This is a genomic window from Thalassotalea litorea, assembly GCF_043642205.1.
In the GTDB taxonomy this organism is placed as follows: Bacteria; Pseudomonadota; Gammaproteobacteria; order Enterobacterales; family Alteromonadaceae; genus Thalassotalea_A; species Thalassotalea_A litorea.
Genome location: NZ_JBHZSG010000017.1, coordinates 1 through 57,671 on the forward strand (window position 1 = coordinate 1; position 57,671 = coordinate 57,671).

Consider the following 57,671-nt stretch of genomic DNA (forward strand, 5'->3'; position numbering starts at 1 on the left):
TCAATAAAATCTATGTGGTAACTGAACCTCTGCCCTAACTCTGAGTTGTGCACAAACTTAATGTGATTGGTATAAAGGTCCGCTGTGCAAAAATCTTTGTGTCGAGTTTTAGGTTGGAGGACTTCGTCGGGTGGATAAAACTGTAACCCCGACAGAGCTTTAGATGACGGGTTTCTAAGGGAAAGGAAGCATCATCTTTTTCAATAAAGTTGTCGCCTTCAAAACGCAGGACATCCTCGCTCAAAGCTCCATGCCAATCTCATCCAAGCACCAGTCACCGTTCCCTAAGTACCCTGCTAACGTCATCCCAAACGAACATTCGTTCGCCCCTTCCGTCATCCTCACGGAAGTGGGGATCTGCTTTTGCATTAGATTCCCAGTAGTATCTGGGAATGACGGGAAGGCTTTCGTTTTTTAAAACGAAAGACATCCTCGCCCAAGTACCATGTCAGCGTTTCCTAAGTACCCTGCTAACGTCATCCCAAACGAACATTCGTTCGCCCCTTCCGTCATCCTCACGAAAGTGGGGATCTGGGAATGACGAGAAGGCTTTCGGTTTTTAACACGCACGTCATCCTCGCCCAAGTACCATGTCAGCGTTTCCTAAGTACCCTGCTAACGTCAACCAAAACGAACATTCGTTCGCCCCTTCCGTCATCCTCACGAAAGTGGGGATCTGCTTTTGCATTAGATTCCCAGTAGTATCTGGGAATGACGGGAAGGTTTTCGTTTTTATCACGCACGTCATCCTCACGGAAGTGGGGATCTGCTTTTTCGTCAGATTCCCAGTAGTGTCAGGGAAAGACGGGAAGGCTTTCGGTTTTAAACACGCACGTTATCCCAAACGAACATTAATTCCCCTTCCGTCATCCTCACGGAAGTGGAGATCTGCTTTTATTTTAGATTCCCAGTAGTGTCTGGGAATGACGGGAAGGTAACTGCTGGCAGTTTAGGAGTGGAGGCTGCGCGGGTGGATAAAACACTCCAACCATCGTGTTTTTAGGTGACAGCATTCGCGGTGACAACGAGCAGCCTTTGCTTAAATTTAAAAGCAGCTGTTCAACTGTCCGAAAATATTTAATACAGGACTGTCACCGTTCGAATTTTGATTCGAACTGACACCTGACTCAGTGCCGTTACTGAGTCTGTCACCATTGTCACCTTTTCCATTTTCCGTCTATTAAACGGAAAATGGATATTGAATCGGATCGTGGTGTTGATAACCTTCCACCTCAAAGTCATCCATGGTTACCCAAGTCTCCAAGTCCTTTAATGATTTAATTTCTGGATTAATCTTAAGCTTAGGTGCCGGGAAAGGATCGCGTTTTAATTGCACGTCTCGCATCAAATCTAACTGATCTTCATAAATATGGGCATTAACGATTTTATGATACGCCTTACCTGGTTTCTTACCGGTAATCTGCGCCATTAATGCCAGGAACGTAAACACCTGGATCTGGTTAAAGTTCAATCCAAGCGGCACATCACAAGAACGTTGGAAACTGGTCAGATATAAGGTATCGCCCAACAACGAAAAATTATGAGTATGCATACAGGGACGCAAACACCCCATATGAAATTCACCAGGGTTGTAAAAGCTGAGAATTTCGCCACGATCATCAATACCATTTTTCAGATTTTCAACAATCTTCGCCAGTTGATCAACATGGCCGCCATCAGGTTTTTGCCAGGACCGTCCCTGCACCCCGTAAACGCGCCCCATATCGTCTTCCCCTTTGCGATGGGGATTATTCAACCAGTCACTGTTTTCATTAGCATTGGCATTCCAGGTTGGTGTACCTAGCGCCCGGAAATCTGCGGCATTGTCATAGCCGCGAATGTATCCGATAAGCTCGGCTATGGCGGCTTTATAAAAACTTTTGCGCGTGGTTATCAGTGGAAAATGATTACCCGCAACATCATAGGTTAAATCGGCATCAATCACCGTCAAACAGCGCTTACCCGTGCGTTTGTTTTCTACCCATTCACCTTCATCCAGGATACGTTGACATAAGTCTAGATATTGTTTCATTTTGCCACCCCCTTAGCTTTAGCTGTTTTCTTGGTCGTTTTTGGCTGCTCAGGAATACTGGATTTCGTCAATGCCCAAATAATTAAACCCATACCCGCGATGACCATAGGTAACGACAATAGCTGCCCCATAGATAATGCCGATACCAGTAACCCCAAGTGGGCGTCTGGTTCACGGAAAAACTCGATAAACATGCGAAACAGCCCATAACCGGCTAAAAACAGACCGGATGCAAGACCGGTAGGGCGAGGCTTTTTACAAACCAGATAAATGATGGCGAATAACACCACGCCTTCTAAAAAGAATTCATATAACTGCGAAGGGTGACGCGGCAATTGTTCAGGATCGTTGGGAAATACCATTGCCCAGGGCACATCGGTTTCGCGTCCCCAAAGTTCTGCATTGATAAAATTACCAATACGTCCGGCTCCTAAGCCCAGTGGTACCAGTGGGGCGGCAAAGTCGCCGACTTCGAGGAAGGATTTCTTTTCTTTGCGCGCGAAAAATGCGATCGCCAGTATGACCCCAATCAAGCCACCATGGAACGACATGCCGCCTTTCCATATTTCAAATAGATACAGTGGATCGGCGATAAAATGTTGCCACTGATAAAACACAACGTAGCCGACGCGGCCACCGATAATAACCCCTAAAAAGCCATAAAAGAGCAAGTCACCAACTTGATCCCGAGTCCAACGTCCACCACTGCGGTCCGCGGCCTTATTGGCAATCACTAACGCTAAAATAAAGCCTACCAGATACATCATGCCATACCAGCGCAATGCCAATGGGCCAATACTTACAATAATCGGGTCAATTTCTGGAAATTGAATCGCCGCAAAACTCATAAAGAATCCCTGTTAAATCATCATTTCAATTGCTACCACAATCAGAAAGGCAGCAAATACTTTTTTTATTGTTTTCACTGGTAACCGGGTCGCCAGTTTAACGCCATACGAAGCCAATATCGTTGATGTCAGAGAAATCCCTAACACCGCAGGAAGATATACATAGCCAATACTCCAGTCCGGGGTATTGGTATTCCCCATACCTGCAACGATATAGGCAATTGTTCCAAATAGGGAAACAATCATACCACAGGCTGTTGAAACACCAATGGCCCGAAGAATATTTACACCACAATAGGTTAAAAACGGCACCATAATCGCGCCACCACTGATCCCCATTAGGCTGCCAATAACGCCGGTCACTACTGCTATACCTCTTAGCACGCCTTTACCTGGCAAATTTCGGTGCACTGTCTGACGGATGGAAAACAACATATAACAGGCCAGCAAAATTACAAAACTGGAGAAAAATATAGTTAACGCTTTGGTGGATAATTCATCGGCGATTACCGCACCGGATACAGCGCCGATAGCGATAAACGGCGCCAGAAGCTTGGCCAAAGGCAGAGGAATATTGCCAATTTTGTAGTGATTAAAAGCGGCCGTGGAAGAAGTGACGACGATAGACGCTAAGGAGGTAGCTAACGCGATATGCAGGGCAATCTCACCGTGAATGTCCAGCATTGGCAATACAAATACCAGGGCGGGAACAATTATCAACCCGCCACCGATGCCAAGCAGGCCGGCGAGAAAACCAACCAGCATGCCCAGTGCCATACATATCAAAAAAACGGTTAAAAACATCGGATACCAAATACAAAAGAGGACGGTGCGTTTATACCAATCATGTGTATTAAACATTTAACCGTTAACGAGTTCAGGAAGCGAAGCCATGATTAACAGTCGCTTTTCGAACCCTGCTAAAAAAGCAGATTTAAGGCGCTAGTTAGATCATTATTTACCCGCACGAATAAAACCACCAAACCCTAATTGCTCGAGTTGCTGATTAATATACTGACGCACCGCAACGGCTGTTTCTAATTGTAAACAAGTTTCCAGCATATGTCTGGCATGATGCGCAGATATATGTCGAATAACCCACTTAATGCGGGGAATATTAAAACTATTCATACTGAGCTTGTCATAGCCCATCGCCAGTAACAAAATGGCGCCACCGGGCTCGGCGGCTAGTTCGCCGCACAAACACAAAGACACCCGTTTTTCACGCGATTGTTTGGCAATATAATTCAGCGCTCTTAACACCGCAGGATGAAACGCATCATATAAGGACGCGACCCTTTCATTATTGCGATCAACGGCCAACAGGTACTGGGTTAAATCATTACTTCCTACCGAGATGAAATCTACCCGCTCAACCAGTTGAGAAATCTGGAATATCATAGAAGGCACTTCCAGCATCACACCAACTTTCGGCATGCTAATGCTGATGGATTGTTCCTGAACAATTTCCTGATGCGCCTGATTAATCAATCGCAATGCCTCGTCGACTTCCTGCAAGGAGGTGATCATAGGTAACAAAATTTGCAGGTTTTCCAGGCCAATATTAGCCCGGATCATCGCTCGGACCTGAACTAAGAAGATTTCCGGGTGATCTAATGTGACCCGAATTCCCCGCCAACCGAGAAACGGATTCGCTTCATTTATCGGGAAGTATTCAAGGGTTTTGTCGCCGCCAATATCTAGAGTACGCATAACCACGGATTGTCCCGAAAATGACGCAAGCACATTTTGATAAGCCGACATTTGCTCCTGCTCGGATGGAAAGCGGGTACGTTCCATAAAGGCAATTTCGGTTCGATATAGTCCAATTCCGCTTGCCCCTTGTTTCATCGACTGATCGAATTCCGCCACTAAGCCTGCATTCATCAAGAGTTCAATCGTATGACCATCCTCGGTCACCGGTTCGAGATCTGTGACCTGCCGAACCTTTTGTTGCAACTCACTTTCCTCATCCATGAGTGCCTGATAATGCTGCATCTGCTGGACAGAAGGTGATAAGAAGACTTCTCCGGAATAACCGTCGACGATGGCGGGTCGACCTACAAAGCTGGTAAGCGGTAAATTGCCAACGCCCATGATGGCGGGAATACCTAGTGCGCGGGCCAGAATAACCGCGTGGGAATTTATCGATCCCGACAATGAGATAATGGCGCGCAATCCTTTGTGTTGATATTCCGCCAGTAAAGAAGCCGTAACTTCCTGAGCAACAAGAATTAAATCGTCAGGCAAGCGAGTATGTTTTTGCTGGTAATCCTGTAAATGCAAGAGAACGCGATTGCCCAAATCGCGAATATCCACCGCGCGTTCGCGAATATAGCTGTCTTCAACCGCTTCAAACTGTACCACATAGCGATCAATCACCAGCTTTAACGCACTTTCAGCGTCCCAGCCGGCATCAATATTTTGTTCGATGTCGGTGCCAATACTGGCGCTTGATAGCATCTGTTGATACATATCAAAAATTTCCAGAGTATCCTGAGGGATAGCACCACTCATCCGGCTTCGCATCTGGCTCATATCGCGATAGGTTCGGGCAATTGCTATGCGTAAGCGCTTCTTTTGTTTGGATTTATTACCTTGCTTGGTTGGCGTGATGAGTTGCAAATCCGCTAACGGCCTGCTGACAAAACATTGTCCGGATGCTAATCCTGTGGCACCAGGAATTGCCCGTAAATGGGTTTTATCAACCCGTTTGCACATGGCCGATATCACGCCTCGAGATTCGGCACTGCTTAACGTAGTCGCCAACTGCGCACTCAGGGTAACCAAAAAAGCTTCTTCGTTTTCGGTAAATTGACGGGATTCTTTTTGCTGGACCGAAATGATACCTATGACGCGGCGTTGATGGATGATAGGCGTCCCGAGAAAGGCGTTAAAGGCGTCTTCCTTAACTTCCGGGGCATGTTTAAATCGGGGATGTCGTTGCGCATTGGCTATATTGATGGGCTCTTCCCGCTGACCCACCAGGCCAACCAAGCCTTCGTTAAAACCAATTCTGACCTGACCAAGCGAATCCTTCGCCAAACCGTCGGAGGCCATTAACAAAAAATGCTGCAACTCTTGATTGGCAAGATATATCGAGCAACATTCGGTATTCATGGCGGTTTTAACTTGCGACACTAAAGTTTGCAAAGCCGAGTCTAATTCTGGCTCTTGCCCGAACGCTAATACAATTCGCCTTAGTGTGGTTAACATAACAATCCTTTATTAATCGGTGCTATCAAGGCTGTGAACCTGATAACGTGTAATACGAGTTTTCGTCACTTAACGTGTGCACCTGGAATGACATTCCCAAATTCACGACTCTAACCTGCCCTGTTTACTCTGAAACCTGAATCCTGAGCTCGGTACCCATTTTACCCGTCAGAGCAAAAAAGCTGTGAAACTTACGTTACACAGCTTTTTAACTACATAATGATCACTTGTAATGTCGTCGTTTGCCACCGCGTTTCGATGCATCTCGATGCGGGGTGTTATCTTTTCGCATCGTTGGCAAAGCCACCGGTGCAAATTCTTTCATAACCCGACGATAAACGTCTCTTTTAAAGGACACTACCTGGCGAACCGGATACCAATAACTGACCCAACGCCAGTCATCAAACTCCGGATGAGAGGAATGCAGTAAGTTAACATCCTCGTCTTTGCAGAGCAGTTTCAGCAAAAACCATTTTTGTTTTTGCCCAATACAGACAGGGTTACTGTCATGGCGAATTAAACGTTTGGGTAAGCGATACTTTAACCAATGCTTCGTGCTCGCCATTATCTCCACTTGATGAGGTTTTAATCCAACTTCCTCAAATAACTCCCGGTACATCGTTTGTTCGGCAGATTCTCCTTTATCGACACCACCTTGCGGATATTGCCAGGAATGTTGCCCGTAACGGCGCGCCCAAAAGACTTGTCCTTTGCCGTTTGTAATCACTATGCCGACATTGGCTCGATAGCCTTCGGCATCAATCACATGAACTCCCGTTCAAAAAAATGTTCTATAACTTGATTCTTCCACAATACTCATCGTTGAGCAAATATTGCTTGTATTTATTTGTCTGATGTCTCTACCTGGTAACGAGTGTCATTTAATGGTTGCCTGCCTCAGCAAACCTCTCGATAATAACCACAACTTTGTTGTTGAGTATGTAAACCGTGTTAACACCTGAATCTGAAAATCAGTTAATGCAATCGGCACTGCGCTTGTCGGGCATGACACTAGGCGATCTTGCAAATAATCTAAACATTGCTGTGCCTGAGAACTTAAACAAAGAAAAAGGCTGGATCGGATTATTGCTAGAGCGCGCGCTAGGCGCCAGTGCTGGCTCAAAGCCACTGCCGGACTTTCCGGAGTTGGGAATCGAGTTAAAAACATTGCCAATCGATCGCAATGCCAAGGTATTAGAAACGACGTTTGTCAGTGTCGCCCCGTTAACTGGGATGTCCGGGGTTACCTGGCATACCAGCCATGTTAAACATAAAATGGCCAAAGTACTGTGGGTACCGATTATTTCTGAGCGGCAACTGCCAGTGGCAGAACGGGTCATTTGCACACCATTTATGTGGCAACCCAACCCGAAAGAAGAAGCGCTGTTACAAGCCGACTGGCAAGAGTTGACCGACATGATCGTGCTCGGTGAAGTGGAGAAAATTAACGGCAAGTATGGTGAAGTATTACAGCTTCGACCGAAAGCGGCCAATAGCAAGGCCAAAACCAATGCCTTTGATAAGAATGGCAGACCGTTTCAAACCCTGCCAAGGGGCTTTTATTTAAAAACGGCGTTTACCCAGCAACTGCTTAACCGTCACTTACGGGTGAACTAACGCTAAACACGTGACGCTCAGAAAGCCCATATAGGACGAATAAATCCTTACCAAAGTAGCAACTGCTTACCGTAATCTTTCGTCTATAACGGTGAATGTGCTCACACCGACGAGTGACGAACAGAAGGAAACACGATGTCGCTATAAATTGTAAACTTTGATTTCTTGACCAAAGGTCACGGTTTCACCAGGGTCAACTTTGGTCCAACTCGTATTACCGGCTTCAACACACACAAATTCCTGTTCTCCTCCGTCATGAATATCAGTCATGGTGTTGGCTAAGTCTTCCCCTGGGTTCCAAACGATCCATTGGGCGGAGTTAAATTTGCTTATCTCGATGATTCTTTTTAGACCTTTATCAACTAAAGTCACTGTTTTATCCAAGTGATACACTCTATCCACCGGCCCTTCAATATTTTTAAGTTCCTGAGGTTTACAACCCTGAACCTCGATTATTTTGTCATCAAACCAGGCCAAATTGACTTCAGGTAAACGAACGTTACTCGGGGAGCTGACTGAGAAATAGCTGTGTAGTGCATGCGTAAATGAAAATTGTTGCTGGCTATTATTCGTGACTGTCATGGTTTGTGTCAGGGTATCGGCAAAACGCAAACGTTGTTCAATTGTAAAACTACCAGGCCAGACTGGGGACAACTGTTGTCCAGACAAGCTTAATACAAGTGTAATATGATCCGGCTGATACTCGACGTCTTGCAAAAGCCAGGTGTTGTTGCGAGCAAAACCATGGTTACCCTGCCCTTGAAAGTCACCAAACCAAGGCCAGCAAACGGGGATCCCTCCACGTATCGCTTTGCTACCATCTAAAGGCGAATCATCACTGCACCAAAGTACCGGTTGTTGCCCTTGAGGTTGCCACGATAAAACCTGACCTCCAAACAATGATACCTTAGCGTGAAACCCAGGATGAGTGATATCCAATACAGTGGATTGTTTATTAACAATGTTTTCCTTTACAGAGCCATACGATGAATTAGGAACTACAATACTGTCAATCATTACGGCCTCGTTAAACAAAGGAAAAATAGAAGATTTATCAGAAAATGAATTAGAACATACATCATCGCCAGTTGTGAATATTTAATATTGCTAGCTTACTTTTATTTCTTTGTTTGTTGTTTGCTATTTGTTGTTTGTTATTTGATGTACGTTTTAAGTAGCCTAATTCGGCATATTGCGTAAGACGGTTGCTTATAAATTTGAGTTTAGAACTACTTATAAGTTTCAGTTTAAAATTACTTCACGTTTAGCGTTATTTGCTTGTCAAATGCTTGTGAATTACTCAGCACTTTTAGACAAATGAATCTTAGCCAATTACTTTTTCCCTACACTCTCCAATTCTTGCGCACCATACCCAGGCGTATCTTGCTGACTGATCCGTTCTTCATTTTGCAAGATTTTCAATTGCTCTAAATTCACCTGAGCTTTTTTAAAATAGCGTGGCGATAAATCGATAGCCTTTTGAAAAAAAACTTCCGCTTGCGTCAGTCGCCCTTCGAGCATTACAAAATAACCCAAATCATTATATGCTTCGTATTCCGGCATCACTTGCTTTAAAGTTTTAATCGCTCGTTCATATTGCTGAGTTCTCGCATATATCAAACCCAAATTAGTCCAGGCTCGATTAAACTCAGGTTGTTGGCGAATCGCTTGCTTAAATTGCTGCTCAGCTTGTTTATATTCACCACTTAAATAGAAGGAATAGCCTAGATTAGAGCGGATGTTGACAGCCTTAGGGTCTGCGAGCAATGCCAAATGATAACAATCTCTAGCTTTCTGAAACAGCTTATCCATATCATAAATAACGCCGAGTGCATTATACGCCAGCAACGGAGATTTATTATCCGGGATTCGATAGTCTTGGTATTTCTTCGCACCTTGTTTAGATAAACGTTTTTGATCGTTATTAAGTGCGACGGTTAAATGCTGTTTCGCTTGTATATACTCTCGTTGATTTAGATGATGTACACCGACAGCCTGGCGTGCTTCCACATTTTGTGGCGCTAAGCCGACAACTTCTTGGTAGGCTTTAAAGGATAACTCGTCGTTACCAAGCTGGGCATGAATTCTGGCTATTTGCAGATAAACCTGAGAATCTTCTGCATCAAAATCAAGGCTTCGAACATAAGCTAACAAAGCCGTTTCCAAATCCCCATTTAATTTGGCCTGCTCTGCTTTGGCTATAGCTTCCTCTTTCGTTTTAAATGGTATTTGTGTTTCAGAATTATCCTTGGCCAACGATTGTTGTGATTCGTTCATTGACGATTCTGTTGAACTGCAGCCAGTAATAAATAACAACAGACAGACCATGAGAGCTGTAACAAGCTGATGGTTATATTGATTCATCAAAAGTTGCTTCCTGTTGGATTCTTTCAAATTAGATCGTACCTGCATAGATTGCATATTTTGATTCTCTTTTAAGCGTTATTGCTATCCGTTAGTGCTTTCCGGAATTACTATCCGTTAGCGCAATGCTCCTTTTGGCTAGCTGTGCTGATTAATTCACTTCATCCCTAGCTATTTTCGTGATTAACTACCTTGATGAACTTTGTATTTTGTATGTTTAACTTTTTAAATTAGCTTGTCTCTTTTAGTGCATCTATTAATGTCGCAATTTGTTTTATTGCCTTTGTTCCCCCAATACAGGTTTAACGTCCGACTACTAAAACGCTTTATCCCAGACACTCATCACCTTTAATACTGCAGGTCCAACCGCGACAATGAAAAACGATGGCCAGATACAAATTAACATCGGGAACAACATTTTCACCCCAAGCTTACCAGCCTTTTCTTCCGCTTCCTGCATGCGTTTATCGCGATATTCATCGGCATACACTCGCAATGTTTGCGCGATCCCTGTACCCAATCGCATACTTTGTACGAGCACAGCATTAAGGCCTCGAATATCTTCAAGCCCGGTGCGCTCAGAAAACTCATGTAACGCATCTTGCATTGAATAACCCACCCGTACTTTACTGCAAACGAGGGTAATTTCATGGGATAGTTCAGGATGCACTAATTCAATTTCCTTACCTACCCGCTGAAACGCTTCAAGTAAACCTAATCCTGACTCACAACAGACAACCAAAAGATCCAGTGCATCGGGGAAAAACCGTCTAAGGCCGATCATTCTTTTTTTTGCAAGGTGGGTTAACACCAACCCTGGTAATAAATATCCCAAGCCAACAATTAACAGTACAATATAGACACTCACCAATGTGCTTAATTCCGGGTTTAAGCGTAAGATTGTAAAAGCGACCAGACCAAACACTAATAACAATATCAATTTCAGTGCATTGTATACTTTCAAAGCATTGTCAGAATGATAACCAGCGTGAATTAATAAGCGCCTTGCATCCTTATCCCCCTTAGATGGATTGCCAGCTAAGGGTATCTTCGATAAATTTTGCTCTAAGGAATGTTTAAAATAATCCACATTTGATTGGTTTTGCCTGCCATCTTCCGACATACCACCCAGTTTGGCCTTAACTGGCGAATACACACCTGAAACAAATAAATTAAGTGCTATGGCCAATGTGACGCCTGCTGCGCCAGCAACTGCATAAAACACCCAGGTTGCTGCTTGCGGGTTATCGACAACACCGTTAATTAACCCCATTAAATATTCCATAACCTCCCCCTTCGATTGCTATTGTTCATGTTAAACATCAATTTGAATCAATTTGCCAATCCACCAGATACCAAGCACCATTCCTAATCCTCCCCACTTAAGAAGATTTAAACCGTCAGGTGTATTGATTAAGGTGCCTATATACCCAGGTGATGTCATATACAGTACCGCGAATAGTACAAATGGCGTTAACACCAACACCCAGCCGGACATGCGCCCTTCCGCGGTCAGGGTTTTTACCTTTCGTTTAAATTTAAAACGTTTACGAATAACGTCCGACAACCCTTCGACTTTTTCCGCCAGATTACCACCAGTTTCTTTTTGAATACTCACCGAACTAGCAAAGGCCATTGCTGACGTGGTTGGCACCCGCTGCACAAATAGCACCAAAGCGGTACGAACATCGGTGCCATAATTGATTTGATTAAACAGGATATGAAATTCTTCAGTGAGCTCACCTTGAGTCTCCTCACACACCAGCTTTAACGACTCAGAAAACGCATAGCCTGCCTGCAGTGCTCGTTTTAATACGTCAAGTGCTTCAGGGAATTGCTCTTCCATTTTTTGCATGCGCTTATCAATATTACGTTTCAAATTTAGATGGAAAAGCAGTAGAACAATGAACACCACGGCGATGGAAAATATGACATCCCGACTTAGAAAAAAAACGCCAACAAAAGACATGATACTGACAAATCCTGCCAATAACGCATATTGATAGCCAAACATTTGTGAGCCAGACAAATGCAGCTTGTAGGTTAAATTGGCAGTCCAATCAAATTGTTCTAGCCAGCGCGCTATCGGCGAAAGTCTTTGCAATTTATGCTCGAGGACAAGATCAATATTACCCAGATGGTCATCGTCAACAATGTCTTTTATTTGTTTTTTAAGAAGCTTATTTTTGGCGCGTTGCGGGCTATAAACCGAGATAAAAAACGATTGTGATAAAAAGATTACCGCCGCAAACACTAGTAATAAAAATGCAACTTGATTACTCATTTTGAACTCCGGTAATATTAGATAATGACTGGGTTAACGTGCTGACTTAATTAAAATGTTGCCATTTTAAAGTCCACGCCAAACACCGAATTAGGCAAATTAATGCCTTTTAATTGCAGTTGCTTGTTAAAGTTCGGGATAACCCCAGTCGCAACAAACTCACCAAGAATATTTCCTTCTTCGTCCTTACCATTACGGGTAAATTTAAAAATTTCCGACATGGTAATAATGTCCCCTTCCATGCCGTTGATTTCCTGAATACTGGTTATCCGACGTTTACCATCTTCATTTCGTTGTAGCTGGATCACCACATCGATGGCTGAGGCAATTTGTGCGCGAATGTTATGAACTGGCATATCAAAGCCGGCCATGCAAACCATATTTTCCATCCGGCCCAATGCATCTCTTGCAGAATTTGCATGCAAAGTGGTTAATGAACCCTCATGACCGGTATTCATAGCCGCCAGCATATCGATAGCTTCGGCACCACGGACCTCACCGATAACGATTCTATCCGGACGCATCCGTAAGCAATTGCGCACTAAATCACGTTGATGAACTTCGCCTTTCCCCTCAATATTGGCCACGCGGGTTTCTAATCGGACGGTATGAGGCTGCTGTAATTGCAGTTCCGCGGAATCCTCGATGGTGATAATTCGTTCATTTGAAGGAATATAGCCAGAAAGGATATTTAATAAGGTCGTTTTACCGCTGCCGGTACCGCCCGAAATTAAAACATTTAATTTGCCTTCAACAATGGCATGGATAAACTGCCCCATTTCTTCACTCATCGAACCAAACTCGATTAATTGCTGAGCTTTTAACTTTTCAACGGTAAAACGTCGGATAGACAGGCAGGGACCATCTAGCGCTAATGGCGGGATAATGGCGTTAACCCGTGAACCATCGGCAAGACGTGCATCGACCATAGGGGTTGATTCGTCGATTCGACGACCAACACCAGAAACAATCCGGTCGATGATATTCAACAAATGCTTATTGTCATAAAACGTTACCGGCACTCTTTCTAACAAACCATGCTTTTCGACAAAGATATTGTCGAAGTTATTCACTAAGATATCGGAGATGGACGGATCAGCTAATAACGTTTCTAACGGCCCTAAACCAAGAATTTCATCAAGGATTAACTTAATTAATTTTGTTCTCGCATTGAGGTTTAACGGCTGAGAGCTTTCATTGAGTAATTGATTGCACAAATCGGTAATCTGCTCTTTGGCATCTTTTTTATCCATGGTTTCTAGCACAGAAAGATCGAGCATTTTCAATATTTTGCCAAATATTTCTTGTTTTAATGCAAGATCTTTAAGGCTTAATACATCATATTGTTGAGCATGTATAATATTCATCGCTGATTCCTGGTGTTTTTACCGGTTAAACGCGCCCAAATCCCTGGTTTACTATCGTTGAGCTCCATCGTTATCGGTGACGTTGCCCGGACGATATCGGTCAGTTCACCAGTGATATGCTTAGCACCTTCAATTTGCGCCAATGGCTTGCCTAAATCCGTTGCAGCACTTGCCAATTCGTAATTGTTTTGCACCACAAAAACAGAATCAATGCCAATCGCATTGGCAATATCCTGTAATGTAATGCTGGAGTACTTGGTGGAATATCGATTAACGATTAAGTGAATTTTCGATTTATCAATATTTTGCCAATCCACTAAGTTGCGCACCAACGCTTTCGACTCACGAATACTGGAAATATTTTGTTGAAGCACAATATAAATCACGTCTGACAATCCCACCAGATTGGTGTTGTTCATTTCTATCCCGCGAGAAAGATCGGCGATTATTAACTCAAAGTTATATCGCATTTTATTAATTAATAACGATATATCCTTGTTTTCAAAAGAACTTAACTCTGCCATGTACGAATAAGGTTTGACGGGGAGCAGGCATAGATCATGGGCTTTGCTCATCATCGACTTAATTGCGATTCCGTCAAGATTACGGACTTCCGATAACGCGTCATCGATATAATACTCAGGCTCTAATCCCATAATATTTGCCAGCGAACCATGATGAAAGTCACCGTCATACAGGGCTATTTTATCTTTATACTGTTCACTCATTATTTGACCAATGCCGTGACAGATAAAACTTGCACCTGAACCACCTTTGCCATTGAGCACAGAAATAATCGGCGCCAGTTTCAATGTTAACGCAATGCTATCAACAACACGTTCAATGGCAGGAAATATTTCATCTTCAAAATTGCCCAGTAATATAAAATCTTTGATCTGTTGTTGAATCGCCTGACGCATAATGGTTGCAGGAATATCATCGCCAACAAGAATGACCTGTTTACCGTCTGTACCTGCTCTTTCTATATCAACCACAGTTTGCGAATCCCTTGCACTGTAAACCAAAATCACCAACTGGTATTCCTCATAATTATCAGGAAAACGTTGATGAGACGACAGCGAAAAATTATTAATGTCATTGAGATACTGGCTAATACCATTACTGATAACCGGATCGCTGCAAACCAGCAAGCAATTAACAAAAAACGGTAACGCCGGGCTAGTATTATTCTGCGTTTTCTCGGTTTCGACAGTATCAATTGGCCTCGCCACATTTACCTCAAATAAATTAGTTGTCATAGCGATGTCCTGTATCGTTTAAGAACATGATGTATAGCCCCATCGAGTAACCCCTAAGCTTTCTCTGGGTAATGTGGTCGCAAACGTTGGTGAATTTAATGTCAGACTGACAAACGGAATCAAAAGATCATGTTGGTAATTGACAATTTCAGCCCTGACAAACTGAATTTCAGTATGGCTGTCAGCATCGTCAGCATTATCTTTCAAATAGCGAATTCTGAGGTTATTGGTCGTCAGATTAGGCAGCAAATTATAATCCGCAAATACGGCAAGTTCACTCATAGGTATAGGCGTTTCTATTGATGCGGGATCACTGGTATCCGCCAGTAAATTACATACCGTTGCCAGGCGGGCTCCGCGTCTCGAGACTTCGGTCAATACATTCCAGGTGAAAAATAGTCGGCCAATTTCCAAAACCGCAAACAGAAATAAAAAAAATACGGCGCCTACGACGGCAAATTCAACGGTATATACACCTTGTTGCCTCGTTTTACTAAACATCGATCACCCTCATGGTATATTGAGTTCTAATCGGAAAACCTAAATCAATTTCATTTCCTCCCATAAAATTTGGGATAAAATCAGCAAATATCGGCTGCCACTGGTACGTAACATTAATGGTAATTAGATCTCCATCAGTACTGCTAGTAACCGATAGAACCTCATCTTGATCTGCTTCAGGGAGCAATAAAGTACCAGTAGACAGCTGGCCAAACCGTAACAGCAAGGCAATTTCGGATTCTATTTGGCTAAGATCAACTACCCCTGTAGTACCTGGACTGGCATGACTGGTAGCGAATCGGGTCGCGTCTCGCACCGTTTTGGTCAGGGCATTGTATTGATATAAAAGCCGGCCAAATTCTGCAGTCGCGAACAAGAGAAACAATAAAAATGGCAATATGATGGTTAACTCTATTGCTGCTAAACCGTGTTGTTTGTTGAGTTGAGGATAAATCTTTTTCATCATAGTTCCTCTAAGAATCCGTACTATCAGGAACGTGATAAAGGACAATGGTGTAGGGTCCGTTATTATCTGTTGCTTGCCAACTAGCTGTACCTTCCGATGTGCAATTTTCAATAAATTGACCAACGATAAATGACGTTTGACCCGCTTTTCCCATCTTACTCACAGGTTGCATCACGTAAAAGCACCCTGTTCCTAGATAAGATAAAGTTGAATGACCGTTTGCATCCCCTGTACATTCTGCGATTGGAATATTAAGTATGCGGCGATAGTCTCCCACATCACCAGACGACAAAATATTATGTTCTACTATATCTCCATTGTTGCTTGTCTGGGTAGCAGATGGAAAGTCTTCAGGACAAATGAAAACTTGGTTATCTTCACCTTGGTACGTTGCTTCATAACTTGCGTGATCGTATAGATTGCTCTCTTTGTAAGTCTCTTCATTTTCATCATATATGTAATACCCAGACTCTACGATTTCTTCTGACATATTATCCATAAACGCCGTAAACCTTGAAGAAGGGTTTTCAGGCATATAATCAATAATCCTAACAATTTCAGGTAATTGATTATTAGAATCTAGATCCAAAAAGTCCCCCATACACGTATTGACATCCCTTGGGAAATCAATTGCCGGAAACTTTCCATTATCATCAAGCCCCCACCTGGTGTTCAAGCCGGCATATATTTTACCTACCATGTCACCCGTTTTTGTCTCCAAACCAGCAGTGCTTGGAGAAAAGCATATTTCATTGTTAAATGCAGCACCCGCCAAGTTTTCACTTACATAGTTAGCTCCTTTTCCCCCAGGCAAATCCACAACGTGAAAGTTCCCAGGTCCAACCTCTCCTTGGGAATTTGAACCGATTTTCAAGAGTTGTACTTCTCCATATTCATACCCAAATAAATAATCTTCCTGAGTTGATCCTTCAGGAGCAGGTAAGCCGCAAGCCAACAAAGGAGCTAAATCATTGTAACAATCGACAATTTCGGTACTTGGGCCGGCCATTGCAGACGCACTCACCTGTTTGTTAAATCCGAAAATCGTGGCTAAATAGCTATCAAGATCTAGAGCGGAAATGACAACTTTCACGTAAGTTGCTGATGGATCGGAAGAACTATTGAATGGGTCTGGGCGTTCAGAAAAATCAACCTCTAAGTAGGGGGTTACCTGCACATTCTCCGAATCAAAAGCACTATAACTAAAGCCTGATTCAAGCTCATCATTTTCTGGCGATGCTAGATTTTGATTGATGATACTAAGTGCCGCTAATCGCGCTTCACCATGAGTGGCACCTAAGTCAATTTCTTTAGCAGCATGCAAAGCCGCAGCATCTACAATGTTCTGCAAACGACTCTTACTCAAAAGCATATGTCCGCCGTCAAGGGCTAACGCACATAGTCCAATAAGCGAAAACAGAGCAATCGTAAAAACAACGATGATGTTTCCCCGCTGCTTTCTGGCTGACGTTTTGACTGCATAGTTAGAGGATAACTTGCTCATTATTGAGTTGGACATTGGCTTCATGGTGATAACCCCTTCTATCTCTACCTTAAACTTAAACTTACATCCTATTAAGTTTTTCCTCTTGGCTAATTAGTGCCGCCACTGCCACCTGAAACACCTGACGCGCTCGCTCTACCATCTTTCGGTTTGTAGGTGCTGGTGCGGTAGTTTTTTAATACTTTTGTGCCAACCTCGCCTTGCAATCCATTTACAATTCCCGCGTTGGCTGCCGGAGCGCCGGGATCAAGCTTTTGCCCTTCCATAATGGCAAGGTAATAGCCAGAGTTTTGATATTTAGTTTCCACCGTTTCCATTTCTTGCTGTTGATTGGAATCGGCATTGGCTTCATTGTTTTGTTCTGAGTTAGAGCTACAGGCGCCAAGCATTAAAACAAGTAACACTAACGCAATTTCTTGGGTGCTTGATGGTGCGCTTGTTGGTGCGTCTGAGCGCTGATATGCTTGTGGAAAAAACTGTTTAAATGGTGTGAGATTTTTCATCATTCCTTCCTTATCTTTTATTCGCTAATTCATGACCATACTTTTGCTCTGTACCGCCATCATTAGGCAATACTGCCTGATTATTTGAATCACTTTGGTATTCTTGCTTCGGTCTTGTTACCGGACGAGAAGATAAATTACCCAATAAATAGAAACTCAAATCGCCTGGCTCGACAAAGCCATCGGTTGGCAATGTGATCCCCTCTTTATTAAATGGGCGTACCAAGCGAGGTGTGACCATGATCACTAACTCAGTTTGGCCTTTAATAAACTCTTGAGAGCGAAATAGCTGTCCTAAAATAGGAATATCGCCTAAACCGGGAATTTTATTGACCGACTCACGAAAGGTATCGCTAATCAGCCCGCCAATGGCGATGGTTTGGCCATCACCTAGCTCTACTGTGGTCGATGTTGTGCGTTTAATTATCGAAGGTACTGATATGACAGAATTAGTATCTGCTGGTGCAATTGAAACAGAAGCAGAATTACTTAATTCGCTTACTAAGACTTTTAAATTTAGGTTAATTTGTCCCGAATCGAGAATTGTTGGCACGAAGCTGACTCCAACACCGAAATCCCGATACTGTATGGTTGTGCCACCATTTCCTTGACCAGGAACTGGTATCGGGAATTCGCCACCGGATAAAAATTCCGCTTCCTGACCGCTAAGAGCGGTAATATTAGGCTCGGCTAAAATTTTCGCTAAGCCATTGCGCTTTGCGACATCTAGGGCAAAATCAAATAACAGATCGCCGTCAACTAAGGACCCAAAAAAGCCTCGACCGATGGAGTCTGATAAGCCAAGTGAATCAAGTAAATTCGCTCCTGAGGCAATTCCAATATTGCCATCGCTGCCATCGATAGCAAGTAACATTTTGCTATCTAATCGTCGTGCTACCTCACTTTGAACTTCCGCAACGGTTACCTCCAGCATTACCTGGTGTCCGCCGCCAACAGACATCATATTGACAATATTACTATTACCTTTCTTGCCACCTGCTCCGGCGTAGCCCTCAGCTAAATCAACCGCCTGGCCCATTTTAGCTAAAGAACTCACCTCTCCCGTTAGCACTAATTGTCCTTGCGAGGATTCAACGCCGATAGGTTGTTCGGGTAAGTATTGATAAAGACGCTCGCGCAACGCATTTAAATCGTGAGTAACCTCAATGTTCATCACGTCAATCACTTGCTCGTTTTCATCCCAAATCAATACATTGGTATGCCCTAATGATTTGCCGACCACGTAGAGTTGATCTTTACGCAATACCAGAATGTCAGCAATTTCAGGGTTACCAATTGACACACGGTTAATATTGCCATCGACCGCTAGGTTTTTAGATTGAAATATCGGAATGGTCACCACCGAATTCTTCATTAATTCGTCTTGGCCGCCAGGGCTACTTGTACGACTCTCATCTACTCGGTTAGCACCTTTTGTCATATTTTCGGAATTTTCAGCGCTGGCATTTGAAACAAAAGCTAAGTGACCAGTCAACACCAGCAATGCGCAATGAGGTTTGAGGTATTTCAAAAATTTTAAAACTTTCATATTACGACTCTCTTAGCTCTAATTTCGAACAAGAACATTAATGCGATTACTTACTGCCCTTGACTTTAACTGTTTCGCTTGAAACCTTACGGATGATTTGGACTTTATCATCCAGTGAACGAGTTGAAGTTGATGGTGCTACTGGAGCTGGGGCAGGCTTGGTATTTACTGGTGTCTGGCTGCTTAACACCAAAGCATCCGCTTTTTGGGGTTTCGATTCGGTTTGCTTGGCGATTAGCGCTTTATCCACTTCTTCATGAGGGTTTCTCAATGCTAACTGAATTGCCCCTTTATTTTTGGCGCTCATTAACACTTCGGCTTGTTTCAGACTTAACTCCAAGGTAACCGCCCGTACTAATTGCGGTTTATTTTCATCATTTGAAGCGCGCTGATCGATGGCCAGTATTTTAATATTTGATAACACCAGTTCTGTCTGCGTGTCGGAACTCCTTCCTCGGCGATACGTCGTTAATATATCGACATAATCACCAGGTAAAATAAAACCAGCAACACCAACAATATCGTTAACCCGAAGACTGACTGCGCGTTTGTTTTTCGGGATTAAACTGGCCAAACTGCTACCTTCCCCCTTTTTGACGACACGTTGCTGACGAATAATATCTCCCGGATACATATGTTGTTTTACCAGCATATCCTTGATTTGACCTTGCTCAGTAAAGGCACCATCGGGCACCATGTCCTTAGGCACAAGTTTGTCACTCAAATGCTTAGGTTCAATAGCCGTCCCCATCGGAAGCTCACTGTTTACCGTGACGACTTTAACTTTGCCGTTGGTCGCTTGCTTAGGTTGATTATCAGCGATCCAATTGCGTGCCATATATACAGCACCAAGGCCAAACGCTAATGACAGCAGAATAAAAACCAATGTATTTTTCGTCATAACTCCTCCGCACTTTCCTGGTCAGTCTGCCGTAACACCGGTCAGAATTAATTAAACAAAATAACTTTGCCAAGCAAAATCTAACAAGGGCTCGGTTACTTCATTGGGTAATTTTTTAAACGCCACTTGATCATGAATAATGGTAAGTAAATCTCTTGGGTAACAGGGTAGATACGCTTTATTGTGGCGTTTATGTAACTTATCGATTAGATATTCAAAGCAAGTCTCCTTGCATTGCAAATCGAGATCTTTACAGGTTTGCAACCAAATTTGTTGATATTGTGATATCTCCATTGGCGCGAACGGTATCTTGTACCCTAACCGACGCAGAAAAGCGTCATCTATCAGCTCATTAGGGTCCAAGTTGGTGGAAAATAGCATCAACAATTCAAATGGCACTTCAAAATGTAAACCTGACTGCAATGAGAGAAAATCACGTCGCTCTTCCAGTGGGATGATCCAGCGATTAAACAATTCTTTCGGACTAATTTTTTGTCGACCTAAATCATCCAATAGCAATATGCCATTATTGGCTTTGACTTGTAGAGGCGCTCTATAGGTTTTTGAATTGGGATCAAATCGGGTTTCCAGCATTTCCAGGCTGAGCTCACCACCAGTGATAACCAGTGGACGCTGGCATTTTATCCAACGGGGATCATGACCAATCTCCAATTTAAGCAATGCCTGAGTATTTACCACTTCTTCATTAACCTGATGAATTTCAGGATCAAATACCTGAATAATTTCATTGTTAACTTCAATCGCATGGGGGATCAGCACATCATCACCAAATATTCGGTTTAGTTGCCGGCAAAAAAAACTTTTGCCTGTACCTGGCAGGCCATAGATTAAAATGGGTTTGGATGAATTTAATGCAGGACCGACTTTTTCAATCATCTCTTCGGGAAACACGACATCACTAAAAGCTTCATTAAATTCTTGATGAGTTATAGGCTCTGTCCGGTTTGACTGCGCTCGACAGATTTTTTGATATTGGCTCAAAGGTACCGGCGCTTTGCCAAGATAGCCACTTTTAACCATCGCCTTTTCAGCCTGAGCGGCCCCCAAATGACTAACTTCAAAACGAATTTCGCCTTCAAGATTTCTTGAAGTATTTTCTATTAATGATTTACTTTTGCCCAGCTCGATAAGTTCTTGTATCACACCACCAGATAAAGCCAGATAATCAACTAGCTTGCGAATCGAACAGGCTCCATTTACGTGCAGTGTTTTAAGTAATAAATCGATTAACAGGTTTTCATTTAATCCTGTTTGTTGAACATTACTGGGTCGTGGAGCCAGTAATGTCATATTAGTTACCTGAGCCTTTGAACCCAACTGCTCATCGGAATTTTCTTTGGCCAACTCAGTTTGTTCAGAATTCTCCGTATGAAGCCCGGTGACCTCATGAACAACAACCGCATTCTTGCTACGGTATTCTTTAACCTCATCACGCTTGTCGGTTGCTGTATCATTATCGCAATTAGTAGACACACCTAATTCAGGCTCATTATGGGAGGGCTCTTCAATACTTTCACTTCCAGCGTCATTCAACATCGACGGCGAACCCTTTCTAATCGAAGAATTTAAAGTACTCCCTATTTTACTGGCCGTAAGAGAGGAACTTTTATTAGGTTGTTTTTTGCCAAAACCAAACACAATTTTCTCCTTACAACCTTAAAACCCGAGCGAGTAACGGACTGAAGAAATAACCCACATGACATCATGATTTTTGCTAAGTGCCCAAAACCAACCGAGGGCAAGTGCTGGTGCATAGGGGACTTGGGTTCCTGCAAGCTCATTGTTTTGAGGTACAAGATACTCTCTGGTATAGAAACAGTAATAATAACGTTTGAGTGTCGCTTTTAATCCCGACCATCCTTGTTTAAATAAGCCAATTAGGATACTGGTAATAAGGCCAAAGGCAATGCCATATCCGATCGCCCACAGAATTAATCCTGGACCGGCAAAAACACCTAGCGCTAGCATTAATTTGACGTCACCAGCTCCTAATAGGCGGAACATAAAAGCAGGAAATAGAGTTGCCAATGCAACTAAAAATCCACCCATTCCTAGTAAAATACCATGCCATCCATGAAAATATGCTTGTAAACAAACACCTAACATAAGCAATGATAAGCAGAGGGAGTTGGGAATTTTCTGAGTATGAATGTCAGTATACAGTGCGATAATAAAAGCTAGAAAAGTTAACACCAACATCATAATTACATAATAATCGAACATTCCCTCCCCCCTATGTCTTTAGTTAAGCGTTGTAAACCAGAGGCTAATTAGGCCCCATCACAATCATAGGTTGCAGCAGAACCACCAATTGCACTACAAAGATCCTTAATTTCACCTGTAGCTGCAGTTCCTAACTGCGTAAATGCGACAACCATAGTGCCAACAACCAATCCACCGGCGATGGCATATTCAACCGCAGTCAAACCACTTTCATCTTCGATAAAATCTTTTACTAATGTTTTAAACTTAATCATTGAACTCACTCCAATAAACAAAAAAACATCCGAGGTCTACTCATCTTATGGTTAGAATATGGTGTTATCACATAACCAAAAATGATGATTAATCATTTCGGACATGTAGAGAATAGGAAGTGAGAGTAGGAAGTGTTATCACCACATTGCTAATTGTTGCTTGAGATTGCGTTTCGATTAAAACCAATGCAAAGCATAACTAACCACCTGTTTTAATTTACTTATACATGAAATTCATAGCGCCTCGATAGGTTATATTTTTTCACTTATGGGTTGCTATTTCTATTGATTGCTCCGTCATGTGTTGTCACTGGGAGTTTTTAAGTGGTTGCAAGATAAGACGATCACGTTTAATAAAAGTGACTCAAATGACAGGGTTGATTGGCAAATTTGGCGTTAGATGTTATGAAGCTTTATGGTAATTGCCTACCTAAAAACATTTAAGATTAGTTAATAGGCTGTTACACAGATTTAGTTACAGTCTCTTTTGGAGTTTTGTGCTTTGGGGTTGTGTTCCGCGGAGAGTTAGCCTGGTCGATTTAGACTTTAATTGATCAAAAAACGATTAAATCCAATAACCTTAATAAATGAGCGCTAATTGAATAACAACAATTTGAGTCATTTCGCAATTAACCTAATTGTCTGAACGTACAGTTTCTATATCTTCCTCTAATTGCTTATTTTCTTGCTCAGCTGTATTCACAAACCCATCTTTATTATTAGAACGCAAAGAATAAATAAAACTGTTTTCTATAAACGGTAATATATTATCAAGCTGATAAATATCATCTGAGAAAATCAACTCCTCACGCTCGTTAACCCAGGCAGTATAGTAAGCAATAAATACAGAAATGGGTTGGTCTATATTGAAGGTTTTCGTTTTGCCTGTTTGGACAAGTTCTGGCAATTTTTTTGACGTTAATTTCGATGCACGAGCAAGCAAGTAACTGGCTAGCTTTTGTGGCGCTTCAAGGCGAATACAACCATGACTCAACGCTCTCTCAGCTTGTGTAAACAAGTGTTTTGCCGGCGTATCATGCAGATACACGGCGTGATCATTGGGAATATTAAAACGGAAGGCACCTAAGGGATTTGTCTTACCGGGAGCCTGCACTAACCGATGGGTTTTTAACCAAGACAAAATATCCATTTCTGGGCGATCAATTTCCTTAACATTTTTGTATTGCCAATATCCCTGCACTAAGCGAAAATTCTTCCTGCTCAGTGCCATATAATCTTGCTGGTATTGCGGCAATAAATCATTTTTTATAATTTTTGGAGGTGGCGACCAGGTAGGGTTTAATGTAATGCCATTGATCGTCGAAAATATTTCCGGAGTTTTATTATCAAGATCGCCGACAATGACTCGCATCTTTAACGATAACTCATTCTCTTCATATAATTTTAATTCAAAACGAGGAATGTTAACCAAGAGATAATCTTTTGGCGGGGTTGATGGTAATTTTAGCCAACGCCACAGATTCACCTGCAGTTGTTGCATTCGCTGGGCAGGTGTAATTTGCAACGCGGCTATTGTCTTGGGCCCTACCCTGCCATCGGCTGCAAGACCATGGCGTTGTTGAAACTTTTTTATGGCCTTTATTGCAGCCGCATCAAGATGTTTATCATCGTTGCTATGATAGTCAGTCGATAGATCACCAAGCAACATTAACGCTTCACGCAATTTATAAAAATCTGAAATACTGTGGTCTTTTGACGGTTTTGTACTTAGTGATATTTTTGGCCAGGGCTTCTGGCTTATTTGTCTATATCGCTTAATCATCTTGCGCAACATTACAACTTGTCGATGATTTGGCGAGAGCATGGCTTTCGTTTGTGAGTTAAATTCAGAATTTTCGATTGCCCATTGTAATTGGGTTAATTCATCCTGCCTTAATTGTTGATTGTTCCAGCGATAATTAATAAGTCGGAGTAATCCAAAGGTAATGTGCTGATCAAGTGTGTGATAGGATTGCATAGACCTAGGCTGTATTTCAACCCTATAAAAATCTGTTGTTTTTAAACCGGAATTAGCTGAATCAATTGCTCTTAGACCTGAGTTAGCTAAATCTGCCAAACCTAAGTCTGATAATAATTCGGTAATGAAAACACCATTGCCCGTTAACATTCCTTGCTCAAACCATAAAAATTTTCGTCCACTTTGCTTTAGAAGTAAATCATAGGTAGCAAATAATTCATTTTGGCTTGTTGCAGTCATTCGACCTGACGCACTTTTTCCTGAAGTGATAAGCAACATACCTTGCATCGATTTGGATAATGGGTAAGAATTTGTCCACAATTCCGATTGCAATCCGCTGTTATAGAGCACGTTGGGGATTCGATTCTGATTTTGGCTTTGATTCAGTAAAGAAGGGCTCCCTCTTACTCCAAAGACAGGAGCTGAAGTGGCCAAGATATAGAAGAATGCACAGTAGCCAATAGCTTTCCATGCTAAATAACAAGAACGTAGCAAACGATATTAAACCCGGGTAACTGAAAATAGATAATGTGAGTATAGTCGGGTTTTATACACTACAAATATCAAACCGCCTAAGCACTGAATTTTCCGGTCAACGGGACAATTTGTTGATCGCTGCAAACATCCCCATTCGTAACATCGATATCATACAACCTTGGGAATAATTCTACCCTGATGCTTTGATATTGGCTGTAGACATTGCTGCATTCTAAGTGACGATTACCTTCCGAGTATGACTTTGGGGTAATGCCAAGGTGTTCTTTAAACGCGCGACTAAAATGTGACGGGTTAGCAAAACCCAATTGGTAGGCCACTGACGTAATTGGGAGATCGGCTTGCAACAAAAGCATGGTCGCTTCCTCTAACTTGCGACAAATCAAATACTGACTGCACGTCATCTCACTGATATCTTTAAACATATGGCATAAGCGAGAAGTACTTAAATTAATATCGGAGGAAAAATCCTGAATGGATGTACCACATTTAAATCCCACCTCAATATTATTGAGCAAAATCACAATCGGTGAGAATTTATAGGATCTTAACTGACTGGTTTCATCTAAAGAAGCCTGGTTAGCGCCTTTGACAACCTGCAAGTTACTTTCCGGTAATTTTTGATAGCTATTAATGGATTGCATGAATTCCAAACGGCTATATTCTGTGAAAGGAAAGATTAGTACTTCTTCAATTTTTTCTCGAATAGCAACCTGCAATAAGGGGATCGAAATAATCGAGGTAAAAATATAGAATAGTGAACGTGGAAATAATTGACGTACGTATCGAATATTATAAAAGTCAGACTTTGAGTGGGACATCAAATACACAACAATATCGCTTTGGTTGTTGCCTCTATATCCCGGGTTTTCTAGAAGTTTGTTTCGGTTCAGCTGGTATTGCTGTTGAGTACACTGTTGTTGAGCGCATTGTTGTTGAGTGTGCTGCCGAACTTGGCTTTTTCTGATGGGCTCAGGTTTAGTCGGGTTATCGAAAACACCAGATTGATGTTCCAGGTCAATCAGATTGTCTATAATCGTCAGATCAAAGTCTTTACCAAACTCTACTTGACACGATGCTACCCTGCGCTTGTCGAACGCGACTAACAGCAATCGAATAGTCGGTTTGCTTAACTGCATACGGAATCCTTTTCAAACTAATATCTACCACTAAAAAATACGTAAATTCCGTTTCATCGTGCAAAAAATTAGGTGCTGCTGGTCCTTTTGTCAATCGAATCGGCCAAATATTTTATGCTTTGCTGTGGACATACGCATACACTACTTGGATTTACAATTCACTAACCAATTGATTGAATGTTAGATTTAACGTAATCAGAAAAATTCAATGAGTTTGAAAAATAGCCCCATCGATAAAAGCAAGAAGAGTAGCGTGCTGTCTGCTTAGAGGGTATTGGTTGTCCAAGTTCGGAACGGATTTGCTCCAAAATTGCTTACCTTAAATTGAGGGTCGAAATTAACTAGCTATACTAAGGGTTTTGTTGCAGTAAATGGCCTTAATGAGGTTGCTATGCCATCAAACAAAATATCGAAATCCAAGCTACGCGTAATATTGATTTTGACACTTTCGGGATTAGGTTCACCTATAGCCTATTTTGCTTACGATACCTATCAAAGTAGTTTGAACCTTGCTCTTGTGGACAACCCTGAAACTGTTTCAGCCAACCGCTACATAGCATCAGGTGCCTGGCCTGCTACCAAAAAAAACAATTCACTTATAACCGATTTCCATTATTTCACAATACCTCTAAATCAAAATCAAATTCAAATTCAAATTCAAAAAAATTCTAGTGGCAATAAAAGATCTTCGGATAATTGACAATGAATCCACAAGTCACCTTATACAGAACGTTTTGGCGAACCTTCTTTATTTTACTATGCATATTACTGCTGATGTCCGTATTCAAATCGCAAATAACGCCTCACTCAGGCCTATCTATTTTAGCCCTATTGTCCCATGAAAAATCTGCGAAATATTTAAACTGGCAAACGTTATATGACCTGGCATTCTTTATTATCGTTGTTGTAACCTTGCACCTCGTATGGGCTTATCTAATCACCATAAGTTGCAAAGGGGCTTATAGAAAAACTCTTGACGATGGTAATAGAACATTAGTTTGGCTGATAATCGTCGCACTGCATATATTGTTCATTTTATCGGCAAATTCTTATTTTTATCCGACGTCATTACTGAGCATTTTTAGAGATTCATGGATAAGTCAGCCAATCGTTTTTATAGGACTTGGCGCTGTGCTAATAACTTTGTTATCTGCTGGTTTTATTGCTTCCAAGCGCTATGTACAATTGGTGTGTTGGTTGTCTATCATTATTTTCATGGGATTACCTCCGAATAACTCGATATTCCCTTATAAGTCAAAGAGCAATAAGCCAAATATTATCATTATCGGCTTGGACGGATTACGGCCTGATCACCTTTACCCTAATGATTTAAAAAAATATGATCATCGTTTAATGCCCCGCCTAGAAGAGTTTCTTGAAAATTCGTATCTTTATAAAAATAGTTATACGACCTTACCAAGGACTTTTGTCGCTTGGTACAGTCTATTTACCTCCCAGTACCCTAACCAAACTGGAGCTCGATTTAACCTATCCCCACCAAAATATTTCAGTAAAAAGTTGCCCCTGCTAGACACACTCAAAAGCCAAGGTTACAACACTGTCTACGCCATTGATGAGCGACGCTTTAACGCGATTGATCAAAGTTATGGTTTCGATCACACCACAGGCCCTAAAATAGGGGTAATGGATCATGTGTTAACCAAAGCTTCTGACACCCCAATTCTAAACTTATTAGGTAACCAGAGATTTGGGAAATACTTGCTCCCCTATGTGTTTTTAAATCGTGCAAAGGGCACAACTTATGACCCTATTTTATTCAACAATCAAACGCTAAATAGCTTGTCGGATACAAAACCAAACTTTCTATCCATTCACTTTTGTTTGTTGCATCACCCCTATACATCCAAAGACTTTTTTACACCCAACAAGGCATACTGGCATGGAAACTATAGCTACTTTATGTATTTATCATTATTGGAACAGTTAGACTTACAATTCGCCCATATGATGATTCAATTAGAGCGTCATGGATACCTAGATAACGCACAAGTTTTTGTTATCTCCGATCATGGTGACAGCTTTAAGTTAAGCGATGACCGGTTAATTCCTAAGCGGGACTCTGCATCACAGCAAGTCAATGTTGATTCGTATGGCCATGGCACAAATGTATTAGATCAAACACAAGCAAGAATTATATTAGCGCACCAAAAATATTCCAATGGAATCCCTCTGCACAATGGGACGATATACTCTGGTATCCAATCCATTATAGATATTATGCCAAGCATTTATGATGCCTTGAAGCTTCCGACACCCAAAGAAATAGATGGACAGCCATTACCCCAACACCCTAGCCAAGTTGATAACGAAAGATATGTATTCGTGGATTCATCTAAACCCGTTAAGTCAATTGATACCAGCATGGTTGATACTAAAAAAGTGTTCTCAGAAAGTGTAGGTGCATACACTGCCGCGAGTGATGGGCAGATGCAGCTCACTCAATCAGCTTATCTAAAATTCATTGGGTTACAGCAAAGATCCTTGTACTTTCAAAATTGGCAATTAGCATTTATTCCTGAACTTGATGATTTGATTTTGGTCGATTTGAATGAGAAACAATGGCGATTTTTGGCCAAAGAGAGAGAGACTATGCCTTTTCGAGATATGTACATAAAACTATGTGAACACTATCAAGAAGAAATCTCTTTAAGCGACAACAAGATATGCTCTGATACTTCATCCATTAGCAAATTATATGACTAATTCAAATAGGTTGACGGCTGTGCTAGACAAAAAAGCGTTACTTTTGAACGATCCCGTTAAAACACTTGGCACGGCGATTTCATTTGTTATTTTTTCGATTTTAATGAGTGATGGGGTTAATTTAAGTCTCACGTCATTTAATATCGCTGTTTTCGAATTAATTTTTGTTGTGTTATTTCTCTTCCTAAACCAACGATTAATATCTCTTACTTTACTCTTTAACAATGCAATAATTAAGGCGCTATTTATGCTATGGTTAGTGTCGACAGGGCTAAGCTACGTAAAGCTATTTCTTTCAGATGCAACGAGCCTGCAATTAAGCCTGGCAACTAATCGATACCTGTATACTTTGCTGCATATTGTTTTTGGACTTTGCCTTACAAGTCTCCTCTATAGAAAAGAAGCTATTGCAGAAACACTACTAGGTATTATTCCATTATCGTTAATTATATTCATGATGGTTTTTGCCGTAACTATTTGGACGTTTGATTACTTAGACCCTTTTATATTTTTTAACTTTCCACCGCTTTCCTCTCATATGCGCTATGTCGGATATTTGGCCACCGCAGGCTCAATTATTGCTGGTTATCAATTAATTGTCAGCAAGTACAGTTCGCAAAAAACGTTATTATTTGCTTTGTTGTGGCTGGCCAACTTCGCATTTTTAATTTGGTTAGGAGGACGGACTGCGATTGGTTCGGTCGTTTTGGTATTGTTTATATATCTTTGCTACGCATGGCATAAAAATCGTTTGTTCAAGGCTAACGCTGCCTGGTTGGCGTTTACTGGCATACTCGCAATCATAGTTGCTCAATCACTTACAATTTTTCCCTGGAATGGTCTAGGTCGGTTATTCGATAAACTCCCATTTGCATCCAATGATTCGATAGGAATAAGTGAGTTTTCATCGGGGAGGTGGGAAATATGGAAATTTGCACTTGATGGAACCGCGGATTCCATATGGCTGGGGTTAGGTCCTCATGGTTACATTTTCATACCTGAACGTTTCTTTGGTGTACAACCTCATAATTTGTTTATCCAGTTAATTGTTGAGTGGGGCTTAGTAGGCGCTAGCCTCTTTTTAACCTTGCTAGGACTATTTCTCTATAATTCAATAAAAGTTACGGTAAGTAGCGTAAACGCGCAAACAAAACGGTTAGAATGCGCACTACTCGTTTTTATGGGGCTAACCATTCATAGTCTGACAGATGGGACTTATTTTCACTCTCAACCCATTGTTATTCTTATCGTTTGCGGATCAATTCTCGCCGCCGCCATTTTAAAAGAAAAAAGGCAATAATCAAATTATTTCAATAATTGAATCGCTGTTCGCAATTTGACGCAACAATTAGCAATTAGGTGATACCTCTTATTACCGTTTTCCACTAGTTTTATGGCGTATGACTATTTTTGTCCGGTGTACGTATGGGTAAAACTAAAGCAACTAAACCTCTGGTAAGTCGTAATGCCTGCTGGTTTCAGTTGATAGATCTTTTCATAATAGGAAGTACCCTACCATTAGTAGCTACTCTGTATGGAGTTACATTCTCAAATGAATATCTTATCTGCACATTGGTCGCTGTAATTATTTTTAGCTATTTATCCGCCAGTTTTGATATATATCAGCCACGCCATTTCGCACAAAAAAACCCATATATCATTTGTGCTCTGGTGGTATGGACTATGACTGCTGTTTTGCTACTGATGTTTGCTTTTGGATTTAAACAAACACAATTTTACTCACGCGTTACTATCACCTTGTGGTTCTGTGTAACGCTCGTGGGCATCGGGGCATGGCGCATTTTGTGGGGGCATTGGCAAACCAAAATCCGACAAACAACTCAACCCTTGCAAATAGCAATCGTTGGTTTCAATACAACCGGAATGGATTTACTGCGTGAGATTGAGTCAGAAATTGAAGGTGCATATAAATTCTTAGGGTTTTTTGAACAAAGTACGGAACAAAAAACGGAGAAAATCCCTGATGATTTCAATGTGAGGAACATTTCTGAACTTTATCAGCTGTGCCAAACCAATCAGGTGAATCAGATTTTTGTTGCTTTACCTATGGTTGCATCTCCGGTAATGAATCAATTGCTCGTCAAATTGGCTAACACTCACGCCGATGTGCACTTAGTTCCCGATACTTCGTTGTTATCCCTAAATCACACTTTATTTAACCCTGTTGGTGATGTCGATACGTACAGTTTGTTTCAGTCCCCTCACCGAGGCGTGAACTCTTTAACTAAAAGGTTTGAAGATATTTTTATCGGCAGTATTTTATTAGTAATTTTTATGCTGCCAATGTTGATTATCGCCTTATTGGTTAAAATTGATAGCGTTGGTCCTACGGTTTTTAAACAAAGGAGATATGGGTTAAATGGAGAAGAAATCTATATCTACAAATTTCGCACTATGTATGATGGCGAACAATATAAAAATGTAAAACAAGCATTGAGAAACGATCCAAGAGTAACACCTGTGGGTAATTTTCTCCGCAAATTTTCTCTCGATGAATTACCTCAATTAATCAATGTTCTTATCGGAACTATGTCAATCGTTGGTCCTCGCCCCCACGCCATTAATCAAAATGAGTTCTATCGACAAAAAATCAATTACTACATGCTAAGACATAAGGTTAAACCTGGTATCACAGGCTGGGCTCAGGTTAATGGCTGGCGTGGTGAAACAGACAAAATATGGAAAATGGAAAAGCGAATCGAGTTTGACCTGCATTATATTCGCAACTGGTCAATTTTACTGGATTTAAAAATATTGGCCTTGACGATAATGCACGGTTTTTACCATAAAAACGCCTATTAATAATTGGTCGGGTTTAATAAGCTGTATACCAACGTTTCCCCTCCAATATCAGCAAAGCTTGCCTTTCTTTCAAATTTAAAATTCAATTTTTTAAGTAAGGATTGCGAAGCACTATTGTCCTTTGCAGTGATCGCCATAACGCAATCAATAGGTTTAGATTGTAATTCTTCGTTTAACACTGCCATAGCCGCTTCATACCCATAACCCTGTCCTGTATAACGTTCAAGAAACGCAAAGCCAAGATCCGGAGACGGTAAAAAATCGCGTTGTAACAACCCACAAACGCCAATCGGTTGACCTTCTCTACCATCTTTCAATTGCAAGGAAACCAGGTGTAGTGCAAAACCATTATCAAGTAAGCTTTGCATCGGCCCCGTACGAATATACTCGCGTGCCTGTTGCAAATCACGCACCTGTTTATCCCCGATGTATTGTAAAAAACCCGGATCGTTTAAAAGCTCAACAATGAAAGCAGCTTCATGTTCAGTGATGGGACGAATGACTAATCGGTCGGTAAAAATTGGGTACACGGGAGATGACATTTATTGATGATAATTGTTACTACGATGTGGCAAAAAAGCGAGAAAGTAAATACACAATCAAAGAATGTTTGGTTAACCGGGAAAAAGGGTACGCGACAAAAAACGTCGCTTCGGATACGGAATATAAATATTCCTTCAGGTACACAATCAGAGAATGTTTCGGGTACGTGAAACGAAAAACATGTTTCACTGCGGGTTAGAGCGGTTTTTACTCGAAGGGCGTTATCCGCCCGTACCTTGAGTAAAAATCTCATTTTTACGTACTCGAAACCGAAAACTTGTTTTCGGTGTACCCGAAGCCAAAGTTATGCTTTGGCGGTACTTCATTGTTTCGGGTACGCGACAGACAACGTCGCTTCGGGTACGGAATATCGATATTCCTGCGGGTACACAATCAAAGATTGTTTCGGGTACGTGAAACGAAAAACGCGTTTCACTGGGGGTTAGAGCGGCTTTTGACTCGAAGGGCGTTATCCGCCCTTACCCTGAGTAAAAATCTCATTTTTACGTACTCGAAACCTAAAACTTGTTTTCGCTGTACCCGAAGCCGAATTTCTGTTTTGGCGTCCCTAATCCATTACATTGGTTTTAAAAATGGATACGCGTTTTTAATGTCCTGTTCATATTGCTCGCAATACTCACCATCCGGGCCATTGGCTTTTAACTCGCCATAATTTTGATTGGCCTGATCCCTGACATTTTCCCAGCTAATGCCCTCAATGCTTTCATAACCTTCTGAAAACGCTTTTAACTTCGAGAGCTCTTTGAATTTTTCTTCATCGACGGGTTTATCGCATTGGCGAGTCAGATAAATCATTTTACCGGCGGCTTCTGCCAGTAGCATCTCGATTTCCTGGCGCTCCTCAGCGTCTGGTTTCTCGCTGGCTATGGTATTGGCAGAAAGTAAACCTGTGGCAAAACAGCCTGACATCAGCAAACCTGTTAGCATAATTTTTACTTGCGCCTTGAAACCAGTTTTAGCTGTCGCTTTTACGTTAATTGTCATTTCGCCTCCCGGGCCGGTCATTACTCAATTATCACTAGCTTTATGTATAGCAGAAAATCTTTATTTTTCTTGCTGTTGAGAGGGTTAAAAACATACTAACGGTTACCAATAGCATGAACTAATCCCTTAAAATAACGAAAGAAATCACACCAAAAGAATGCTTAAAACCATACCTGTCTTAGCGCGAAAACAAGTGCCAGTGAAGAGGCTAAAGCGAAGGGAAACGGCAATAGCAAGGGCAACGGTAATGGCAGTGACAGAAATGAACGACCCTATGACTTTATGCCCCGCCATAATGCCTATCGTGATAAAAATCGAATCAAGCCATGCTTGTAATATCCCCCCAAAAAGCCCAAAGTTATACCAATCACATTGAGTTTGTGCACAACTCAAAGTTAGAGTAGAGGTTCAGTTACAACATAGGTTTCATTGATATAGTCATTCTATATTAATGAAATCTTGGGCCGTAAATGGGCCTTAAGGTAAACTCCCTGCGGGTGAGCAATAATTTAATGTGATTGTTATTAACATTGGTGTTTTCAACTCGCGACTGAACTCGATAATATTTATTCGACGACGAGTTAAGTATCAGTATTAACCATTGATAAGAGAACTGTTATGTCCCAAGGTGGATTCCAACATAAACCCTTACCTCAATATGTACAGCTAGAACACCCTAGCTGGAGCATTAATGCGTCGATTTACGAAGTGAATGTTCGCCAATACACCAAACAAGGAACGTTTCAGGCCTTTAGCACGCACTTACCTCGGTTAAAAAAGCTTGGGGTTAAAATTCTCTGGATAATGCCCATTCACCCGATTGGTGAAGTGAACCGTAAAGGCAGTCTGGGTAGTCCCTATGCCATTAGGGATCATCTGGCTATCAATCCTGAGCTCGGTAGTGAGCAGGATTTTAAACGTCTGGTCGATGACATTCATAATCTCGGGATGCGTGTCATTATCGACTGGGTGGCAAACCACAGCGCATGGGATAACGCGCTTAGTCAATCTCACCCTCATTGGTACAAAAAAACACAAGGTGGAGAATTTCGCCCGACAACCTGGTTTGACTGGGACGACATTATTGAATTTGACTTTCACCAACAGGGATTACGAGAGTATATGATCAATGCCATGGGGCATTATATCCATACCTTTAACATTGATGGTTTTCGCTGTGATGTAGCCGGTTTTGTGCCATTGGAATTCTGGCATCAGGCAAAGGCAAATTTAGATCCTGACAACCAATTATTCTGGCTGGCAGAATGGGAAGAGCGAGACTTACATAAACATGCGTTCAATATGTCCTATGCCTGGGTATTAAACGAATTGCTTGAAGATATTGCCAATGGCAGACGCAATGCGGAAAACCTTTGCGGATATATCGCCAAGCACAATAATGCTTTTCCGGTTAACGCCATACGCATGAACTTCCTCGATAATCATGACAAAAATGCCTGGGATGGCAGCGTTGCAACACGGTTTGGCGCTGGCGAAGAGGCATTGTTTGCCTTAACCTTGTTGATGGATGGCATGCCGCTGGTATATTCAGGTCAGGAAGTGGCCAATCAGCAATCATTAGCATTTTTCGAGTCCGATCCGATCCTCTGGCCAGACGATATTGACCGCCACCCCCGACACATCTGGTTGCAACAACTATTGCAGCTAAAATCAACCAACCCAGCACTGCAAAACGGTCGCACTGCAGCTAACATGCAAGAAATAGCGCACAATCAACGTCAACAGGTCATTGCTTTTTATCGACAGAACAAATCGCACTGTGTGGTATATATCGCCAACCTCAGCGCCAATGCGTTGCAGGTGAAATTTCAGGATTCGCATTCTGATCTTCCGCCTTTAACGCACTTTTTGGCACCGAAAAATATTCCTGACGAAGATCAACTGCCAGCTCCTTTGGATTTAGCCCTTTTGGATTTTACTCCGTTGGAATTAGCCCCTTGGGAATACCGGATCTACGTGAATAATTAGCACTGTTTGGTTAATTTCCCTGTTGTTTCCGTTCATCTTTCTCCTTTCATCTTCCCCCTATCTCGGTTCACCGTATCCCTTGGTGTATCCAACGTGTAATTTAACTGTGATTTATTGTTCTCAATGCCCGAATCCGCTAACATAGCCAGCCATAAATGGGATAGCGCCCGTTGGGCTTTGCTACGCCATATAAAAGATTAACAATCAGGGTATTTCGCATTCGCGCGAAGCACGCATTCGTCACACTATAAATTTTTGGAAGGCTCATGAATATTAAAGCTTTAATATCTGCCAGTTGGCTTGCCTTACTGCTATCTACGTCAGTTCAGGCGTCAGCAGTTAAGCAAACCAAAGGGGATTTTGAAGATAAGTTTCGCCAGTTAGAAGAAATTCTTCCGACTCCTAATGACTATCGTAATGCTGCCGGTGAACCGGGCAAAGAGTACTGGCAACAACAGGTTGACTACAAAATCAATGTACAACTTGATGAAAACCAACGCCGCCTAACCGCAAAGCAAACCGTTACTTACCACAATAACTCGCCTTATAAGCTCAAATATCTTTGGCTACAACTGGAGCAAAATCGCTTCAAGCCGGATTCTATAGCAGAACGTACAGTCGAGTTTGGTGGTTTAGGTCGTCGTGGCCCAAGCACCTCTTTGGCTCAGGACGGAAACCCGGCGCAAATCAGCCTGGGCGAATTACGTCGTCAGCAATATTATGATGATAATGACATCGGTTACGATATTACCAATGTCACCGATGAAGATGGCAAACCACTCAAAATCACCATTACCGGCGCCCAGGCGCGTATTGATTTGCCTAAGGCCCTGAAAAGCGGTGAGACGTTTGAGTTTAACCTTAATTTCGCTTTCAACATCCTTGAAGAAGATGCGGTATCTGCCCGCGCCGGTTATGAGCACTTCCCTGATGATGCTCGTGAAGGCGGCAACGATATTTTCTTGTTAGCCCAGTGGTTCCCGCGTCTTGCCGCGTTTTCTGATTACGAAGCCTGGCATAACAAAGAGTTTTTAGGTCGTGGCGAATTCACTCTGGAATTTGGTAACTACGATGTAAAAATGACGGTACCAGCCGATCACATTGTTGCTTCAACCGGTGTTTTGCAGAACTCAAAAAAAGTGTTAAGCAAAACCCAGCGTCAGCGTCTTGAACAAGCAAAAGATGCCAAGCGTCCGGTATTTATTGTTACCGCCGAAGAAGCGTTAGAAAACGAAAAAGAAGGCACTAACAAGAGCAAAACCTGGCACTTTAAAGCCGAAAATGTTCGTGACTTTGCCTGGGCGTCTTCCCGTAAATTTATGTGGGATGCCAAAGGCTATGACCAGGGTGGTAAGGTTATGCCACACGTCATGGCGATGTCTTACTTCCCGAAAGAAGGTGGCGATCTGTGGAAGAAGTATTCCACTGAATCGGTTATTCACACCATGGAAGTCTATTCTCGCTACACCTTCGACTACCCATACCCAACATCTATCTCGGTTAATGGTCCAGTCGGTGGTATGGAATATCCGATGATCACCTTTAATGGCCCGCGTACTAAGTGGCATGAAGATGGTTCTCGTACGTACACCCTGGCAGAAAAACGTTTCCTTATCGGCGTAGTTATTCACGAAGTTGGCCATAACTATTTCCCGATGATCGTAAACTCCGATGAGCGTCAATGGACCTGGATGGACGAAGGCCTGAACAGTTTCCTTGATGGTGTAGCAGGTCGCGAATGGGATCCAGATATTCCATGGGGTGTTGAGCCACGTGATATCGTCGGTTATATGAAATCCGATGTACAAGTCCCGATTATGACCCAATCAGACAGCGTATTGCGCTTAGGTCCAAATGCCTATACGAAGCCTGCGGCCGCATTAAACATCCTGCGTGAAGTGGTTATGGGTCGTGAGTTATTCGACTTTGCATTTAAAGAATACGCGATTCGCTGGAAGAATAAGCGCCCTACTCCGTCAGATTTCTTCCGCACCATGGAAGAAGCATCGGGTATGGATCTTGATTGGTTCTGGCATGGTTGGTTCTACACCACAGATCATGTCGATATCGCCGTAGACAGTGTTTACAAACTACGTTTGGATACTAAAAACCCGGATATCGACTTTGAGCGTCGTCGTCAGGAAGAGGCAGAAAAACCAAGTTCCTACTTTGTTGAGCGTAACAAAGCGGAAGGTAAGAAGCTTTGGGTGGATCTCAACCCGGACATCAGCGATTACTACGATGAAAACGATATTTTCACCGTGACCAATAAAGAACGTAATGCCTATAACAAGTTTATGGCAGAACTTAAGCCATGGGAACGTAAAGCCCTTGAGCGTGCCGTTGCAGAAGATAAAAACTATTACGTGATTCGCTTCTCTAACTTAGGCGGCCTGGTAATGCCTATTCTGTTAGAAATGACCTACGTTGACGGCACTGTCGAGATGATGCACATTCCGGCTGAAATCTGGCGTCGTTCGCCGAAGAAAGTTGCCAAGTTGATTGTCACCGATAAAGACAAGGAACTTGTCTCAATTACGGTTGATCCAAACTGGGAAACGGCTGATGTGAACAATCACAACAACCACTTCCCGCGCAAGATCATCGATTCTCGTGTTGAAGCGTTTAAGAAAAAATCAACGCCTAAAGGCGTTACACGCGACATCATGCATGACTCGAAAACCGAGTTAAAAGAAGCTAAACAAAAGCCGTATAAGAAGTAATGATGGCGATTCGTTTTCGTTTGTTTAACGGCAAAAAAACAAGGAACACCTTCGGGTGTTCTTTGTTGCTGACATTGATTATGGCAATCATCAGTTTTCATAGTGCCGCGCATCAGCAAAAAGAAGCCTACACCACGGTGTTGTTCAATGAACGTACGGCTAACCTGGAAGTTTCCCATCGTTTTTATATCCACGACACGGAACACGCACTCGCGCATCTGTTTAAAGGTAAAGCCGATATTATTTCCGATCAACAAACCCAACAACGATTTGCCGATTATATTCAGCAAAAGTTTCGTTTATTAAATCAGGATAAGCAATTACTTGAACTTGGCAGCGTAGGTTTCGAGGTGGAAGGTAAATTTTTCTGGGTTTATCAGGAAATTCCGCAGCCGGAAAACTTAGAAGCTTTATACATCCAGATGCAAGCGCTTCAGGAAGTTTGGCCCGCACAAATCAATCAGGTTAATGTGGAACGCAATGGCAAGACCAAAGCGGTTCGGATTAATAATGAAGATGAGTGGTTAAAACTGCCAGTCAATTTCTAAACACGATTTTAAACTTCATGGGTGAGTAGCCTTGTCAGCTATTCGCAATATTCTATTGCGAATAGTCACCGCTCGAATGCTATGCTTCGAGCTGTCACCTTGAAACGCAGCTTTCTTGCGTTTCTGTTAGCCTTTTCAAAATGGCCGTCATTGCCGGCCATTTTGCACACTTTTTCCCCACTTGCACGTATAAACGAAGTTTCTTCTTGAAACGCAAAAATCTACAGGTATTATCCCCCGTCCTCTACTAATATGAGCTAGAGTTTAGAATTACTATCTCGACGTTGGAGCCTTATTTTTCATGAGACAGTTGCTTTCTTCCCCGGTAAAAATGCCGCTTTCAGGTATTGAAAATCAAATTTACCAAAATGCCCTGAAATACATATCTGACATCAGCCTGAACCTGATGGCCGTGAAAGTCGAAAACAGACCCAAAGACTTTCTTGGCTGGTGTATCGAATTGAACACCCTATGCGAACATGGCGTCAATCGCAACTTGCTCGACGAGCACCAGTTCCGGCCACTTAAAAAACTTCAGGAAATTTTGCAACAGGCAATTTCCATTGGCCAAATCAAATTTACCCGAGTTACCCCCTGGCCAGTATTTGTCGGTTTTATTGAGCAACATAGTGAATCTCAATCGGTTCAGGAACGCTTACGCTTGTTAGCCTATATTGACCAATTGAACGGTCAGTCTTTAGCCGATATGAATGAAGCCGACCGACTCGTCTATACCGGTAAACACACCAGTGCGCATACCCCAGATCACTATAACTTTGATGTCGAATGGTTTGCCAGCACCAAAGCTGCAAAGAGTTTTCATCAATTATTGTCTGAGCACCCCGAACTATTCGATCAGGCTCTGGCCAATATTCCGATTGAGGGTGAGGTAACCGATTCTCACTACAAAGCGTTTGTGGCAAGCTACCAAGGCATTTACGCCGAGCATGGCGATGGTAATAAAGCACCACTGGCACCGGCGACCCGATTGTTGGCTATGCGTCGTCCGGATCAGTTTATCGCCCTGAACAATGCCAAAATGGATTGTTACAGTCAGGCATTTGCCATTACTCGCCTCAATAACCAGGCCTTTGACGCCTATTGGTATGAACTTATCGCGACCATGCGAGTTAGCCCCTGGTATCAGCAGGCGATGCCACAGGGTGAAGATGAGGAGCGGTTAGCACGATATCGAGCCATATTGCTCGATGTGTTTTTGTTTGCCAAAGAAGACCAGGCAGAGCAATCAAATTATCTGCGGATGAAAAACAAACCTAAGAAAGCCGCATCGATCCCAAGGGCGATGAAACGCAGTAAAGAATCAGCGGCGCAGATTGTCGATAAAGCCATCGAAGCGGAAGGCACGCCCGAATACCTGGTCAATAATCGCAACTCGATTATCAGCAGCGTCGAACAAGGCAAAAGTGTGACCCAGGTGATTGGTTTGATGAAGACGATTTTTGGGGAATAGACAATATCTTCATTCCCCAAGGGTGACGGCGATTGAGGAATGGACCCCTTTCATTCCCCAATGGGTGACATTCGAAATAGGATATTTCGAAAGGGCGACAGTGCAAAATACAATATTTTGCACGCTGACAGACGAAGCGCATTTTTGACATATCGGTTAAACGCTGGGCGACCTCTATAGGTTACTAAGCTGGTTTTTCACCACGAAGTTATCTCCCCTGCTGGAACTAAGGTTTTATCCCGCCGCGCAGCGCTCCCGTCATTCCCAGACACTACTGGGAATCTAAAGCAAGCGCAGATCCCCACTTTCGTGAGGATGACGGGGGTAATGTGAGGATGACTGCTGGGAGTAAGGTTTTACCCAGTCGCACAGCGCTCCCGTCATTCCCAGACACTACTGGGAATCTAAAGTAAGCGCAGATCCCCACTTTCGTGGGGATGCGGGGGTTAATGTGAGGATGACGGCAGGGACTAAGGTTTTATCCCGCCGCGCAGCGCTCCCGTCATTCCCAGACACTACTGGGAGTCTAAAGCAAGCGCAGATCCCCACTTTCGTGAGGATGACGGGGGTTAACGTGAGAGTGAAGAGGATTAATGTGAGGATGAAGTGGTTAGCCATGAATATGATGATTAGGTGCGAACTAAACTTACCCTAGACTAAATACCCTTTCCGTCATTCCCAGACACTACTGGGAATCTAAAGCAAGCGCAGATCCCCACTTTCGTGAGGATGACGGGGGTTAGTGTGAGTATGACGAGGGTTAATGTGACAATGAAGGCAGGGACTAAGGTTTTATCCACCGGCGCTAGTCTGTCACCTGTAAACAAAATCAAAGTGTGTTTACTTTCTCGACGCTAGTCTGTCACTCTTCTACAGTAACGATGCAGCAAATCGTTACTTAACTTTATCCTTGCTTACCAGCAGCCGCCATTTAACCCCTACCCCGATGCCATAGGTGACGGGTTCCTGATACAAGGGGCTGTCGCTATTGGCACTACCGCGCCACAGTCCGAGGCGGGCGCCAGCAAAAACCGTCAGGTCCTGGTCGTATTCGTACTTTAACGATGCCGCAAATTTACTGCCCAGATACCCCGAAGAGGCATCATATTCGGGTCTGGAACCCGTGGCGAACTCAGGGGCAACCTGATAAAAATAATCGTGCGTCTTCTCGGTCGCGAATAATGGCGCGGCACTGACGTAAAACGTCAAATTTTGATATCCAAAATGTTCCGATTCCCAGGAGATTTCCGGCTCAAACACATAACCACGATGATCGATATGATCGAAACCGCCAAAATCCGTAGAAAATACGCTCCGCAATTGCAAATTTAACCACATTTCGGAATCTTTGGAATCGTTCATCCGTAGGCTTACCTGCGGGCCTATTTCAAACAGAAAGTCCAGATCCGGCATACCTGCTCGCACCGGGCTATCACTTGAGCTGGAATTAAATGCCCCGGCCATAGATAGATCGACCTTAATGCGCTCCTTTTCAACCGCTACCGCCCGCACGATAGCATCATCGCCAATACGCAAATGCTCTCCGCGGTAGATAAAAAATGGCACCGGCAACAGTTTTTGTTGGGAATCGGCGGAAGCCGGATACAAGGCATTACTAAAATAGGCGGCGAACAACCCAGCTTCCCAAACGGGATCACCCGGCTTTGGCGGATTACTGAGCGGCCCGCCCTGTTTTTTTGCCAGGCTTGTGCCGGAATAAATCGTGAGCAGTACGATGAGAAAAAGGGGTTTATTCACCAAGGTTCCTGATTGATGGTAGCAATGATTCAAACACAAGTTAACGCCAATTGGGGTTTAACTCAATACGTACAAGAAGCGATTTTCGATCTACCCTTGTCGTCTAGCATCAGGATTTGATGAAGTCAGCCAAGCATAATCCAACGTTTCGCTGCTGACACCATATCAGAGATTAAGCAACAGATTTAAAACGTGGTAGACTAGTCACCTTGCATTGTCTAAAACCGCGCTTGATATGGGTTGAGGGGCGTTTACGCACTTACCGATTCATATCATGCAAACAAAGCCCGCACAGAGACATCGTACTCTGAATGAATGGCACAGATAAATCGCTCACTGAATGAAGGCACAAAAATAGCACAATAGCATAACGGCGCAGTCACTAAATGACTCAATTTGAAATCAGGCTTGAATACATTAACGATGAGTAACTCTGAAAACAATCCGAAACCTAACAAAGCCGGTGGCTTAAGTTCGCTGACGTCTACCGTTAAACATATTTTTCGCAGTGAACAACTCAGAGCTAATTTATATAACTTAAAACGCGCCAATCAAGATAAAGGCTTTGATTGTCCCGGTTGTGCTTGGGGCGATAAAAAAGAGGGATTGATTCAGTTTTGCGAAAATGGCGCCAAAGCCATTGCCTGGGAGTCTACCGCAAAAACCATAGACCGCGAGTTTTTTGCCAATCACCGTGTCAGTTACCTGCAAAAGCAAAGCGATTTCTGGCTCGAATATCAAGGCCGCCTGGCCGAGCCTCTTTGTTATAACGCGGAATCCGATACCTATCAGCCCATTAGCTGGGAAAAGGCTTTTGCTCTGATCGCAGAAAAACTGCAAGCGCTCCAATCTGCCAAACAATTGGAGCTTTACACCTCAGGACGGGCCAGCAACGAAGCCGCGTATCTGTATCAGTTATTTGGGCGAATGTTCGGCACTAATAATTTCCCGGATTGCTCCAATATGTGCCACGAGGCGAGCGGTATCGCGCTGACAGAAAGTATTGGTATTGGCAAAGGTACCGTGACTCTGGATGACTTTGACGAGGCGGATGTCATTTTTGTGTTTGGTCAAAATCCTGGCAGCAATCATCCCAGAATGATGAACGCCTTGCGTAGCGCCGCACGCAAGGGATGTAAAATCGTCACCTTCAATAACCTTAAGGAAGTGGCACTCGAGCGTTTTGCCAGCCCTCAGGATCCGATTGAATTACTCACCCCGAAAGCCACCACCATCTCACATGCGTATTTCACCCCAAAACTGGGTGGTGATATGGCGGCGATTCGCGGCATGGTCAAAGCGATTATTGCGCGCAGTCAAGATAACGTCAGTCAGGGCAAAGCGCCATTAATTGCCACACAATTTATTGAACAGCATACGGTCAATATTGATCAATATCTGGCCATGGTCGAACAAACGGATTGGTCAAAAATATGCTCGCAATCCGGATTACAGCAAGCAGACATTGAACAGGCTGCAACCATACTGTTAAGTGGCAAAAACGTCATTTGCACCTGGGCCATGGGGCTTACTCAGCATAAGCACTCTGTGGCGATGATCCGCGAGCTGGTCAATTTACAATTGCTCACCGGCAATATTGGCAAGCCTGGCGCTGGACTATGTCCGGTGCGAGGCCACTCTAATGTTCAAGGCAACCGCACGGTTGGCATTAATGAAAAACCTAAAGCAGACTTTATTGACCGTCTTAGCCAATATTTTCAACAGGACTTTGATAAAAGCCCCGGCCATAATACCGTCAAAGCATTGAAGGCCCTTGCCAATGGCGACAGCAAAGTACTGATATGTCTTGGTGGAAATATTGCCGCCGCCGCGCCTGATACTGCATTTACGTTAAAGGCATTAGAAAACTGTGAATTAAGCGTACAAATCAGCACTAAACTAAATCGCTCTCATGTCCATCCTGGCAAACAGGCGTTAATCTTACCTTGTCTGGGTCGCACCGAAATCGATAAACAAGCTTCTGGCGAGCAGGCAATCACCGTCGAGGATACCTTTTCTATGGTGCATGCATCGATGGGAAAAATCCCGCCAGCGGCAGACACATTAAAATCGGAAACCGCCATCGTCTGTGCCATTGCCCAAAAAACAATCGGAAACCACATTGTAGACTGGCCAAAACTTTCGCAAAATTATGCCAATATCCGTGATTTAATTGAAAATACCATTCCCGGCTTTGGTAATTTTAATCAAAACATTGAACAACCCGGCGGCTTTTATTTAGGTAATAGTGCTCGGGAGTTAAATTGGAATACCTCTTCAGGTAAAGCCATGTTTAGTGCAGATCCATTGCCGACCAAGCTGATCAGTGACCACATCGCTGAGCTTTCTTCGCAAAACCATAAGCTGCTAACATTGCAAAGCCTGCGTTCTCATGATCAATACAACACCACGATATACGGTTTTGATGATCGTTATCGCGGTATAAACAATAACCGTAGAGTATTGTTTATTAACGAAGCAGATGCACGCAAGCTTAAGCTGGATGATGGCCAGGTTGTGGATATCACGTCCGTATGGGAAAACAATGAAACCCGGACAGTGAAAGGTTTTACGGTGAATTTTTACGATATTCCCCGCGGCAATGTGGCCGCATATTATCCCGAGACAAATCCATTAGTGGCAATAGACAGTTTCGGCGATCTATCGTTCACACCCACGTCGAAATCAGTACCGGTCTATTTAACAAAGTCTAGCACCAGTATTGTTTCTGCTACCTTGTAATTCGTGGTAAATCGCCAGAAATTGCGCGTAGCCAACGTAACCGCGCCCTGAAAATATCAAAGCAATCTAAAGACGAGTGAAAATTTCAAACCACTATAAGCGGGATTTATTGGCATCAATAATGGCCTGACGATCGCCTTGCTCTGAATCCAGATGTAGAGTTAGTTCGTTAATTTGCCAGCGGTTAAGGTTCTTAACCCGCGTCAGTTTAAACTGGTATCGACCACATAATTGCCAAAAGTGTGGCCCTAAAAAATGCGAGGCAATGATATCGGCCTCCGCATTTGCCGTATCGTCGTTTACCGTGACACGGACTTTGCTTAAATGATGCCAGGTAAGCTCAAACCCAGGGAGAAAATCAGCCCATTGTTCGATTAACGCCTGCCGGGAAATCTTCTGTATTTCGCCGCCAAACGTGGCCGTGTAATCGAGGACAATGTGCTCGCTGAACAATTCTTGTAGCAATGAGAAGTCATGATTATCGGCATAATTTGCAAAACTAAACAGGCACTGTTTAACAGCAATATCATCGATATTTGGTGTAAGAATCGTTTGCATGAAACATCTGAAAATCCAACAAGTGATGTGTAAAAGGGTAGCTAATGATCTTTAAAATCCCAACTGAAGATCGTTATCAACGAAGATACTGCGCAATTCAAAGTGACTTCAGAGCGGGTTTAGAGTAGCGTCGAAGAAATTTTTCGGCGTAACATCGGAAAAAATCCGACGATATTTTACTGAGTACCAAGTGTAGTAATGACACTTTGGCGCCCAGTAAAAATCAATGTAACAATGCAATACTTAGCGAAAATTAACACCAAAATCTTCCGGTGCTTCGACAAAAGCTTCGCCTTCAAGGTTCGGCTGACAGGCGAGATAAAAACCATCATTGGCCATTCCTGGCAACCATTTTTCAATGAATACTGGCAATTCGATTTTCAATGGGCTGAACGTATTATGATCCTGGCCTGCCCATTCGCTGGCAAGTTGCTGATGAGAAAATAGCAATAAGCACTTTTCTTCACCGGTATCGATAAGCAAGCAACCTGTCTCGTTTGCGAGGGTCCAGACGTGTTTCTGTTGTTGCATGGATTTCACTAAATGATCAAAACGTACTTGATCGCTCATGCCATCAATCGCCTGGATTTGCTTTGGGGATAGTGTTGGTTCGGGTTTGGGAGTTAGTTCTGACATAATCTGCCTGAGGAAAGTCATTTGCCGCAAATACTAGCAAATATTCCAATACTTTTACATTGATCCCTGGACCATTTCTCAGATTGAGAAAACAAAAAACCGGATAAGGGCTCCGGTTTTATTGATATTCTTCGGGTAATCTCGCATCTGTATTGCAAATCGATTGCGAATAAGGTCAGAAAGAAACTAGGTGATCTGATAGCGACCTGGTTTATGGTTCAGGGTAAGAATTAAGTTCACCGCGAAGGCACCTACAACCGACAGAATAATCAGGTTGAAAGGCATAATAAAGAATGCGGTAACTAAAATGGATAAGTCGACACCCATTTGGAATTTTCCGGCTCTAATGCCATATTTTTCCTGCAAAAATACCGCCATGATCCCTACACCACCAACACTTGAACGGTGACGGAAGAATGCCAGAACCCCCATAGCGATCAAGAATCCCCCCATGACCGACGCAAATAGCGGGTCAATGGAATTCAACTCAACAAACAGATACAGGTAGTCGGATAAAAATGACACTAAAGCCACCGATAGAAAGCTGTTCAGGGTAAACCTAGGTCCCATTTTCATCCATGCTAACGCATAAAATGGCAAATTGATGACAAAGAAAGACATACCAAAGCTTAGCGATGAGACTTTTGATAAAATGAGCGCCATGCCCGCAGCGCCGCCAGTAATGATGCCAACTTTTTCAAATAAAAGAACGCCCATGGCGATCAATAGGCCACCACAAACATAGGCCAGAAAATCTTCAATCAAAGAATGATTTTTTTTGGGTTCAAGAGGATGAGTAATCTCCTCATCACGAGTTAATGCGGTCATTAAATTTTGTACAGCTTAGGAAAAACGCGCGAATTATATAAGCAATGTAATCGAACTCAAAATTTTTAGAGTAATTATTCTTAACTTAATTACATAAAAACTTAGATTATGGAAAGCAATGTTTACTTTTATGGCGGATTTTCAGCAAAAACCTCATATTTTGTAATTTTTAAGTCAAAAACAACCCGGTAATGGCTATTCCGTCATAGTGCCAGTTATACCGAATGACAGAGCAAGGTGTGAACTAATGCTCTGTTAGGGTACTCAATTTCCGGCATTCCCAGACACTACTGGGAATCTAACGTAAAAGTAGATCCCCACTTTCGTAGCCTTCCCGTCATTCCTAGACACTACTGGGAATCTAACGCAAAAGCAGATCCCCACTTTCGTGAGGATGACGGAAGTAGTGCGACAAATGAAGTTGTGCCGGAATGACGGCGGAACCGTTTCGGCTTAACTAGCTTTTCACCGCGAAGTTGTCACCTAAAAATCTGCCGAACTAAGGTTTTATCCAGCCAGCGAAGTCCTCCACCCCATAACGCGCAGCACTCGCGTCATTCCCAGATACTACTGGGAATCTAACGCAAAAGCAGATCCCCACTTTCGTGAGGATGACGGAAGGGGGGCGATGACGGAAGTAGTGCGACAAATGAAGTTGTGCCGGAATGACGGCGGAACCGTTTCGGCTTAACTAGCTTTTCACCGCGAAGTTGTCACCTAAAAATCTGCCGAACTAAGGTTTTATCCACCCGGCGAAGTCCTCCCCCATAACGCGCAGCACTCGCGTCATTCCCAGATACTACTGGGAATCTAACGTAAAAGTAGATCCCCACTTTCGTAGCCTTCCCGTCATTCCCAGACACTACTGGGAATCTAACGCAAAAAAGCAGATCCCCACTTTCGTAGCCTTCCCGTCATTCCCAGACACTACTGGGAATCTAACTCAAAAAAGCAGATCCCCACTTTCGTGAGGATGACGGAGTGGGGTGAGGATGACGGAAGGGGGTCAGGATGACGAAGCATGGTTCTAACGAATGCTCGGCTAAGTCAGGTCAAATTCGGTCAGATTTTTCTAAGCTCGACTAAGTTCGGCTAACCCCCTCTAAGTTCAGTTAAGTTCGGCTAACCCCCTCTAAGTTCAGTTAAGTTCGGCTCCCCCACCCTAAGTTCAGTTAACTTCGTCCAAACGCCTCGAAGTTCGACTGTGTTCAACTGTGTTCTACTGTGCTTTTGCGTGTTAACCCGGTTTAAAACACGATTAACGAGCAAAAAAAAGCCGGAGCATTTGCTCCGGCTTAGTTAATTTATGAAAACAGAGTTATCTGTTTATCATAGGTAATTACTTCATGCGGCGACGCATACCAGCCATAGCCAGAAGCATCAATGCTAAGTAACCTAAAGAACCACCTTTTTTCTTTTTCTTCTCTTCTTCAGGGTAAACACATGAACCATCGTCCGAGTTTGCATTAGAATCGAAGTTTGTTGCGTTAGAGTCTGTACAACCTAGTTCTACACCATCAGAAACAACATTTAGCATAAAGGTCGTGCTTGCTTTATCCATTGGATTTTCAACGTCAGCAACGGTAACCGTTACTTCAGTCATGCCATGGAAGTTTGCCGCAGGTACGATAGAGATGCTTGAACCAGAAGTATGGTTTTCAACGATACCAGAAACGTTTTCACCGGAAACGATGATTTCATTTACCGTTGTTAGTTCAGAGTTATCCGCGTAGAAAACATTCACATCTACAGAACCATTCTCTTCAACTTCCATGTCAGCGATTGCAGACAACTGGATGTTGCTAGGCGTAGCAAGAGTGTGGCTCATTGCAAAATCAGCCATACCATCAACCGCACTAGTCGCCGTCATCACCTGATCAACACCTACAGCGTCACGCTTAACTTGAGTCCAGATAGTGACTTCAAATTGAGAAGATTCAGGACCATAGTAGTCATAACAGATAACCAATTCGTCGTGAAGTTTGCTGTCTAAGTCATCAAAAGCGAACTCTTCACCCAGGTAACCACCTGAGATTGGACCGCGTGAATAGATTGGACCGGTAAAACCTTGCAAACCAATTGCACCACGACCGTTTTGACTACCAAAGTCGATGTTATCATAAGCAAAATACAACTCATGCTCATCTTGACCATGGCGAGTATTGACATTGAATATCACTTGGTAATCGTAGCGATCATCTTTTTCGTTCCAGATGTATGGACGACCTGGAGCAGCAAAGTCACGGCCACCGTAGGCATAAGAACGTGCGTTATCGACTTCGATGATACCCCAACCCGTTTGCGTGCTAGCCAACGTAATACCGGCTTTTTCACTGTATGAATTGATCAATGGTACTGACATCATTTCAGATCCCGTATTCATTGCACCAATACCTACACCACGCCATAAAGGTCCCACAGACTCATAAGGGAATGAGTTGTACGGGAACCCTAAGTGATATGGCCAGAACGTTGGTTGAACCCATAAATCAAACAAACCATTACCACGCAAGTTGATGGTATTTTGTGGGTTAACATTCAAACCGTCGGTATTGTTATATAGATGCCAAGAATCGTAACGACCATTGAATAGTAGAGATACCGGCATTTCAACACCACTACGGTATAGAATGTTGTTATCACCTACTGGATTGCCATTTTCATCAACACCTGAGTTAAAGCCGCTGAATAGAGGAGCAAAACCGAACTCTTCCAGGTCAACATAACCGCCTGGGTTTGAATTGCCAAAGTTCGGCATACGACACATTTCATCATCAACATTGGTCGTTTGGATGTAGTGTGGCGTGATCCCCGCGGTATCAGGCTGAACACCCGAAATGGTTACAACAGTGCCGTCAACCGTAACATCAGTCACAATATCACCGTTAGAAGAGAAAACATCTTCTGCGCTAAATTGTAAACCTTCAGGCATATTCGCGGTGATTGTAAATGCACGATCCGCGCCTGTGTCATTCGGTTGAACTTCAAACGTATAAGGTACGATATCGCCAGCACGAGCCTTGGTTTGCGGTACATCTAAATGTACATCATCAACGCCACGTTCTAGCTTAAATGCCACTTTACCAACGTTACCAGCATTAACTTCAGAGGTACCGAAATCTAATACTGAGTAGTAAAGGTCGCCTTCCATCATCTCAGGCATGTTATAGCTCAAAGTAGCACTTACGGTGTTTTGACCGTCAGTAGGCTCTACATGAAGAGACATATCAGAAGCAACAGTATCTGTTACTACAGCAATCGCATAACTGAATACTTCGGCAGCGATATCTGGATATAAATTAGTCCAGTTAGGCGCCTGACCCCGTAATTCACCAGAGTTGTAGATTACCGCCCAGTATGTGCCTTCTTCAGGATTGTTGATGTTACAGAAGTTGTTGTATTGAATGTGGTTTGACACACAAAGAATTTCTTCAAACGGATCTGCTTCACCATTACCATTGTAGTCCTTGCCTACATAAACAAGAGCATTACCCTTATCCATGAAGCCTTCAAGATCTGACTCAATGGTACCTTGCATTTCAACCATAAGACGCTTAGCACCGGCTGGTACTTCGATCATTTCAACATGAGTCGCTTCATCGATACGGAAAGAAGCAGGTACATCATCTGTATTTGCAGACCATGGGAAGTAACCATCATCATCTTTTGGCAGTGCTACGGTTTTCACATCGGCTTTAACTGGCGCATATACCTGAGTATATGGGTTGTCCAGCGCAGGCAATTCAAGACCATTAAACTGGAAGCTACCTTCATTGCGATGAGCAACGGCTCGAAGACGCGCAGGCATGCCATTTTTCGAAAACTTAAATGCCACTGGAAGATGAACTTCAGTGCTGGCATCGTTAACTTCCGTCAAGATAACATCAGAGTGTAATTCCACTTCTGCATTCGAGAACCAATCCTGGGTATCCATGATTGACGCTTCAAATACTACCGTTTGCGTCTCACCAGCTTTCAGAGAGAACTCACTAGGCGTTGCAGAGATGTTCACACCGTTTTGCGCAGACTGTTGGCGAACATCAAAGTTCCAGTTAAGCACATCGGAGTTATCAACAGACCAGGTACCGTCTTTAGTCGCTTTAAACGTACGCGTCCATTGACAGGTTGGCTTACATTCAAAATTAACTAATTGAGGAATGTTCAGGCGATGAACCTGACCACCATTGTTAGGGTTAGCGGCTTTAAAGTTTTCAATGGTTTCGTCCATGACAAGACCGGTATCGATTGCTTCAGCAACATTGATACGACCAGCACCTGCACGATACGTAGACGCAGCGCCCACATCACCATTGCTTTCATTTAGACGACGATAACGAACCACATTATCCGCCGTTAACATTAATGCAGATTGCACTTCTGTAGGCGTCCAATCAGGATGAGCCTGACGAATCAGTGCCATTGCACCAGCAACATGAGGAGACGCCATCGATGTACCACTAATAGCGATATAGTCGGTGTTACCCATGTTACCAACAAACGGATGCTCATCGGCGTACGCTGCATAGATATTCACACCCGGTGCCGCGATCTGAGGAATCAGCATTTCCGGAGTTGATGTGCTTGGTCCACGTGAAGAGAATGGTGCTAACCAATCGCCGTTTTCTTCATCATAATCATTGAAAATCGACGTAACACCAATGGTGATCATATGGCCTTTTTCTGAATAGTGATCAATCCAGTCTTCAAAACCATAGTTATAACCGTCTTCACCATAGGTCGTAACTTCACCATCCCATTGCTCACGGGTTAAGTGAACGGATGGCAAGTCATAGGCCACGATTGGTGTGCTATCACCTTTGGCGTAGTTGTACATGATAAAACCATCAGCACCGCCGGCTTTAACGTTCGCCACTTTTGCCGTACGGGCAATACCGTTTGGATCGCTTAGATTATTACGCTGACAAACTACAATTACGTTAGTTTCGCCTTCGGCAGCACCGACAATTGGCGTACCATCTTTATAAAAATCAAAGGTTCCAGCTGGGTATTCAACCCCACAGTAGCCAGAGTAGTCTTTAGTTCCGTCGATTTGCTCATAGTCTTTCGCCCAGACAACAACACCAGTAAGTTCGGTATCGTTGATCGAACCACCAACACGACCAGTCTCACTCCACCATGGAACTTCAGAACCTAGCGGCGCATCCATATCATCGTTGGCGAATCCTGCGAAGGTAATTGGCGTATCAACTTTTGTTACACGATCATGTGTGGTTGCAGCAACCGATGCTAACCAAGGTGATGCGTGATCGATTGAACCAAAGAATTCTCCGGCACCATTACCCGCTTGACCACCATTACCGGCGGCGACAGCGACGTTAATACCGGCTTCACGAGCGGCTAAAAAGCCTAATTCAACACCGTCATCCCACGGAGATGTACTGTCCTGACCACCGATAGAAAAGTTAATAACGTCAACGCCATCTTTAATCGCATCTTCGATACCACCAATCATCGACTCCCAAGGACAACCGACATAACCGGCATCATTGGATGCATGACATACCTGATAAGAAACAATGTTCGCGTGCGGTGCAACACCTGACAGGTTGAACATATCTTCTTTAACTAATGCGCCGTCTGCTGGCATACCAGTGTATTCAGGAAGAACAAAGTCCACATCGTTCAGGACGTTACCAGCGGCAGTACCGGCTACGTGAGAGCCGTGTCCCTGATAATCTTCACCGATGGCTGGAAAGCCAGGAATTTGTGCGGCAAATGCATCGGTAATCACGTCATAGGTACGAATACCGATAAGCTTATCGTTACACAGGTCTTCATTACCGGCTTCGGCACACGCACCTACGTAAACACCAGCACCCCAAGGGTTAGTATGGTCATAACCATCATCGCCGATATCGGCAAATGACGGGTGATCGGAGTTAATACCGGTATCGATGATACCCATGATGACGCCTTCACCTTTATACTCTAAACCCTGTTCGGTAGAACCAGTCCAGATTTGATCGGCGCCAATTTTTTGCGGACCGGCATCGGTGTGCAGTTCATACGTTTTCGCACGATGTACAAATTCAACCTGCGGAAGTTGAGAAACGCGTTTAGCTTCTTCTTGCGTCATTTCAACCGTATAGGCATTTACCGCTGTGGTAAATTGCTTACGTACGGCTTTTGAACCGACAACTCGGTTCATTTCAGTAATAGCGGCTAACTGTTTGTCCTGAAGGTAGTTTGTATATGCAACAACGCGATCGGTCGTTGGTTTACCCGCTTCATAAAGGCTGTTTACACCCATATCGCGGCTTAATGTTTGTACATGAGTACCTGCAAGGCCGTTTACACCACCCGTATAAAGAGCGGTTGGTTTGTCGGTTAATCGGACAACGTAGATGTGCTCTCCGGTAACATCGGCTTCTTCAAAAAACTTCGCTCGTTGCGAGTTAACCTGAACGTTTAAGCCATCATTTTCCAACATCGAACCTGCTGAGGTTTGATTACTGGTACCAGTTTGTAACTCGTTTATCTGCTCCTGGGTCAGATTGGGCGTACTCAACGAATGAATCTCATTCGTTGGCGCTAAACCTGCAGCAGCGTACATTGAACCTGCGCTATATAACGCAACAGCTAATGCACTTGTAATGCCGTTTATTCTCACCTTAAAACTCCAAATGTCGTTATAATTCTTATCGCCAATATTTTTTGGCTGCATAACATATAACCGGATTTGATAAGATGACGTGAGTCTATTTATGTAGCATTTTGTAGCATTTGCGCGCAGCAGGTAAGCGAAAATATTCGCAAACAATAAGAATATTTATGTAATGGATAATTTTTCGTTTAGATTCAATCGTATTAACAAGCACTGGATAGATATTGGAAAATCCATGTACACATTTCAATATCCATGGCCTAACCTAAAATACACTATTCAAGGTCGAGAACAGGGAAGATCAATAAATCGATCAAACTAAACCTTTAAAATCGCCTTAAAAACCATTTTTCCGGCAGTAAGGCGTCCACATATTAAACATTCAGACTTTTAATTGACCAACTAAACATAGCGATACCTAGCATGTTTACCCGTTCAACATCAGCCAAGCGCAACGAGCAACGGGCTAACACCCTCCTAGTCACCAGCCATAAAACCAGAAAAAATCCACAATAAAACCAGTTCTTCCGGCACCTCCTCTAGGTTAACAGACTGATTTAACGCATAAGTATTCACTTTTAAAGAAATCACACACTGAATACACTTCAGCCAATTCCAGATTATTTTTCCACCACGACTATCTGCGTTAAAAATCATCATATTTGGTAAACAATCTGTAGACCTGATATGTTAGCAATTAAGGTAAAACACACAAAAAAGCTCCTGTTATCGACACAGGAAATGATAATAAAAAGAATAAACTAAAGGGAATCGACATGATTAAATCGATATTTAAGTGGTTGGGTTTGTTGTTGCTCATAATCATCGTTTTGGCGGGCAGTTTTGCTGCCCATGAATGGTATGCAAAAAAGCCGTTCACGTTTCGGGCGTATCTTGACCGCGCGATGATCAAAATGGCCTTTTCAGATCCAGAAACCCTGACCTCTCTGGGTTTTTTAGAAAGCGTTGGTATTAAGGGCCACAATGCGCACCTCGATGATGTGGACCCGAAAAACTCAGAGCAGATGTTCGAAGAATTAAAGGTTTTTCGTGCGGGGCTTAATCAATATGACGATGCAGACTTAGACCGTCAGCAAAAAATGTCGAAACAAATTGCCATCTATTTGATGGATCTTGCTGCTGAGGCGGAACCATTTAAATATCACTATTATCCCGCCAATCAACTATTTGGCATTCAAAATGGCTTTCCTAGCTTTATGGAAGCATCGCATCAGGTACACACACTGGAAGATGCACAAAACTACAATTCTCGGTTAAGCGAGTTACCCCGTAAATTCGAACAGTACTTGGTTGATTTAAAAATCCGCGAAGACAAGGGCATTATTCCACCACGTTTTGTTATCGACCGCATCCTGGAAGAAATGCAGGGCTTTATCGATACACCAGCGAAAGAAAATATTCTCTATACATCTTTGGTAACCAAACTCGAAGCTGCAGAAGAGATTAATGCCGAGCAACAACAAACGGTATTAATTGACAGTGAGACGCTGATTAATGAATCGGTTTATCCAGCCTATCAGGGATTTATTGATTATTTTACCGAACTGGCTCCAAAAGCGGGTACTGATGACGGCTACTGGCACCTTCCCAACGGTGATGAGGCATATAAATTAGCGCTAAAATTATTTACCACCACCGATTATAGCGCCGAATATATCCATACCTTGGGTTTAGAAGAAGTCGCCCGTATCCAGAGTGAAATGATGGCAATTTTCGCCGAATTAGGTGTAGATACCTCGGCAGGTTATACCGCGGCAATGGCGGAATTTTCCGCTCAGGATAAGTTCTATTACGAAGATAGCGATGCTGGCCGCGCGCAAATACTCAAAGATTATCAGACCATTCTCGATGAAATTGATGCCGGGCTCGATGGTGCGTTTAATATTCGTCCCAAAGCGGGCATGGAAGTGGTTCGCATTCCAGAGTTTAAAGAAAAAACCTCGCCAGGCGCCTATTACCAGCAACCCGCATTAGATGGCTCACGTCCGGGGCGTTTTTTCGCTAATCTTTATGATATTAAAGCGACCCCTAAATTTGGTATGCGCACTCTCGCCTATCATGAAGGTATTCCAGGTCATCACTTCCAAATCGCCATCGCCATGGAACTAGAAGGTATGCCGTTCCTGCGTCGCTTCGCACCTTTTACCGCATACACCGAAGGTTGGGCGCTATATTCCGAGCAGGTGGCCTGGGAACAGGGCTTTCAAGAAAATCCGGAAGATAACATTGGCCGCTTGACCGCTGAATTATTTCGGGCGGTGCGCTTAGTTGTCGATACCGGTATTCACCATAAGCGCTGGACCCGCGAGCAGGGCATTGAATATATGGCAAATAATACCGGCATGGCAGAGCGCGATGTGGTTGCCGAAATTGAACGTTATATCGTAATGCCGGGTCAGGCAACCGCATATAAAGTGGGCATGATCAAAATTTTAGAATTGAGACAAAGAGCCATGGATGAACTTGGCGATAAATTTGATATTCGCGACTTCCATGACGCGGTACTGAAAAACGGCGCAGTACCCTTGAGTATGCTGGAAGAGATTATCGATAATTATATTGAAACTTATAGATAGGGGCAAGATTTCAGGGCTCACGTGTCAGTAAGCTGGTATCAGGCAGAGTTAACATTCGGCCTGACACCTTTGTCACCTTTGTCACCTTTGACACCTTCCTGTCCTTTGACACATAGAAACAAAAATGCCCGCTGCGCGGGCATTTGTATCAGCTTAATTTATAGCAATTACTTACGAAAGCGCGTCAAACCAAGTAAGCCTAAACCTAGCATTAACATAGTCGTAGGCTCTGGTACTTCATTTGGTGGTGTACCTGGTACGGTCATAACTGTTACCGATTCCAGATAACCGCTAAAGTCGGTACAACCGCCAGTTCCGCCTCTTGGCTGTCGGCATTGTGGAACTCGTAAGGCAAAACCATCACCACTTAGACCAGTAAACGTAGATTCACCATTTGTATCAAAATCCATGGCGGAAAAATAATTACCATTGACGCTAAAAATGCCACCTGGAACGGTTTCAGTATGATTACCATTAAGCTCTAAACTAATTAGCATTACCGGCACATCGAAGGCCAAATGCAACAATTCACCAACTGACCAGTTATCACCATTCGGATCACCATTCACACCTAAACCAGCAGTATCGGGAGCAAGATCCTGGATCACTTCACCATGGCTTCGAACAAGTAAGTCGACAGAGTCACAGACAAAAGTTAAACCTCCGTCTCTACCTGGGGCGCCTAACTTATCCCGAGAGCCTTCATCAAATACAAATTGAATTTTTCCGTCAGGGGCTGCACACACACTAACACCCGGTGTGGATGCCGCAATAGATTGATGGCTGAATAATAAAGCGATTAAGGCTAAACCGCCTTTGAAGAGATATTTCATGTTTCGTTTCCTTGTTAAATATTTTATTAGTATTCTTTGCTTTAATAATTCTCCGTAATACTTTCCATTTAAAGCGATAACGTTAATGCAATTACTGCGCCACCTAATTGCATTTCTCGAATGAGATGCAGCCCCCCAAGCAATTCAAGGCCTGCAGCCTAAAAAAAATTGATTTAACAGTTGTGGTTTTAAACATAATCAACGAGCAACAAGGGAAAATGTAAAAAATGCTGACGCTACGCTGTTTGTCTGTTTGTCTGTTTGTCTGTTTGTCTGTTTGTTTATTAAAGCCTCTGCCACTATGCGCTGTCGATACACTTTCACACGAATACCAATCACATTAAATTATTGCTCACTCAGTGAAAATTTTAAGGCTTTTAGAAAAGGCTTTGATTGCAGAGAATGGTTATTCCACTATCTCAAAATCGGTCAAAATCAGTAACGCAGGATAAACGCCTTTAGTACTCACCCGTAGGGCGTTAGTGAGAGGACCATTTCCTGCCCTATATTTCATTAATATAGAATGACTATATCAATAAAATCTGTGTTGTAACTGAACCTCGGCCCTAACTCTGAGTTGTGCACAAACTTAGTGGGATTGGTATAAGCGAGCCTGCTACTTTACTTCCACACTGGCGCTGATATGATATCCGCAATTTATTGCCACATTAATTCGACGTTGTCCCTTAAATAATTTTGGATGACAACAAGGAAGCACAATAAACGCGTGTCGATTTTTCTCCGATT

General features: G+C 43.0%; 42 protein-coding genes (1 of these 42 running past the window's edge). 12 read left to right on the forward strand and 30 right to left on the reverse strand.

Annotation, left to right across the window (positions count from 1 at the left end):
- Positions 1–1,180: 1,180 nt before the first annotated feature.
- The 5 genes from ACHUFQ_RS09570 to rppH all read right to left on the reverse strand — a co-directional run bounded on the left by ACHUFQ_RS09570 (position 1,181) and on the right by rppH (position 6,862).
- On the reverse strand, positions 1,181–2,032 hold the full coding sequence (locus tag ACHUFQ_RS09570; RefSeq protein ID WP_394175056.1) for a thymidylate synthase: 852 nt from the start codon (positions 2,030–2,032) through the stop codon (positions 1,181–1,183).
- Entirely contained in the window at positions 2,029–2,880 is an 852-nt protein-coding gene (gene lgt, locus ACHUFQ_RS09575) for a prolipoprotein diacylglyceryl transferase (RefSeq protein ID WP_394175058.1), read from the reverse strand. Before lgt ends, ACHUFQ_RS09570 begins: the two co-directional genes overlap by 4 nt.
- 12 nt (positions 2,881–2,892) lie before the next feature.
- The gene (locus tag ACHUFQ_RS09580) at positions 2,893–3,684 is read right to left on the reverse strand and encodes a sulfite exporter TauE/SafE family protein (protein ID WP_394175060.1); all 792 of its coding nucleotides are present in this window, start codon (positions 3,682–3,684) and stop codon (positions 2,893–2,895) included.
- Between the two features lie 150 nt (positions 3,685–3,834).
- Positions 3,835–6,096: a phosphoenolpyruvate--protein phosphotransferase gene (gene ptsP, locus ACHUFQ_RS09585; RefSeq protein WP_394175062.1), complete on the reverse strand. Its 2,262-nt coding sequence runs from the start codon at positions 6,094–6,096 to the stop codon at positions 3,835–3,837.
- 223 nt (positions 6,097–6,319) lie between these two features.
- Entirely contained in the window at positions 6,320–6,862 is a 543-nt protein-coding gene (gene rppH / locus ACHUFQ_RS09590; RefSeq protein WP_394175063.1) for an RNA pyrophosphohydrolase, read from the reverse strand.
- A 182-nt stretch (positions 6,863–7,044) separates the two neighbouring features.
- Between rppH and mutH the strand changes: the two genes are divergently transcribed.
- Positions 7,045–7,713, forward strand: coding sequence for a DNA mismatch repair endonuclease MutH (mutH, locus tag ACHUFQ_RS09595; RefSeq protein WP_394175065.1), 669 nt, complete (start codon positions 7,045–7,047; stop codon positions 7,711–7,713).
- 141 nt (positions 7,714–7,854) lie between these two features.
- Here the strand turns inward: mutH and ACHUFQ_RS09600 are convergent, their stop codons facing one another.
- From ACHUFQ_RS09600 to ACHUFQ_RS09680, 17 genes are all read right to left on the reverse strand, one after another.
- Positions 7,855–8,730: a D-hexose-6-phosphate mutarotase gene (locus ACHUFQ_RS09600; RefSeq protein WP_394175066.1), complete on the reverse strand. Its 876-nt coding sequence runs from the start codon at positions 8,728–8,730 to the stop codon at positions 7,855–7,857.
- 315 nt (positions 8,731–9,045) lie between these two features.
- Positions 9,046–9,990 carry a tetratricopeptide repeat protein gene (locus ACHUFQ_RS09605; RefSeq protein WP_394175067.1) on the reverse strand — a complete coding sequence of 315 codons (945 nt, stop codon included), beginning with the start codon at positions 9,988–9,990 and terminating at the stop codon, positions 9,046–9,048.
- A gap of 403 nt (positions 9,991–10,393) precedes the next feature.
- Positions 10,394–11,362 carry a type II secretion system F family protein gene (locus ACHUFQ_RS09610; protein WP_394175069.1) on the reverse strand — a complete coding sequence of 323 codons (969 nt, stop codon included), beginning with the start codon at positions 11,360–11,362 and terminating at the stop codon, positions 10,394–10,396.
- A gap of 30 nt (positions 11,363–11,392) precedes the next feature.
- Entirely contained in the window at positions 11,393–12,361 is a 969-nt protein-coding gene (locus ACHUFQ_RS09615) for a type II secretion system F family protein (RefSeq protein WP_394175070.1), read from the reverse strand.
- A 50-nt stretch (positions 12,362–12,411) separates the two neighbouring features.
- Positions 12,412–13,728 (reverse strand): CpaF family protein, encoded by a 1,317-nt coding sequence (locus ACHUFQ_RS09620; protein WP_394175072.1) that lies wholly within the window; start codon positions 13,726–13,728, stop codon positions 12,412–12,414.
- Entirely contained in the window at positions 13,725–14,987 is a 1,263-nt protein-coding gene (locus tag ACHUFQ_RS09625; RefSeq protein ID WP_394175073.1) for an AAA family ATPase, read from the reverse strand. Before ACHUFQ_RS09625 ends, ACHUFQ_RS09620 begins: the two co-directional genes overlap by 4 nt.
- Positions 14,988–15,005: 18 nt before the next feature.
- Entirely contained in the window at positions 15,006–15,488 is a 483-nt protein-coding gene (locus ACHUFQ_RS09630) for a TadE/TadG family type IV pilus assembly protein (RefSeq protein WP_394175074.1), read from the reverse strand.
- A complete protein-coding gene (locus tag ACHUFQ_RS09635; protein ID WP_394175076.1) occupies positions 15,481–15,951 on the reverse strand; it encodes a TadE family protein in 471 nt (156 codons plus the stop codon). Before ACHUFQ_RS09635 ends, ACHUFQ_RS09630 begins: the two co-directional genes overlap by 8 nt.
- A 10-nt stretch (positions 15,952–15,961) precedes the next feature.
- Positions 15,962–17,482 (reverse strand): TadE/TadG family type IV pilus assembly protein, encoded by a 1,521-nt coding sequence (locus ACHUFQ_RS09640; RefSeq protein ID WP_394175077.1) that lies wholly within the window; start codon positions 17,480–17,482, stop codon positions 15,962–15,964.
- A 65-nt stretch (positions 17,483–17,547) separates the two neighbouring features.
- Complete coding sequence (locus ACHUFQ_RS09645) at positions 17,548–17,961, reverse strand: hypothetical protein (RefSeq protein ID WP_394175079.1); 414 nt, start codon at positions 17,959–17,961, stop codon at positions 17,548–17,550.
- A gap of 10 nt (positions 17,962–17,971) precedes the next feature.
- Entirely contained in the window at positions 17,972–19,510 is a 1,539-nt protein-coding gene (locus tag ACHUFQ_RS09650) for a type II and III secretion system protein family protein (RefSeq protein ID WP_394175081.1), read from the reverse strand.
- Between the two features lie 46 nt (positions 19,511–19,556).
- Positions 19,557–20,411: a Flp pilus assembly protein CpaB gene (cpaB, locus tag ACHUFQ_RS09655; RefSeq protein ID WP_394175082.1), complete on the reverse strand. Its 855-nt coding sequence runs from the start codon at positions 20,409–20,411 to the stop codon at positions 19,557–19,559.
- 51 nt (positions 20,412–20,462) lie between these two features.
- Complete coding sequence (locus tag ACHUFQ_RS09660) at positions 20,463–21,968, reverse strand: P-loop NTPase family protein (RefSeq protein WP_394175084.1); 1,506 nt, start codon at positions 21,966–21,968, stop codon at positions 20,463–20,465.
- Between the two features lie 120 nt (positions 21,969–22,088).
- Positions 22,089–22,655 (reverse strand): A24 family peptidase, encoded by a 567-nt coding sequence (locus tag ACHUFQ_RS09665; protein WP_394175085.1) that lies wholly within the window; start codon positions 22,653–22,655, stop codon positions 22,089–22,091.
- A 47-nt stretch (positions 22,656–22,702) separates the two neighbouring features.
- Positions 22,703–22,909 (reverse strand): Flp family type IVb pilin, encoded by a 207-nt coding sequence (locus ACHUFQ_RS09670; RefSeq protein ID WP_394175086.1) that lies wholly within the window; start codon positions 22,907–22,909, stop codon positions 22,703–22,705.
- 634 nt (positions 22,910–23,543) lie between these two features.
- Complete coding sequence (locus tag ACHUFQ_RS09675; RefSeq protein ID WP_394175088.1) at positions 23,544–25,127, reverse strand: L,D-transpeptidase family protein; 1,584 nt, start codon at positions 25,125–25,127, stop codon at positions 23,544–23,546.
- Between the two features lie 332 nt (positions 25,128–25,459).
- Positions 25,460–26,521: a helix-turn-helix domain-containing protein gene (locus ACHUFQ_RS09680; RefSeq protein WP_394175089.1), complete on the reverse strand. Its 1,062-nt coding sequence runs from the start codon at positions 26,519–26,521 to the stop codon at positions 25,460–25,462.
- A gap of 391 nt (positions 26,522–26,912) precedes the next feature.
- Here ACHUFQ_RS09680 and ACHUFQ_RS09685 point away from each other — a divergent pair, with 391 nt between their 5' ends.
- The 4 genes from ACHUFQ_RS09685 (at position 26,913) to ACHUFQ_RS09700 (ending at position 32,068) form a co-directional block, all read left to right on the forward strand.
- Complete coding sequence (locus tag ACHUFQ_RS09685) at positions 26,913–27,221, forward strand: hypothetical protein (protein ID WP_394175090.1); 309 nt, start codon at positions 26,913–26,915, stop codon at positions 27,219–27,221.
- Between the two features lie 2 nt (positions 27,222–27,223).
- The gene (locus ACHUFQ_RS09690) at positions 27,224–29,245 is read left to right on the forward strand and encodes a sulfatase-like hydrolase/transferase (RefSeq protein WP_394175092.1); all 2,022 of its coding nucleotides are present in this window, start codon (positions 27,224–27,226) and stop codon (positions 29,243–29,245) included.
- The gene (locus ACHUFQ_RS09695; RefSeq protein ID WP_394175093.1) at positions 29,238–30,545 is read left to right on the forward strand and encodes an O-antigen ligase family protein; all 1,308 of its coding nucleotides are present in this window, start codon (positions 29,238–29,240) and stop codon (positions 30,543–30,545) included. The genes ACHUFQ_RS09690 and ACHUFQ_RS09695 overlap by 8 nt, the downstream gene beginning before the upstream one ends.
- A 125-nt stretch (positions 30,546–30,670) precedes the next feature.
- Positions 30,671–32,068: an undecaprenyl-phosphate glucose phosphotransferase gene (locus ACHUFQ_RS09700; protein ID WP_394175094.1), complete on the forward strand. Its 1,398-nt coding sequence runs from the start codon at positions 30,671–30,673 to the stop codon at positions 32,066–32,068.
- Here the strand turns inward: ACHUFQ_RS09700 and ACHUFQ_RS09705 are convergent.
- Together ACHUFQ_RS09705 and ACHUFQ_RS09710 are read right to left on the reverse strand one after the other, a co-directional pair.
- Positions 32,065–32,610, reverse strand: a complete 546-nt coding sequence (locus tag ACHUFQ_RS09705) for a GNAT family N-acetyltransferase (RefSeq protein ID WP_394175096.1) — start codon at positions 32,608–32,610, stop codon at positions 32,065–32,067. The two genes, ACHUFQ_RS09700 and ACHUFQ_RS09705, sit on opposite strands and share 4 nt — an antisense overlap.
- Positions 32,611–33,187: 577 nt before the next feature.
- Positions 33,188–33,616, reverse strand: coding sequence for a hypothetical protein (locus tag ACHUFQ_RS09710; RefSeq protein WP_394175097.1), 429 nt, complete (start codon positions 33,614–33,616; stop codon positions 33,188–33,190).
- Positions 33,617–34,234: 618 nt separating this feature from the next.
- Between ACHUFQ_RS09710 and ACHUFQ_RS09715 the strand changes: the two genes are divergently transcribed.
- From ACHUFQ_RS09715 to ACHUFQ_RS09730, 4 genes are all read left to right on the forward strand, one after another.
- On the forward strand, positions 34,235–35,605 hold the full coding sequence (locus ACHUFQ_RS09715) for an alpha-amylase family glycosyl hydrolase (protein WP_394175098.1): 1,371 nt from the start codon (positions 34,235–34,237) through the stop codon (positions 35,603–35,605).
- Between the two features lie 266 nt (positions 35,606–35,871).
- On the forward strand, positions 35,872–38,328 hold the full coding sequence (locus ACHUFQ_RS09720; protein ID WP_394175099.1) for a M1 family metallopeptidase: 2,457 nt from the start codon (positions 35,872–35,874) through the stop codon (positions 38,326–38,328).
- A gap of 65 nt (positions 38,329–38,393) precedes the next feature.
- Positions 38,394–38,876, forward strand: a complete 483-nt coding sequence (locus ACHUFQ_RS09725; protein WP_394175101.1) for a DUF6702 family protein — start codon at positions 38,394–38,396, stop codon at positions 38,874–38,876.
- Between the two features lie 301 nt (positions 38,877–39,177).
- Complete coding sequence (locus ACHUFQ_RS09730) at positions 39,178–40,347, forward strand: hypothetical protein (RefSeq protein ID WP_394175102.1); 1,170 nt, start codon at positions 39,178–39,180, stop codon at positions 40,345–40,347.
- 894 nt (positions 40,348–41,241) lie between these two features.
- Here ACHUFQ_RS09730 and ACHUFQ_RS09735 read toward each other — a convergent pair.
- Complete coding sequence (locus ACHUFQ_RS09735) at positions 41,242–42,105, reverse strand: MipA/OmpV family protein (RefSeq protein WP_394175103.1); 864 nt, start codon at positions 42,103–42,105, stop codon at positions 41,242–41,244.
- 423 nt (positions 42,106–42,528) lie between these two features.
- On the opposite strand from ACHUFQ_RS09735, the gene ACHUFQ_RS09740 reads away from it, so the two are divergent.
- Complete coding sequence (locus tag ACHUFQ_RS09740; RefSeq protein ID WP_394175118.1) at positions 42,529–44,847, forward strand: FdhF/YdeP family oxidoreductase; 2,319 nt, start codon at positions 42,529–42,531, stop codon at positions 44,845–44,847.
- Between the two features lie 93 nt (positions 44,848–44,940).
- Here ACHUFQ_RS09740 and ACHUFQ_RS09745 read toward each other — a convergent pair whose 3' ends face one another.
- The 4 genes from ACHUFQ_RS09745 to ACHUFQ_RS09760 all read right to left on the reverse strand — a co-directional run bounded on the left by ACHUFQ_RS09745 (position 44,941) and on the right by ACHUFQ_RS09760 (position 53,554).
- Positions 44,941–45,405, reverse strand: a complete 465-nt coding sequence (locus ACHUFQ_RS09745; protein WP_138321021.1) for a nuclear transport factor 2 family protein — start codon at positions 45,403–45,405, stop codon at positions 44,941–44,943.
- A gap of 243 nt (positions 45,406–45,648) precedes the next feature.
- Positions 45,649–46,041 carry a DUF2750 domain-containing protein gene (locus ACHUFQ_RS09750; protein ID WP_394175104.1) on the reverse strand — a complete coding sequence of 131 codons (393 nt, stop codon included), beginning with the start codon at positions 46,039–46,041 and terminating at the stop codon, positions 45,649–45,651.
- Between the two features lie 186 nt (positions 46,042–46,227).
- Complete coding sequence (locus ACHUFQ_RS09755) at positions 46,228–46,869, reverse strand: YitT family protein (RefSeq protein WP_394175106.1); 642 nt, start codon at positions 46,867–46,869, stop codon at positions 46,228–46,230.
- Positions 46,870–48,208: 1,339 nt separating this feature from the next.
- Positions 48,209–53,554, reverse strand: a complete 5,346-nt coding sequence (locus tag ACHUFQ_RS09760; protein ID WP_394175107.1) for a S8 family serine peptidase — start codon at positions 53,552–53,554, stop codon at positions 48,209–48,211.
- A 716-nt stretch (positions 53,555–54,270) separates the two neighbouring features.
- Between ACHUFQ_RS09760 and ACHUFQ_RS09765 the strand changes: the two genes are divergently transcribed.
- Positions 54,271–56,091, forward strand: a complete 1,821-nt coding sequence (locus ACHUFQ_RS09765; RefSeq protein WP_394175108.1) for a DUF885 domain-containing protein — start codon at positions 54,271–54,273, stop codon at positions 56,089–56,091.
- Positions 56,092–56,258: 167 nt separating this feature from the next.
- On the opposite strand, the gene ACHUFQ_RS09770 is transcribed toward ACHUFQ_RS09765, so the two are convergent.
- Entirely contained in the window at positions 56,259–56,924 is a 666-nt protein-coding gene (locus ACHUFQ_RS09770; protein ID WP_394175109.1) for a PEP-CTERM sorting domain-containing protein, read from the reverse strand.
- 727 nt (positions 56,925–57,651) lie between these two features.
- Between ACHUFQ_RS09770 and ACHUFQ_RS09775 the strand changes: the two genes are divergently transcribed.
- Positions 57,652–57,671: the 5' end (the start) of an ion channel gene (locus tag ACHUFQ_RS09775; protein WP_394175110.1), read on the forward strand. It continues 1,024 nt past the right edge of the window; only the first 20 of its 1,044 coding nucleotides appear in the window; it begins with the start codon at positions 57,652–57,654; its stop codon lies beyond the right edge, outside the window.

Bases quoted from the DNA above. Each gene is read 5' to 3' on its own strand.
- ACHUFQ_RS09680 (WP_394175089.1), bottom strand. From the start codon at position 26,521: ATGCAGTTAAGCAAACCGACTATTCGATTGCTGTTAGTCGCGTTCGAC.
- ACHUFQ_RS09685 (WP_394175090.1), top strand. From the start codon at position 26,913: ATGCCATCAAACAAAATATCGAAATCCAAGCTACGCGTAATATTGATT.
- ptsP (WP_394175062.1), bottom strand. From the start codon at position 6,096: ATGTTAACCACACTAAGGCGAATTGTATTAGCGTTCGGGCAAGAGCCA.
- ACHUFQ_RS09715 (WP_394175098.1), top strand. From the start codon at position 34,235: ATGTCCCAAGGTGGATTCCAACATAAACCCTTACCTCAATATGTACAG.
- ACHUFQ_RS09745 (WP_138321021.1), bottom strand. From the start codon at position 45,405: ATGCAAACGATTCTTACACCAAATATCGATGATATTGCTGTTAAACAG.
- ACHUFQ_RS09620 (WP_394175072.1), bottom strand. From the start codon at position 13,728: ATGAATATTATACATGCTCAACAATATGATGTATTAAGCCTTAAAGAT.
- ACHUFQ_RS09690 (WP_394175092.1), top strand. From the start codon at position 27,224: ATGAATCCACAAGTCACCTTATACAGAACGTTTTGGCGAACCTTCTTT.
- ACHUFQ_RS09730 (WP_394175102.1), top strand. From the start codon at position 39,178: ATGAGACAGTTGCTTTCTTCCCCGGTAAAAATGCCGCTTTCAGGTATT.
- ACHUFQ_RS09640 (WP_394175077.1), bottom strand. From the start codon at position 17,482: ATGAAGCCAATGTCCAACTCAATAATGAGCAAGTTATCCTCTAACTAT.
- ACHUFQ_RS09665 (WP_394175085.1), bottom strand. From the start codon at position 22,655: ATGTTCGATTATTATGTAATTATGATGTTGGTGTTAACTTTTCTAGCT.
- ACHUFQ_RS09670 (WP_394175086.1), bottom strand. From the start codon at position 22,909: ATGATTAAGTTTAAAACATTAGTAAAAGATTTTATCGAAGATGAAAGT.
- ACHUFQ_RS09765 (WP_394175108.1), top strand. From the start codon at position 54,271: ATGATTAAATCGATATTTAAGTGGTTGGGTTTGTTGTTGCTCATAATC.
- ACHUFQ_RS09700 (WP_394175094.1), top strand. From the start codon at position 30,671: ATGGGTAAAACTAAAGCAACTAAACCTCTGGTAAGTCGTAATGCCTGC.
- ACHUFQ_RS09760 (WP_394175107.1), bottom strand. From the start codon at position 53,554: ATGCAGCCAAAAAATATTGGCGATAAGAATTATAACGACATTTGGAGT.
- ACHUFQ_RS09630 (WP_394175074.1), bottom strand. From the start codon at position 15,488: ATGTTTAGTAAAACGAGGCAACAAGGTGTATATACCGTTGAATTTGCC.
- ACHUFQ_RS09720 (WP_394175099.1), top strand. From the start codon at position 35,872: ATGAATATTAAAGCTTTAATATCTGCCAGTTGGCTTGCCTTACTGCTA.
- ACHUFQ_RS09650 (WP_394175081.1), bottom strand. From the start codon at position 19,510: ATGAAAGTTTTAAAATTTTTGAAATACCTCAAACCTCATTGCGCATTG.
- ACHUFQ_RS09740 (WP_394175118.1), top strand. From the start codon at position 42,529: ATGAGTAACTCTGAAAACAATCCGAAACCTAACAAAGCCGGTGGCTTA.
- cpaB (WP_394175082.1), bottom strand. From the start codon at position 20,411: ATGACGAAAAATACATTGGTTTTTATTCTGCTGTCATTAGCGTTTGGC.
- ACHUFQ_RS09625 (WP_394175073.1), bottom strand. From the start codon at position 14,987: ATGACAACTAATTTATTTGAGGTAAATGTGGCGAGGCCAATTGATACT.
- ACHUFQ_RS09750 (WP_394175104.1), bottom strand. From the start codon at position 46,041: ATGTCAGAACTAACTCCCAAACCCGAACCAACACTATCCCCAAAGCAA.
- lgt (WP_394175058.1), bottom strand. From the start codon at position 2,880: ATGAGTTTTGCGGCGATTCAATTTCCAGAAATTGACCCGATTATTGTA.
- ACHUFQ_RS09705 (WP_394175096.1), bottom strand. From the start codon at position 32,610: ATGTCATCTCCCGTGTACCCAATTTTTACCGACCGATTAGTCATTCGT.
- ACHUFQ_RS09695 (WP_394175093.1), top strand. From the start codon at position 29,238: ATGACTAATTCAAATAGGTTGACGGCTGTGCTAGACAAAAAAGCGTTA.
- ACHUFQ_RS09710 (WP_394175097.1), bottom strand. From the start codon at position 33,616: ATGACAATTAACGTAAAAGCGACAGCTAAAACTGGTTTCAAGGCGCAA.
- ACHUFQ_RS09645 (WP_394175079.1), bottom strand. From the start codon at position 17,961: ATGAAAAATCTCACACCATTTAAACAGTTTTTTCCACAAGCATATCAG.
- ACHUFQ_RS09570 (WP_394175056.1), bottom strand. From the start codon at position 2,032: ATGAAACAATATCTAGACTTATGTCAACGTATCCTGGATGAAGGTGAA.
- ACHUFQ_RS09610 (WP_394175069.1), bottom strand. From the start codon at position 11,362: ATGGAATATTTAATGGGGTTAATTAACGGTGTTGTCGATAACCCGCAA.
- ACHUFQ_RS09675 (WP_394175088.1), bottom strand. From the start codon at position 25,127: ATGACTGCAACAAGCCAAAATGAATTATTTGCTACCTATGATTTACTT.
- ACHUFQ_RS09580 (WP_394175060.1), bottom strand. From the start codon at position 3,684: ATGTTTTTAACCGTTTTTTTGATATGTATGGCACTGGGCATGCTGGTT.
- ACHUFQ_RS09770 (WP_394175109.1), bottom strand. From the start codon at position 56,924: ATGAAATATCTCTTCAAAGGCGGTTTAGCCTTAATCGCTTTATTATTC.
- ACHUFQ_RS09605 (WP_394175067.1), bottom strand. From the start codon at position 9,990: ATGAACGAATCACAACAATCGTTGGCCAAGGATAATTCTGAAACACAA.
- ACHUFQ_RS09600 (WP_394175066.1), bottom strand. From the start codon at position 8,730: ATGATTGACAGTATTGTAGTTCCTAATTCATCGTATGGCTCTGTAAAG.
- ACHUFQ_RS09755 (WP_394175106.1), bottom strand. From the start codon at position 46,869: ATGACCGCATTAACTCGTGATGAGGAGATTACTCATCCTCTTGAACCC.
- ACHUFQ_RS09660 (WP_394175084.1), bottom strand. From the start codon at position 21,968: ATGTTGAATGACGCTGGAAGTGAAAGTATTGAAGAGCCCTCCCATAAT.
- ACHUFQ_RS09615 (WP_394175070.1), bottom strand. From the start codon at position 12,361: ATGAGTAATCAAGTTGCATTTTTATTACTAGTGTTTGCGGCGGTAATC.
- ACHUFQ_RS09635 (WP_394175076.1), bottom strand. From the start codon at position 15,951: ATGAAAAAGATTTATCCTCAACTCAACAAACAACACGGTTTAGCAGCA.